53 protein-coding genes and 1 pseudogene (2 of these 54 cut by a window edge) are annotated in these 55,610 nt (G+C 69.6%); 25 read left to right on the top strand and 29 right to left on the bottom strand.

The genetic code is table 11. The features are described from left to right. The 4 genes from AB0K28_RS27830 to AB0K28_RS27815 form a co-directional block, all read right to left on the bottom strand. Window positions 1–1,176, bottom strand: the 5' portion of a protein-coding gene (locus tag AB0K28_RS27830; protein WP_364375643.1) for an FtsK/SpoIIIE domain-containing protein. 243 nt of this gene lie to the left of the window's left edge; 1,176 of the gene's 1,419 nt are visible here — the first part of the coding sequence; the start codon lies at window positions 1,174–1,176; its stop codon lies off the left edge, out of view. 88 nt (window positions 1,177–1,264) lie between these two features. Next, window positions 1,265–1,579, bottom strand: coding sequence for a hypothetical protein (locus AB0K28_RS27825; RefSeq protein WP_364375640.1), 315 nt, complete (start codon window positions 1,577–1,579; stop codon window positions 1,265–1,267). After that, window positions 1,576–1,842, bottom strand: coding sequence for a hypothetical protein (locus AB0K28_RS27820; RefSeq protein WP_364375637.1), 267 nt, complete (start codon window positions 1,840–1,842; stop codon window positions 1,576–1,578). Before AB0K28_RS27820 ends, AB0K28_RS27825 begins: the two co-directional genes overlap by 4 nt. Continuing rightward, window positions 1,842–2,267, bottom strand: coding sequence for a plasmid replication, integration and excision activator (locus tag AB0K28_RS27815; protein ID WP_364375634.1), 426 nt, complete (start codon window positions 2,265–2,267; stop codon window positions 1,842–1,844). The genes AB0K28_RS27820 and AB0K28_RS27815 overlap by 1 nt, the downstream gene beginning before the upstream one ends. Window positions 2,268–2,432: 165 nt before the next feature. Here AB0K28_RS27815 and AB0K28_RS27810 point away from each other — a divergent pair, with 165 nt between their 5' ends. Continuing rightward, window positions 2,433–2,846 carry a hypothetical protein gene (locus tag AB0K28_RS27810; RefSeq protein ID WP_364375632.1) on the top strand — a complete coding sequence of 138 codons (414 nt, stop codon included), beginning with the start codon at window positions 2,433–2,435 and terminating at the stop codon, window positions 2,844–2,846. A 12-nt stretch (window positions 2,847–2,858) separates the two neighbouring features. Here the strand turns inward: AB0K28_RS27810 and AB0K28_RS27805 are convergent, their stop codons facing one another. Both AB0K28_RS27805 and AB0K28_RS27800 read right to left on the bottom strand, forming a co-directional pair. Beyond that, window positions 2,859–3,593, bottom strand: coding sequence for a GntR family transcriptional regulator (locus AB0K28_RS27805; RefSeq protein WP_364375629.1), 735 nt, complete (start codon window positions 3,591–3,593; stop codon window positions 2,859–2,861). Between the two features lie 255 nt (window positions 3,594–3,848). Then, window positions 3,849–4,136, bottom strand: coding sequence for a hypothetical protein (locus tag AB0K28_RS27800; protein ID WP_364375626.1), 288 nt, complete (start codon window positions 4,134–4,136; stop codon window positions 3,849–3,851). A gap of 343 nt (window positions 4,137–4,479) precedes the next feature. On the opposite strand from AB0K28_RS27800, the gene AB0K28_RS27795 reads away from it, so the two are divergent. Continuing rightward, the gene (locus AB0K28_RS27795; protein WP_364375624.1) at window positions 4,480–5,772 is read left to right on the top strand and encodes a hypothetical protein; all 1,293 of its coding nucleotides are present in this window, start codon (window positions 4,480–4,482) and stop codon (window positions 5,770–5,772) included. A 90-nt stretch (window positions 5,773–5,862) separates the two neighbouring features. Here AB0K28_RS27795 and AB0K28_RS27790 read toward each other — a convergent pair whose 3' ends face one another. The 4 genes from AB0K28_RS27790 to AB0K28_RS27775 all read right to left on the bottom strand — a co-directional run bounded on the left by AB0K28_RS27790 (window position 5,863) and on the right by AB0K28_RS27775 (window position 10,453). Next, a complete protein-coding gene (locus tag AB0K28_RS27790) occupies window positions 5,863–7,386 on the bottom strand; it encodes an ABC-three component system protein (RefSeq protein ID WP_364375622.1) in 1,524 nt (507 codons plus the stop codon). A gap of 199 nt (window positions 7,387–7,585) precedes the next feature. Then, window positions 7,586–7,852: an ABC-three component system middle component 6 gene (locus tag AB0K28_RS27785; RefSeq protein WP_364375619.1), complete on the bottom strand. Its 267-nt coding sequence runs from the start codon at window positions 7,850–7,852 to the stop codon at window positions 7,586–7,588. A gap of 1 nt (window position 7,853) precedes the next feature. Next, window positions 7,854–8,792 carry an ABC-three component system protein gene (locus tag AB0K28_RS27780; protein WP_364375616.1) on the bottom strand — a complete coding sequence of 313 codons (939 nt, stop codon included), beginning with the start codon at window positions 8,790–8,792 and terminating at the stop codon, window positions 7,854–7,856. A gap of 1,430 nt (window positions 8,793–10,222) precedes the next feature. After that, window positions 10,223–10,453, bottom strand: coding sequence for a hypothetical protein (locus tag AB0K28_RS27775; protein ID WP_364375613.1), 231 nt, complete (start codon window positions 10,451–10,453; stop codon window positions 10,223–10,225). Between the two features lie 927 nt (window positions 10,454–11,380). On the opposite strand from AB0K28_RS27775, the gene AB0K28_RS27770 reads away from it, so the two are divergent. Then, on the top strand, window positions 11,381–11,794 hold the full coding sequence (locus AB0K28_RS27770; protein WP_364375611.1) for a hypothetical protein: 414 nt from the start codon (window positions 11,381–11,383) through the stop codon (window positions 11,792–11,794). A 664-nt stretch (window positions 11,795–12,458) separates the two neighbouring features. Here the strand turns inward: AB0K28_RS27770 and AB0K28_RS27765 are convergent. Then, on the bottom strand, window positions 12,459–13,079 hold the full coding sequence (locus AB0K28_RS27765; protein ID WP_364375609.1) for a TIGR03086 family metal-binding protein: 621 nt from the start codon (window positions 13,077–13,079) through the stop codon (window positions 12,459–12,461). Between the two features lie 98 nt (window positions 13,080–13,177). Here AB0K28_RS27765 and AB0K28_RS27760 point away from each other — a divergent pair, with 98 nt between their 5' ends. Further along, window positions 13,178–14,140, top strand: a complete 963-nt coding sequence (locus AB0K28_RS27760; RefSeq protein WP_364375607.1) for a WYL domain-containing protein — start codon at window positions 13,178–13,180, stop codon at window positions 14,138–14,140. Between the two features lie 148 nt (window positions 14,141–14,288). Here the strand turns inward: AB0K28_RS27760 and AB0K28_RS27755 are convergent, their stop codons facing one another. The 3 genes from AB0K28_RS27755 to AB0K28_RS27745 all read right to left on the bottom strand — a co-directional run bounded on the left by AB0K28_RS27755 (window position 14,289) and on the right by AB0K28_RS27745 (window position 16,885). After that, a complete protein-coding gene (locus AB0K28_RS27755) occupies window positions 14,289–14,465 on the bottom strand; it encodes a hypothetical protein (RefSeq protein ID WP_364375605.1) in 177 nt (58 codons plus the stop codon). A gap of 1,197 nt (window positions 14,466–15,662) precedes the next feature. Next, window positions 15,663–16,289 carry an NTF2-like N-terminal transpeptidase domain-containing protein gene (locus AB0K28_RS27750; protein WP_364375603.1) on the bottom strand — a complete coding sequence of 209 codons (627 nt, stop codon included), beginning with the start codon at window positions 16,287–16,289 and terminating at the stop codon, window positions 15,663–15,665. Window positions 16,290–16,303: 14 nt separating this feature from the next. Beyond that, window positions 16,304–16,885, bottom strand: a complete 582-nt coding sequence (locus AB0K28_RS27745; RefSeq protein ID WP_364375601.1) for a hypothetical protein — start codon at window positions 16,883–16,885, stop codon at window positions 16,304–16,306. 606 nt (window positions 16,886–17,491) lie between these two features. On the opposite strand from AB0K28_RS27745, the gene AB0K28_RS27740 reads away from it, so the two are divergent. Genes AB0K28_RS27740 through AB0K28_RS27725 form a run of 4 tightly spaced genes read left to right on the top strand, consistent with a single transcriptional unit; the run spans window position 17,492 to window position 21,001 of the window. Further along, window positions 17,492–18,412 carry a DUF6282 family protein gene (locus AB0K28_RS27740; RefSeq protein ID WP_345394678.1) on the top strand — a complete coding sequence of 307 codons (921 nt, stop codon included), beginning with the start codon at window positions 17,492–17,494 and terminating at the stop codon, window positions 18,410–18,412. After that, window positions 18,409–19,176 (top strand): ABC transporter ATP-binding protein, encoded by a 768-nt coding sequence (locus tag AB0K28_RS27735; RefSeq protein ID WP_345394681.1) that lies wholly within the window; start codon window positions 18,409–18,411, stop codon window positions 19,174–19,176. Before AB0K28_RS27740 ends, AB0K28_RS27735 begins: the two co-directional genes overlap by 4 nt. Next, window positions 19,173–19,988 (top strand): ABC transporter permease, encoded by an 816-nt coding sequence (locus AB0K28_RS27730; protein WP_364375597.1) that lies wholly within the window; start codon window positions 19,173–19,175, stop codon window positions 19,986–19,988. The genes AB0K28_RS27735 and AB0K28_RS27730 overlap by 4 nt, the downstream gene beginning before the upstream one ends. Further along, the gene (locus AB0K28_RS27725) at window positions 19,985–21,001 is read left to right on the top strand and encodes an ABC transporter substrate-binding protein (RefSeq protein WP_364375595.1); all 1,017 of its coding nucleotides are present in this window, start codon (window positions 19,985–19,987) and stop codon (window positions 20,999–21,001) included. The genes AB0K28_RS27730 and AB0K28_RS27725 overlap by 4 nt, the downstream gene beginning before the upstream one ends. A gap of 7 nt (window positions 21,002–21,008) precedes the next feature. Here the strand turns inward: AB0K28_RS27725 and AB0K28_RS27720 are convergent, their stop codons facing one another. Beyond that, the gene (locus AB0K28_RS27720; RefSeq protein WP_345394689.1) at window positions 21,009–21,521 is read right to left on the bottom strand and encodes a tetratricopeptide repeat protein; all 513 of its coding nucleotides are present in this window, start codon (window positions 21,519–21,521) and stop codon (window positions 21,009–21,011) included. Between the two features lie 559 nt (window positions 21,522–22,080). Here AB0K28_RS27720 and AB0K28_RS27715 point away from each other — a divergent pair. Then, on the top strand, window positions 22,081–22,509 hold the full coding sequence (locus AB0K28_RS27715) for a hypothetical protein (RefSeq protein ID WP_364375591.1): 429 nt from the start codon (window positions 22,081–22,083) through the stop codon (window positions 22,507–22,509). Window positions 22,510–22,511: 2 nt separating this feature from the next. Here the strand turns inward: AB0K28_RS27715 and AB0K28_RS27710 are convergent, their stop codons facing one another. The 5 genes from AB0K28_RS27710 to AB0K28_RS27690 all read right to left on the bottom strand — a co-directional run bounded on the left by AB0K28_RS27710 (window position 22,512) and on the right by AB0K28_RS27690 (window position 27,803). After that, window positions 22,512–23,951 (bottom strand): ATP/GTP-binding protein, encoded by a 1,440-nt coding sequence (locus AB0K28_RS27710; protein ID WP_364375589.1) that lies wholly within the window; start codon window positions 23,949–23,951, stop codon window positions 22,512–22,514. Between the two features lie 25 nt (window positions 23,952–23,976). Further along, a complete protein-coding gene (locus AB0K28_RS27705; protein WP_364375587.1) occupies window positions 23,977–25,473 on the bottom strand; it encodes an SCO6880 family protein in 1,497 nt (498 codons plus the stop codon). Beyond that, a complete protein-coding gene (locus tag AB0K28_RS27700) occupies window positions 25,460–26,545 on the bottom strand; it encodes a hypothetical protein (protein WP_364375584.1) in 1,086 nt (361 codons plus the stop codon). The genes AB0K28_RS27705 and AB0K28_RS27700 overlap by 14 nt, the downstream gene beginning before the upstream one ends. Then, window positions 26,545–27,264, bottom strand: a complete 720-nt coding sequence (locus tag AB0K28_RS27695; RefSeq protein WP_364375581.1) for a hypothetical protein — start codon at window positions 27,262–27,264, stop codon at window positions 26,545–26,547. Before AB0K28_RS27695 ends, AB0K28_RS27700 begins: the two co-directional genes overlap by 1 nt. 257 nt (window positions 27,265–27,521) lie before the next feature. Further along, window positions 27,522–27,803, bottom strand: coding sequence for a hypothetical protein (locus tag AB0K28_RS27690; protein ID WP_355419838.1), 282 nt, complete (start codon window positions 27,801–27,803; stop codon window positions 27,522–27,524). 299 nt (window positions 27,804–28,102) lie between these two features. On the opposite strand from AB0K28_RS27690, the gene AB0K28_RS27685 reads away from it, so the two are divergent. Both AB0K28_RS27685 and AB0K28_RS27680 read left to right on the top strand, forming a co-directional pair. Then, window positions 28,103–29,098 carry an NlpC/P60 family protein gene (locus tag AB0K28_RS27685; RefSeq protein ID WP_364375579.1) on the top strand — a complete coding sequence of 332 codons (996 nt, stop codon included), beginning with the start codon at window positions 28,103–28,105 and terminating at the stop codon, window positions 29,096–29,098. Beyond that, the gene (locus tag AB0K28_RS27680) at window positions 29,095–29,754 is read left to right on the top strand and encodes a hypothetical protein (protein WP_364375576.1); all 660 of its coding nucleotides are present in this window, start codon (window positions 29,095–29,097) and stop codon (window positions 29,752–29,754) included. Before AB0K28_RS27685 ends, AB0K28_RS27680 begins: the two co-directional genes overlap by 4 nt. Before the next feature lie 185 nt (window positions 29,755–29,939). Here AB0K28_RS27680 and AB0K28_RS27675 read toward each other — a convergent pair whose 3' ends face one another. Both AB0K28_RS27675 and AB0K28_RS27670 read right to left on the bottom strand, forming a co-directional pair. Next, a complete protein-coding gene (locus AB0K28_RS27675) occupies window positions 29,940–30,527 on the bottom strand; it encodes a hypothetical protein (RefSeq protein ID WP_345394714.1) in 588 nt (195 codons plus the stop codon). Then, a complete protein-coding gene (locus AB0K28_RS27670) occupies window positions 30,524–35,203 on the bottom strand; it encodes a hypothetical protein (protein WP_364375573.1) in 4,680 nt (1,559 codons plus the stop codon). The genes AB0K28_RS27675 and AB0K28_RS27670 overlap by 4 nt, the downstream gene beginning before the upstream one ends. Window positions 35,204–35,557: 354 nt before the next feature. Between AB0K28_RS27670 and AB0K28_RS27665 the strand changes: the two genes are divergently transcribed. The 9 genes from AB0K28_RS27665 (at window position 35,558) to AB0K28_RS27625 (ending at window position 47,515) form a co-directional block, all read left to right on the top strand. Next, a complete protein-coding gene (locus AB0K28_RS27665; protein WP_364375835.1) occupies window positions 35,558–36,430 on the top strand; it encodes a thiopeptide-type bacteriocin biosynthesis protein in 873 nt (290 codons plus the stop codon). Further along, entirely contained in the window at window positions 36,427–37,494 is a 1,068-nt protein-coding gene (locus tag AB0K28_RS27660) for a thiopeptide maturation pyridine synthase (RefSeq protein ID WP_345394720.1), read from the top strand. Before AB0K28_RS27665 ends, AB0K28_RS27660 begins: the two co-directional genes overlap by 4 nt. Further along, a complete protein-coding gene (locus tag AB0K28_RS27655) occupies window positions 37,491–38,846 on the top strand; it encodes a SagB family peptide dehydrogenase (protein WP_364375569.1) in 1,356 nt (451 codons plus the stop codon). Before AB0K28_RS27660 ends, AB0K28_RS27655 begins: the two co-directional genes overlap by 4 nt. Beyond that, window positions 38,843–40,636, top strand: coding sequence for a hypothetical protein (locus AB0K28_RS27650; RefSeq protein ID WP_364375566.1), 1,794 nt, complete (start codon window positions 38,843–38,845; stop codon window positions 40,634–40,636). Before AB0K28_RS27655 ends, AB0K28_RS27650 begins: the two co-directional genes overlap by 4 nt. Then, window positions 40,633–42,570 (top strand): TOMM precursor leader peptide-binding protein, encoded by a 1,938-nt coding sequence (locus tag AB0K28_RS27645; protein ID WP_364375563.1) that lies wholly within the window; start codon window positions 40,633–40,635, stop codon window positions 42,568–42,570. Before AB0K28_RS27650 ends, AB0K28_RS27645 begins: the two co-directional genes overlap by 4 nt. A 16-nt stretch (window positions 42,571–42,586) precedes the next feature. Beyond that, window positions 42,587–44,353, top strand: a complete 1,767-nt coding sequence (locus tag AB0K28_RS27640) for an ABC transporter ATP-binding protein (RefSeq protein WP_364375560.1) — start codon at window positions 42,587–42,589, stop codon at window positions 44,351–44,353. Between the two features lie 14 nt (window positions 44,354–44,367). Next, window positions 44,368–44,559: a thiomuracin/GE37468 family thiazolyl RiPP peptide gene (locus tag AB0K28_RS27635; RefSeq protein ID WP_364375557.1), complete on the top strand. Its 192-nt coding sequence runs from the start codon at window positions 44,368–44,370 to the stop codon at window positions 44,557–44,559. A gap of 75 nt (window positions 44,560–44,634) precedes the next feature. Continuing rightward, window positions 44,635–47,319 carry a lantibiotic dehydratase gene (locus tag AB0K28_RS27630; RefSeq protein WP_364375554.1) on the top strand — a complete coding sequence of 895 codons (2,685 nt, stop codon included), beginning with the start codon at window positions 44,635–44,637 and terminating at the stop codon, window positions 47,317–47,319. A gap of 49 nt (window positions 47,320–47,368) precedes the next feature. Beyond that, window positions 47,369–47,515: a hypothetical protein gene (locus AB0K28_RS27625; RefSeq protein ID WP_364375551.1), complete on the top strand. Its 147-nt coding sequence runs from the start codon at window positions 47,369–47,371 to the stop codon at window positions 47,513–47,515. Here AB0K28_RS27625 and AB0K28_RS27620 read toward each other — a convergent pair. Both AB0K28_RS27620 and AB0K28_RS27615 read right to left on the bottom strand, forming a co-directional pair. Continuing rightward, window positions 47,491–48,603: a serine hydrolase domain-containing protein gene (locus AB0K28_RS27620; RefSeq protein WP_364375548.1), complete on the bottom strand. Its 1,113-nt coding sequence runs from the start codon at window positions 48,601–48,603 to the stop codon at window positions 47,491–47,493. The genes AB0K28_RS27625 and AB0K28_RS27620 overlap by 25 nt on opposite strands. 27 nt (window positions 48,604–48,630) lie before the next feature. After that, window positions 48,631–49,296 (bottom strand): DUF4097 family beta strand repeat-containing protein, encoded by a 666-nt coding sequence (locus AB0K28_RS27615; protein WP_364375545.1) that lies wholly within the window; start codon window positions 49,294–49,296, stop codon window positions 48,631–48,633. 227 nt (window positions 49,297–49,523) lie between these two features. On the opposite strand from AB0K28_RS27615, the gene AB0K28_RS27610 reads away from it, so the two are divergent. From AB0K28_RS27610 to AB0K28_RS27600, 3 genes are all read left to right on the top strand, one after another. Beyond that, complete coding sequence (locus tag AB0K28_RS27610; protein ID WP_364375542.1) at window positions 49,524–50,249, top strand: helix-turn-helix domain-containing protein; 726 nt, start codon at window positions 49,524–49,526, stop codon at window positions 50,247–50,249. 203 nt (window positions 50,250–50,452) lie between these two features. After that, window positions 50,453–50,659 (top strand): helix-turn-helix transcriptional regulator, encoded by a 207-nt coding sequence (locus tag AB0K28_RS27605; protein ID WP_364375539.1) that lies wholly within the window; start codon window positions 50,453–50,455, stop codon window positions 50,657–50,659. A 162-nt stretch (window positions 50,660–50,821) separates the two neighbouring features. Next, window positions 50,822–51,250, top strand: a complete 429-nt coding sequence (locus AB0K28_RS27600) for a VOC family protein (protein ID WP_345394762.1) — start codon at window positions 50,822–50,824, stop codon at window positions 51,248–51,250. A gap of 6 nt (window positions 51,251–51,256) precedes the next feature. Here AB0K28_RS27600 and AB0K28_RS27595 read toward each other — a convergent pair whose 3' ends face one another. After that, window positions 51,257–51,778: a hypothetical protein gene (locus tag AB0K28_RS27595; RefSeq protein ID WP_364375536.1), complete on the bottom strand. Its 522-nt coding sequence runs from the start codon at window positions 51,776–51,778 to the stop codon at window positions 51,257–51,259. Window positions 51,779–51,908: 130 nt separating this feature from the next. On the opposite strand from AB0K28_RS27595, the gene AB0K28_RS27590 reads away from it, so the two are divergent. Both AB0K28_RS27590 and AB0K28_RS27585 read left to right on the top strand, forming a co-directional pair. After that, window positions 51,909–53,159, top strand: a complete 1,251-nt coding sequence (locus AB0K28_RS27590) for a hypothetical protein (protein ID WP_364375533.1) — start codon at window positions 51,909–51,911, stop codon at window positions 53,157–53,159. Between the two features lie 63 nt (window positions 53,160–53,222). Next, window positions 53,223–53,669 (top strand): GNAT family N-acetyltransferase, encoded by a 447-nt coding sequence (locus tag AB0K28_RS27585; protein WP_345394770.1) that lies wholly within the window; start codon window positions 53,223–53,225, stop codon window positions 53,667–53,669. A gap of 62 nt (window positions 53,670–53,731) precedes the next feature. On the opposite strand, the gene AB0K28_RS27580 is transcribed toward AB0K28_RS27585, so the two are convergent. The 4 genes and pseudogenes from AB0K28_RS27580 to AB0K28_RS27565 all read right to left on the bottom strand — a co-directional run. Beyond that, a complete protein-coding gene (locus AB0K28_RS27580) occupies window positions 53,732–54,058 on the bottom strand; it encodes an antibiotic biosynthesis monooxygenase family protein (RefSeq protein ID WP_345394773.1) in 327 nt (108 codons plus the stop codon). 60 nt (window positions 54,059–54,118) lie between these two features. After that, window positions 54,119–54,310, bottom strand: a pseudogene (locus AB0K28_RS27575) (ABC transporter ATP-binding protein); the annotation flags it as partial. Window positions 54,311–54,346: 36 nt separating this feature from the next. Next, complete coding sequence (locus AB0K28_RS27570; protein WP_364375529.1) at window positions 54,347–55,603, bottom strand: mannitol dehydrogenase family protein; 1,257 nt, start codon at window positions 55,601–55,603, stop codon at window positions 54,347–54,349. Then, window positions 55,600–55,610: the final stretch of a hypothetical protein gene (locus tag AB0K28_RS27565; RefSeq protein WP_364375527.1), read on the bottom strand. 235 nt of this gene lie beyond the right edge of the window; only the last 11 of its 246 coding nucleotides appear in the window; its start codon lies beyond the right edge, outside the window; the stop codon is at window positions 55,600–55,602. The genes AB0K28_RS27570 and AB0K28_RS27565 overlap by 4 nt, the downstream gene beginning before the upstream one ends.

Here is a 55,610-nt window from a genome sequence, read left to right as displayed (position 1 = left end):
GCGGATGTTCATGACCTCCTTACGTGGGTCCTGGAGGGCCGCCATGACTCCGACACCGACCGAGCGGCCCTGGGTGGCGAGCGTGGCCAGCGCGGCGGAGATGCGCTGCCGGAGTTGTCGGTCGGGTTGGTAGGCGGTCAGGAACGCCACCTCGTCCACGAGGACCAGGACGAACGGGTCCTCGATGGTCGGGACGTGGGAGCGCTGGAGACCGGCGAAGCGGGCCGCCCGCTTCTGCATGACGGAGACGGCCTCGTCGAGCAGGTCGGCGCAGTCGGCCGGGTCGGCGGCGTAGCGGCCCTCGAACAGCTCCCGCCCGAAGGACAGCTCCATCAGCTTGGGATCCAGCGCCCAGATCTGGGCCAGGCCCGCCCGCATGGCGGGGAGCAAGCCGCGGATGGTGTCCCACAGGAACGAGCCCTTGCCGGCCCCGGTAGCGCCCGCGATCAGGACGTGGGTGCCGTGGACCTTGAGCTTGAGCGGTCGGCCGTCCTCCTGTTTGCCGATCTCGACCGGTCCGACCGATGGTTCGTCCGGGATGGGCAGGGCGGGCATCGGTGCGGCTAGTGGGTCGCTGCGTGGGAAGGTCAGCAGGAGTCGGCCGCCCTTGATGAGTGCGACGCGGCAGGAGGTGGCGCCGAAGCCGTGGGCGAGGTTGTCGATGCGGTCGGACCAGTCTTTGACCGCCTGGCCGCCGAGCATGCGGACCGTGATGCGGTCGGCCCAGCCGTCGCAGGTGACGCGGAGCAGGCGCGGCATGTAGACGTGGCCGTTGACGCGCTTGGCCAGGCCGGAGACGTCCATGACGCCGTGCCAGTGACGGCGGTAGACCGACATCAGCCGCCACCAGGCCAGCAGCCGGAAGCCGACGAGACGGGCGAAGGAGTCGCCGTCGGTGCAGGCCCAGGCGAGCAGGGACAAGACGACGAGGCCGAGCGTGGATGCGGCAGCGGGCCAGCCGTACCCGTACCCGATGCCACTGAGGACGACGGGAACGGCGACGGCGACCGGATGCCGCCAGGTCGTACGGACGAGCGCGGACAGGAAGCGCCAGCCGTAGATGAGGAAGGTGATGATGGCGGGTGTCTTGAGCACGGCCGGTCGGAAGACGACGGCCGTATCGGGCGTGGTGGAGACGAGGTTGCGCGCCTCATCGCCAGGCAGCCGCTTGAACATAAGCTGGGAACCTCTCGTGATTGAGCAAGTCGTGGGAGAACCGAGGGGCCGCCGGAAGTTGCCGCTTCCAGCGGCCCCGCCTCATGTGTCAGGCCGCCGTATCGGTGGCGTCCTTGGCCGACTGTTCGGCGTGCAACTGCTCGCAGTCGGCGAGGTAGCGAGCGGCGGCGTTGAAGATGTCGCGGGCGCGGGTCAGATCGTCTTCGGTGACCGGGCCGGCCCCGGTGGTGGAGATGTGCACGTTCGCCTCATGAGAGGCGAAGTCCAGGTACGGGCGCGGGTTGCTGAGCAGGAGCCCGGCACGGACCTTCAGGCGCGGGGTGTGGAAGGAGACGCCGACGTGCGGCGCGCAGTCGGGCTGCATGGACAAAGTGACGTAGGTGTAGGGCCGGGGCTCGCTCACGCTGCCACCCCCTTGCCGTCCGGGAGGCCGTAGAAACTGCGCTCCACGGAGCGGGCGAAGCGGTGGGCCGCGTGGGCGAGCTGGCGGGCGAACTCCAGGTCTTCCGCCGTCACGGGCCCGTTGGTGGTGACCAGGACGGAGGTGGCACCGAAGTCGAGCGCCAGGACGGGCTCACGGCGGGCGAACGGGTGGTTCATGGTGCGGGCGGCGTGCCCGGTGGTCAGCCGGATCACGCTGTTGCGCGGAGTACGACGTCGGGTCATCAGGCGGCTTCCTTTCCGGCCGAAGCCTTGCTCTGGGCGGGCTGGTTGAGCTGGCGGGGAGCGTGCATCTCGCGAACCTTGATCGAGTAGGCGAGCCGTCCGGCCGCGTTGACGTACGGGGTGACGGACATTCCGTCGAACTCGACGGGCGTGAACGGCAGCCCCGGCATGGGCTGCGGCGGCACCGGCTGGACCGGGGCCAGGATCTTGACCGCCACCGTCTTCTGAGCGGGCTTGAGGGTCGGGTCACCGTCCATGACCGCGACCTGCCAGACCAGCTCTGCGGTCTGCTTGTCGCGGGCCTGCACGAACCGGCCGTTCGTCGAGGCGTCGAAGTCCTTGACGGGCTCGACCTCGCCGACGATGTAGCAGCCGTGCGGGAAGACCATGGAGTAGGTAACGGGGATGGGGCCTTGCAGAGCCATGACGTTGGTTCCTCTCTTGGATGACAGGCACTCGACCTATTAAGTAGTTAGACCGTAACCCTGCGTAGCTTGCTAGGTCAAGTGACTAGGTGTGAGGTGACGGACGCGTCACCAGTGCGATAGACAGGCGCTCAAGCCGATGGCCCGACATCTGGGGAGGATCTGGTGCGAATCCTGTGGGGCTGCTTAGCCGTGGTCGTGATCGCCCCGCTGGCTGGGCTGTTCCTGCTGATCATGAAGCCGGTGTGGCGCGACGATGCTCGGCTCGACGACTTCCGTGAGCGAGTGCTGGCCATCCCGCTGCCGCCTGAGACACGCAGCACCGGCGACACCGAAGCCGAATTCGGCAAGAACAGCGGTGGAAGTGGCGACTACTGCCACTACGAGATCCGACTGCCCCTGAGTACTGGTCTGTCAGCGGGCGAGATCGGTGCCTACTACCGCAAAGCCGCAATTGCCGGAGTGGAGAACGAGGCCAATGTTCGTCTGACCTGGGGCGAGAACACCGAGGACGGTAGAGCCGTCGTTGTGGAGTTCAGCGACATCAGCTCCAGCGATTGGGACTTCCGCTGCACGTAGACGGCAGCCCCATCAGGTGATCGGGTAGGCGTCTTCCAACTCGTGCCGGTCAGCAGGCAGCAGGACCTCGACGACAGCAAGGGGCCGGCCGGAGGCGTCACGGACGGCGCCGAAGACCGCCAGGAGCGGGACGTTCTTAGGCATGGCCAGTTGCTTGGCCTCGTCGGCCGAGGGCATGCGCGCGGTGATCTGCTCCACGATGTGATCGAACCGGACGCCCTTGCGCGCCTGAAGATGCTCCCGCAGCCCCTGGCGCAACGGCTCATCGCTGGTGATATCCGTACCGCCGGAAAGATCCAACGGCAACCAGAGCGACACGAGCTCGGTCGGCTCGCCGTCACGCACGATGAGCCGCCGCCGGACGAACACCTTGCTCTTGGACTGCACGTCGAGCAGCGCACCGACGCGGTTTGGGGCGGTGACAGCGCCCACTTCGACAACGTCGCCGGCGGTGTCGGCCTCCGGCGTGGTCAGGTAAGCCTGTCCAGGGCGCTTTTGCTCGATGGAGGCCATGGCCGGACGGCCACGCACGAAGCGGCCCTTGCCCTGCTGAGATTCGATCCAGCCCTGCTCGCGCAGCACCCGCAGGGCGGCGACCACGGTGGGACGGGAGACGCTGAACTCCTGGATGAGCTGGTTCTCGCTGGGGAGGAGCGTGCCCGGTGGGTAGTCTCCGGCCTCGATGCGCCTCTGCAGAGTCTGGACAAGCTGCGCATACTTAGGCGGCACGGACTCTAGCGACATCATGACCGTCCAACAGCCGACAGGTTGTTTTACTAAGTTTGAGAGTAACCGGCGAACCACAGCCTGTCCACGCGGTTGGGGCAAGGCCGGGAGCCGTACAGAGAGAACCGGCAGGCAGCCCAGCAGCCGGGCGGGGAAAGGACGCCGCGGGGGCCACCACTGCAACTGCCTGCCGGCAAGGCGGCGCAACGAGACAACTGCGGCGGCAATCCCTACCCCCTCTTGGCAGGGAGCGCACTTGTCTCGCCGCGCCGGTCATTACCTGGCGATGTACTCAGCCAGAAGCTTCGCCGCGCCCTCGGGATCGTGAGTCGGGTGCCGCTGCTCGGCGCTCTGCCACGAGTAGTAGGACCCGCCGAACCCGACGAACACCCACACAGGCAGTCCCGGCTTCCGCTTGTGGACGACCAGCGCGGTGTTGTCGTCGCGCAACTCGGCGTTGACACCGAGGTTCGTGAGCTGGTCGCGCAGCCGGACGAGCATGTCGCCCTCACGCTGGTTCTGCAGGAAGCCGTTCATCGCCGCCTGCATGATCGAGTTCATCATCCGTTCCCTTCGGCCTGGCCGCCTCCGAGGCAGTCGAGACACTCCCGCTCCTCACTAGGGGTCTGATCTGTGTCGCAGTCGCCGATGAGGAGCGCGCGGCGCGAGTCGCGCAGCTTGTTCCCGCGTCCCCGGCAGCCGGGGCACGGCGACGTCTTGCTCATCTCGTCTGGCCGGATCACCGTCGCCAATCTCCTCGTTCATCCGGCGTTCCCTGTGGCGGGAGGCCGCGTGACGTACCGTGGTTGATTGATGACAAGTCCACCGGCAACCGAGTCTGAGCAGGACCCCTGAACGGCCCCCTCATTTCCCCTTTCGAGCCCCCAGCCGGGAGGAAGACCCGAAGATGCCCGACTACATCCCGAACGTGAGGCTTCGTGCATGGCGCAATGAGCGACGGCTGTCCCGTGCGGAGATGGCCGACCAGATCAACGCCACACCGATAGGCGTTGCCGAACGACTGGTGTGCGACGAGGAACGGGTACGCCGCTGGGAGGCCGGCGAAGTCCGCTGGCCCCGCACCCCCTACCGGTTGGCGCTGACGCAACTGACCGGCCGGGAGCCAGAAGCGCTCGGGTTCTCCCAGGGCAAGCACACCGGTAGCGGCGGCCTCATCGAGGCCCGCGTGATCCCCGCCGATGCTCTCCGCGCCGAGGCCGACCTGTACGGGACCATGGAACTCGCCCAGCAACTTCAAGCATCAGATGTAGGGGCCGGAACCTTGGAGGCCCTTGCCGAGGCCGTCGATCTGTTGTGCCGCGCCTATCCCATCGTGCCCGCAGGCACCCTGCGGGACCGCACGCAGAAACGCCTGGCGCAGATCAACCACCTGCTCGCTGGCCGTCTCACCCTGGACCAGCACCGCGAACTGCTCGTGATCACCGGCTGGCTCACCGCCCTGCTGGGCTGCGTCCACTACGACCTGGGCGAGAGGGAAGAAGCCGAAACCGCCCGACGCGCCGCCTTCGAGATGGGCCGCCAGGTCGGACACGGCGAACTCATGGGCTGGGCACACGAAATGTCAGCCTGGTTCGCCCTCGTCGAAGGCCGCTACGAAGACGTCGTCACCGCCGCCCGCATGGGACAAGCCGTCGCCGGCACCAGCAGCGCCATGGTCCAACTCACCCTCCAAGAAGCCCGCGGCCTGGCCCGCATCGGCGACCGCCGCGAAGCCGACCGAGCCCTGACCCGCGGAGCCGAAGTACTCAGCAGCCTGCCTATGCCCGAGCACGCCGACCACCACTTTGTCTTCGACCACGCCAAGTGGGTCTTCTACGCCGCCACCTGCTACACCTGGCTCGCCGACGACGACCGCGCCGAAGAACACGCCCGCGAAACCATCCAGATGCACACCCGCCCAGACGGCACCTCCAACGCCCCGATGCGAGTCGCCGACGCGCACATAGACCTTGGCATCGTCCATGCTCGGCGTGGCGATCTTGACGCTGCAGTTGAAGAGGGCATGGCCGCATTCGACATTGACCGGCGTTCTCTCACCGATCTCGTCAATCGCGCGGGAGACCTCGACCGCGTTCTACGGCAACGCTATCAACGAGAGGCGCTTGCTGGAGAATTCCACGAACGGTTCGTAGCTGCGCGGAGGGCCCTCGCGAACCGTCGCCCAGACCTTCTAGACTGAGCGCAGGGAGGTTAACCGGTGCACTCCGTATCCCCATAGAATCTGAGCGAACAAGCAATCATAGTGGCCATAATCAACGAGCAGCTTATCTCATCTATCAAAGCGAAAGCCGAAAAGGCCGCCTTCGTCATAAGCGTCAGTGAGGAGCGGTTCAATAGTGTGCGGGCTGGCGTCGAAGCCGAGCCGTTCAGCCTTTGCGAGATCGTCCTCATTGATCGTCACCACGTACTGCATCTTTTCAGCCTGCATTGTATCAGCAGCGATTTCGAAAGCACGGGTCAGTTGGCGGTCATCGACGCCATCGAATAGATGACTATCATGAACTAGGAAATCTGGGCCGCGCCCAGCGCGGTGAGCTATTACGGCAAGCGTAAGATCGAAGCAGAAAATAGCCATTCGATTGATACCTTGACTGACGTCACTATCAATCTTCGGAATGATCTTCAAACTGCTGCGCCCTGGCTCAACCTTCAGATATGACGGCCTCGTGGTGCCGTATAGTCGTCGCGCAAAATCGTTGAACAAGACAGTTGCTTGATCGATGAGAGCACGCCTTTCCTGCAGGTCGGTATCGATGGCGCGAGTAAGTTCCAGTCGCTCCGCTTCTATCTCTCTACTACTCGACTCGACTGTCTGGGCCGCTTCGAGTCTGTGCCGCAGCGCTCCTAGGGTAGCTTCTTCTTGTCCAAGCGCCTTCTGAAGGGTGCTCAGAGCTGCGAGGGCCCCTCCTTCGCCAAGCTGCTTCAAAATTAGACTCTGTTCTTCTCCCAGCCGAGATCGCTCGGCATGTCGGGCGTCCAACCGAGCGCGAATCTCCTTGATTTCCTGCTCTAGGTAGGTGCGTCGATTCGCTACTATCGCAGTATGAAAATCACGAACCTCGTCGAATCGGTGCCGTACTTGTTCTGGAAGCGTAACGCCGAGATCTGCGTAGACTCGCTGCAGGTATCGAACTTCCGGATCGACCGCTTCCGCAACAGCCTTTTCTAGGTGGTCAAGATTTCTTCGGTCGATCACGTCCTGGCTGCCGAGTTCTTGAATGCGCGTTGCAAGCTCGTCAGCCCGCGACTTGAGCTCTTCATATTGAGGCACTACTCTAAATTCGGAAATCTGTTGATTTAGATCAGCAATCTTTGCTTCGCTGATAGCAATTTGGCCGCGCAGGTCCGCACTCTTTCCGACGACCTCTCCCCAAACAGGATCATCTACAGCTTTCTTAAGTTGGTCGCGCGCTGCCTTACGTGCAGCGAGGTTTTGATAGCGCGCCGCCAGGTCCGAATCGAGTCCCAGCAGGTAAGCTAGATTTGGTGCGGCCTGCGACTCTGGCTGACGAGAGAAGCTGCGCGCTGCTTCATTGAAGCCGTGATCGCCAACTTTGCGCATCAAAAACGAGAGAAGTGCGCGCCCCGTAACTCCTCGATGTTCGCCCGACAGCCCAAAAAGTTTTGCCTCAATGAGTTTTTGCCAGTCGGCGATGGGGATAGTGCAACGGTCCTCCTCAAAGAGGCCCGTGGATGGTACTAGGCATGGGGCCAGGGAAACCACAGTGGCGGTCTTACCTTTGCGACTTACTGTGACGTGGTTGGATTGACCCGGCCAATCCAAAGCCAGCATAAAGGTGGCGTCCCGTAGCTCTCGCCGAGCAGTCAAGTGGTTCCTGTCAACTCGGGCGCCTAGTACAAAGTGCAAAAGCTCGATTAGGCTCGACTTGCCTGCGCCATTGCGACTATCTGTTGATGAGGAGCGATGCGTAGTGCGTGCGACAAGCAGATTTAGCCCTGCTTGGAAAGTAACGGTCTTAAAACGTGGATCGTCAGCGGATAGTCTGCGCAGCATTGTTATTCCTTACCGTAAGCAGATCGTCCCGAAGCTCGACCAATCCGAGTGCGTAGAGGACGTCCAACGCGAGTACAAACCAACCGAAGGAAAGCGGAGCAAGATGGTCATTTTGAAGTCGCCATTCGCGTAGACGTGCCCATGCCTGGCTGACAGTGAGGGGACGATTCAGCTGCATGATGATTTGAGCCCCCACAGCGAGAAGTGCCCGATCGGGCGCGATACCTTTGGTGGGAGTTATCACGCTATGCCTCCTCTCGAGGCGATGGTCGCCATTCGGGGGGCGGGATTTCGAAGATGTCACACTGCTCAAAGAAAAAGGTTACTACCACATCGGCCGCGTCAGCTCTTTCCCAGCGTGGATGTTCCTGGCCCACGACATATCTCTGCATATGCCACAAAATCTCGTCTGGTTGATCGCCATACTCTTTACGCATCTGGCGATAATAGGCGGCGAATCCTGCAGCTACTTCATCCTGTTCGGTATGATCAATGATGCCTTCATAGTATTGGCCCACTTGATAAATGTATGGGCGAGCCGCCTGTAACACTTGCTGTGCTCGTGGACTCAGTTTATTGTAATCGGCTTTGTATGGTGTCGGGAGAGGAATTTCATCGTTTGGTGCCTGTTGTGGCCGTGTGTCTGCTAAGTGCTGCAGTAGAGGCTCGAGATCTGCCATTCCTACGCCATAGCGAACTTCATGTATAGGTATTGGTTCTTGTATTAGTGCTTCCATTTTACTAAGACTCAAATCCAGAGCCTCATACCATAGCTTTCGCGGACCCATCTGCCTAAAAGTGATAGAGCTAAGCTTCTGCTGTTGCTGAGCAATCAGCCCAGAAACAATCGAGTGTATTCCTCGCTGATCATTGTGCACAAAGACAAACGTATCGAATTGCTCCGGACGTTGTATCACCGCACTTTCGAGGTCACCAAGGAACTTGTCTCTGACCTCGCTAACACGAAAGGTTTCGGGGGCGTAGCAGGCATAGAGCGTGCGACAGCACGCACACAGTCCGTCGCCACCTAGATCACCTATGTTGCCGTATGTCCGGATTGGCATGTATTGGGGATGACTCAGTTCCATGAGTCGATGGAACAGTTTTTCGAACTCATTGCCAGTGCTGTCTTCCACTATCGAACGGAACTTGGCCTGCGCGTACTGCCTCTGATGCGGAAGCACCGGCCCCTCCCTCGGCTATTGAGACGGCACAGACGCCTTCACCGTAACTGCTTCAAAGTCCGTTGTCATGAGTGATCATAATCATGATTCGGATGCGTTATCTAGCGAGATGATCCAGTTAGGAGTGCATCTTGTCGTGTCGGAGGCATGTGCAGTGATGGCGGATGTCTCTCCGGGTGCAGCGACGGCCATCGATGGGCCTCTTCTCTGGAAGGTCTACAATGGGCGCATCGGTCCGGTGATCACGTGCTTCACGGTTGGGTGGGGCTTTCGCTCCATGAGACATGGCTTGGCATATCTGGCCTGAACAAACAGGTCACAGCCCGGAGGCCTCCGTTGTGTTGTGCTTTGCCGAATCTCCCTAATAGGGATCAAGCGGCGGCGCGGCGCGCCGCCGTACCTCCGGCCCTCCGCCCGCCTGCCGTCCGGGCGTGCGGCCTGGGGGCCGGTCCCGGACGGCGGCGGGACACCGGGCCGGGCACCGCACGCCGGCCCCGCCGTACCGACCGAGCGCTCCGACCGGGGTTGCCACGCCGCCGCACAGATGCAGCCCTACGATCGCCACGGCATGGCTGGCCGCCGGACTTGGTTGGGGGCGATCGAAGGTCCAGGGCTTCGTTCCTCAGCCCTGGCCCACCGGGCAACAGGCTGATCACCGTGTGCAACATGAACTAGAACGGCGGCTCGTCCAGCGCGTCGCCGATCATGCGGCCTCGCTATGATCCGCGGGTGCGCCGGCGCACTAGGACGATCAGCCCAGTCTGGATAACAAGTAGCACCAGCGCGATCAGTCCCGATGTGGCGGTCATCTCTTCCTCTGATAGCCCGCCAGCACATTCAGTAATGTTACCGCCCTCGTATAAAAAGGTGCAGTCGTGTCCAAGGATCACGGCAGCGATGAACCAGTTGGCAAGCAGAAGAGGGACCGTGACTAGGACAAGGAGCAGTGGGATGTGATTCATCCTCCCACCCGCCGGGTTAACCTTCGCCGGAACAGGTTCGAGACGCCCGCCTACATCGGAATCACGACTCACTCCGAACACATAAGCAGAGGCAAGCGATCATGACAAGGTCGGTGCGGTGCACTTCCTGTGCAATATACGTGCAATGATCATGGTTCGCATCGTGGTGAGACACTGTCATGCCGCAGGTGGAAGGCCATATCTCAGCCGCAGCGGTCACGCGCTGTAAAACCGTCGGCTCAGCCTGCGCAAGTTCGAACCTTGCACCTGTCACCAGCAGTAACAGCAGCTCAGAGGCCCTACGGGGCCTCTTCCGAGTTTCAGGGGTGTGTAGCCAGATGCAGCTCTGAGCGGCCGTTTGTCGCTGGTCGCGGGATATATGCGGGATGGATCATGAGGCGTTCCCCGAGGTAAACCCTGTGATCAGGAGCATGCGCGATGATCTGGCTGGGCCAATAGCTACTGGGTTCAGCGTCGAGACCGGTCGCGGATCGCGGCCTCGATGCGAAGGCCGACGCCTACCAGAGCGATCCCGATGAAGATGGTCACCCATAATGGCGAACTGCTCGATCTGGTGCTCGCCTCGATGATGGCGAGCAGCACACCTAGGACGATGGTGACGAGGCCGGCCAGTGCGATGGTTTCGGAAGTTTCGTAGCGACGCCAGCCGGTCTGGGGTCCGTCTTTTGGTTCGATCACGGGTGTGAGCATCCCAGAGGGACATCAAGATCTGGTCGCGGTCAGGACTACGTCAACTGGCACTGGCCGACTCCGTGGCCAGCTTGGCGGCATGCGGCCAGATACCGCGTCACCTGACATCTGGCCCTCAACGTCGAAAGGCCCCGGGATGGAGCCCTACGAGTAGTGCTGATCGAGATCTCATACGGTGAGCACGTCCGCTATCCGCCGGTTGACGATCTCCTCCTGACCGTCGATGCACTTGGCGTAGACGCGCAGCAGGACATCCACCCCGTGGCCAGCACGGGTTGCCGCTTCTGGAGCCGGTACGCCGCCGTTGAGCCAGAGGGAGGCGGCCGCGTGCCGGAGGTCGTACGCTCGTCGAGCGAGCGAGCGGGGAGGGGACCTGGGCAGGCGTGAGGGCCAGTGTGCGGGCTTCCTGCCAGATCTCGGTGTAGGCCGTCGAGGCGACCACGCCGTCGCGCTGGCTGCGGAACAGTCGCCCGTCCGGTGCTACGCCGAACTCCTCGATGTGTTGCCGAAGGATCTTCACCAGCTCTGGAGGGATGGGGATGCGGCGGACGTCGTCCTCGCCTCGGTGCTTGAGGCCGCGCAGCTCGTGGGTGTCGCCGGTGTCGGTCCAGCGGCGGTTGACCTCGGGGCGTGAACTGTCGAGGGTGATGCGTCCCCAGCCTTGCGGCGGGAGGTGGCAGCCCTGCTCGCGGAGGCCGACCGCGCTGGTCCGGCTGCCGAACGGCTCCAAGGCGAGCCTGCCCCATGAATGCATGGATCTTGTCGTAACCGGTGACGAGCTGGAGCGACTGGTTTCCGGAGACGACCTCACTAGGGGCCGCTGCTGAAGCTATACCGCCGTCCACGCGCGGGCGATATTAGGGGCGCGCCTAGTAATAATCAGACCTTGAGCTGCGTGACTCGTAGGGAGGGTTCGTGGACGAGGATGAGAGCCTGCGACGCTATGGTCTTCGACCGTCTGGCGCTCATCTTGACGAGATTCGAGAGACACTGAGGACCCACGCGGCCCTGGAGCGACGCGCACAAGGCGAGGGCGACACCGAGTTGATGAGGCTCTGCTGCGTGCAGCTGTTCAATGCCGGTGACCTCGACGATGTGCTGACGATCTGGGATGCCAAGCGGTCGAGCTGGGATGCCGACTCTTCTGTCGATGTTCAGTTGCTCTGCGGCGCTGGGCTTGAGGAGACCAAGGCGTATCTCACCACGGCGAACCCGCCCGAGGCGTTGGCGGCGCTGGACTATCTCCAGTTGTGTGAGGGGGCCGGCGACTTCGAGGGCTTCTCTGTGGAGTCGAGGTCACGTTGGTACGCGGACTACTACTCGGATTGAGCAGCGAGCGCTCCCGCCTGCCTGTGCCATATGTGTGCAATGATCATGGCCGCAGATGCCGCCAGACGCACTCCCGCCGCAGGTCGGAGGTTATCTCTTGGTGGGAACGGGCAGGGTTGCCGCGCCGCCGCACAGATGCAGCCCTACGATCGCCACTGAGGCTTTTCCCACTTGATCGCGCTGGTCAGCAGGGGCGGCGCCGAGATGGGTTGGCATGAGAAGAGGCTCCCGGTAAGACAGCAGTCGACCAGGATCCGATGCCTCTACCCGTCGGCTCAGTCTGCGCAAGTTCGAGCCTTGCACCTGCCACACCTGCGGGAAGAGGCCCGTCACCAGCGGGAACGCGGTGACGGGCCTCTTTCGTTGTGTCCGGCTGTCTACGGCTCACCCGGGCGAACTACCGTTGATCGTTCCCATGACATTCCCAAACGATCAAACCGAATAAGCGGTCGCGACCCCCGAGGTCGCCCTACGTGCGTGGGGAGCGCTGGAGCGTGCCTCGCGCGCGAGGTCGATCTCGTTGCTGGGCCGCGCAGGGTCAGGGGTTGCGCGGCCCAGCGGTGTCGCTGTCCATGCGCTGCCGGCGGCCGTCCCTCTGCGCCGGCAGCCCGTCTGTCCCAGGCACCTCGCGTTCCGCGCCACGGCCTGCCGGCGCTTGAACCGCTCAGCGCGGGACGCGGCCGAGGTAGCGGAGCAGCTCGTCGGCCACCGGGGTGGCGGACGGGGCGCCATCGGCCTCGATCACGGCGGCGTAGGCGCCCCACTGGCGCAGCGGCTCGACGATCTGTCGCGCGGCGGCGAGCAGGTGGCCCGCGAGCTCCTCGTCGAGCGGGGACGGCCCGCCGGTGGCGATCGCGATGTCCCAGGCGTGTACGGCGGCGTCGAGCGCGCACATCACGCCCGCGACCGGGGTGGGCAGGTCGCCGTGCGGCAGCGGCGTCGGCACCGTCTCGGTGTCGTCGGACACCGTCGCCCACGCCGTGGCGGTCTGCTCGATGGCCTCCTTCACCAGGGCGGTGGCGGGGCCGTCCACGGTGCCGGACGGGGAGAAGGGGTCGTAGGACGGGCCGGCGCCGATGCCGAGCATCTTCGCGTAGGCGAGCTGGTCGCCGGCAGCGTGCTGGATCACCTGAGTGACCGTCCAGGCCGAGCAGGGGGTGGCGTTGTTTTCCTGGCCCGGCCGCACCCCGGCGACGCTGTCCTCCAGCGCCCGATAGGAGGTGGCCAGCACCTGGCGCCAGACCGGCCGCAGGGAGGTGACGGTGGCGCTGTCAATGGCGTTCATGGTCTCACCTTTCGGGGTTCTTTCTCGCTGGTAAGACCAGCTTAGAACGCTATTAGGCTATTTTTCTTCCTAATAACTCCGCGCGAGATGAGGAATCGATGGCTCCTACGACGACCCGGGTGCTCCGGCTGCTGTCCCTGCTGCAGGACCGGTCCTACACGGGCCGCGAGCTCGCCGCGCGCCTCGGCGTCACCGAGCGCACGTTGCGGCAGGACGTACAGCGCCTGCGCGAGCTCGGCTACCCGGTGCACGCCGCGCGCGGCGCCGTGGGCGGATACCGGCTCGGGCAGGGCGCGAACATGCCCCCGCTGCTGCTCGACGACGACGAGGCGGTGGCCGTGGCCCTGGCCGTCGGCCTCGCCGGGGACGGTTCCACCGCCATCGCCGACATCGACGCCAGCCTCGGGCGGGCACTCGCCAAGATCCAGCAGATCCTGCCGAAACGCCTGCAGCGCAAGGTGACCGCGCTGCGGTCGGCCACCGCGGTCGGGCCCGCCACGGTCGGCTCCCGCGAGCCGGACGCGCCGGTGCCCGCCGCCACCCTCACCGTCCTGGCCGGCGCGATCCGGGACGACGCGACCCTCCTGGCGGACCTCGCCGGCGTCGAGACCGAGGTCGAGCCCTACCGTCTCATCAGCTGGCGGCGCCGCTGGTTCCTCGTCGCCTACGACCTGGGCACGCACGCCTGGCGGGCGCTCCCGGTCGCCGACCTGACCGAGGTGCGTTCCACGTCCCGCCGCTTCGCCGCCCGTTCCCTGCCCGACGACGACCTCGTCGCCTTCGTCCTGCGCGAGGTGGCGCAGACCGGCTGGAAGGTGCACGCCCGCGTCACCGTCCTCGCGCCCGCGGAGACCGTGATCGCACGCATCAACCCCGCCGTCGGCGTGGTGGAGGCGGTGGACGCGCGCACCTGCGTCCTCGTCACCGGCGCCGACGCCATGGAGACCATCGCGATCTACCTCAGCATGCTGATGATGGACTTCCGCGTGGACGGCCCGCCCGAGCTGGTCGAGCACGTCCGCACGCTCGCCCGCCGCTACACCGAGGCCGTCGGCGGATGAAGCGGCCCGTCGCCGGCCGGCGCGGGGTTTGTCGCGGTTCGCGTGAGGGCCACCAGGGGCGCGGGGACGCCTGCGTTGAGCCAGGTGGAGGCGCAGGCGTGGCCCCGGCCCGTTTCCCCTTCGGGCGAGTCGACGGCAGACGGGATGATCAGGTGGGAGGCGTGTGCGGCCGCACAGGGATGTGGCCGGGTGTGTTGCCGCAGCAGACGGTGAAACCGCTGTGGCGAGGGCATTCGACCTCGTCGGATGCTGGGCAGAAGTAGATGTCCGGGCAGCCGCAGTCGTAGAAGTGTGGCAGCGGGTCGGGGAGTTGCGGCGTGATCATGCGTTCCAGGATGCATGATCGGGAACGCCGTCGTCCGGACACGCCCGTGCTGGCCGACTTCATGCTCACAGCCCTGATGTGCTCCCTGATCGCCGGAAGAATCGCGAGCTCTCCAGGAGGAGACGCAGTGTAGGGACAGTGCAAGGACCAGGGCGCCATGTTCAGTCGCGCATGACGCGGTGGAGGGCGCTCTCTCGAGCGCAACAGTCGCGCGCTGTATGACCGTCGGCACAGTCTGCGCAAGTTCGAACCTTTCAGTTGCCCACCCCAGCGGGAAGAGGCCCGTCACCAGCGGAAACGCGGTGACGGGCCGCTCGCTTCGTGTCCGATTGTCTACGGCTTACACCGGGCGAACGACGGTTGATCGTTCTCAGTACGTTTCCGAACGATCAAACACTGAATAAGCGGTCGTGAGGCCCGGGGTCACCCCCACGTTCATGGGGAGCAGTGCGGCGGCGTGGTCGGCAAGACTGCGCTTGCGGATCGCCCCCGGGCGGGTGGAGAGCACGCAGCGCTGGCCGCACCTGCTCGCGCCGGAAGCCCCTGCCCCGGACAACCATGTTTCGGCTGTGCATGAGCGCCTGATGCATGAGGCCGGATCGGCTCGGCAGCCCGGCTTGTGCCACCGGCCTGGGGCCGAACATCGCAGGAGGCGGACAGGATCTCTGGTCTGTCCGGCCGGGCTCGCTACGAAGATCACAACCTACGCCGAACAACGATCCCGGAACCCGGCCATACAGCGATCCAGCTCAGGAGCTGTTCACTTGTTTGTCCACTTGGCCTTGCAGCGGTACTCGCCGTCGAAGAACCTTCACCGTGTCGCCATACAGGCGTGCCAATCTGTGGCGCCGTCTTCCGTACCGGCTGAAGTGCTGCTCGATGGCGGTTGCAGTCTCAGTGGTCAGGGGCATGAGCACTCCATCTGGTGGGGACAGCCAGTGGGACGCGGACAGGTGCCGGCCTGGTTCTAGCAATAGCTCGAACCACTGCATGGCCGGCCGCCCTGCATGGTCGGGGGTCGATCGAAGGTCCAGGGCTTCGTCCCTCAGCCCCGGCTCACCGGACTCCTGCGGCGTCCTGAAGCCTGTACGGCTGGCGCCTCTGCTGGTCTGTGTCCGGCGGATGCGCCCGTTCACCTGCTCTGCGAAATAGGGCGGCATGTGGTGACGCGCGATGAACCGGTCTTCGCGATGGCGATCATCCAGTGACCCCGGGTTGCGCTGAGTCGGCCAGGATGGCCGCCAGTTTCAGGCCTTCGTCGGCGAAAAGTCGTCCCGCCTGCTCGCCCTTGGCGCGTGTTTCCAGAAGGACGAGCCAGGAGGAGCCGTCGCGTTGGGGTACGACGCGGATCTGCCGCACCTCGCTGAAGCCGACCTCCTGTAGTTGGGGGTGGATCGCCGTCGGTGACCAGTGCACCTTCCAGGCGCGATCGAAGTCGATGATCTGCAGTTGTCCGTCATAGGTGTAGGGGACCGGTCCGTCGAGGGTGACGGTGAACGAAGCGTAGTAGGTGGCGGTCTCCCCGAAATTCAAGTACGCCTTGGGGCGGACGCGGATGTCCTGGATGATTATCCGCTTGGCCTGGGAGCCCTTGGTGAAGGCGTTGTAGATGCCGTCGAAGTCTCGGGGCGGCTCCACCACCTGGGCTTTCATGGCGGACAGGTCGCCGCGCTGCCATGCCGTCAGGAACGCGGTCGCCGTCTGCTGGGGCGAGCCTTTGGTGCGTACCGTCAGGTAGACGGCAATGCCCAGACCGAGGACGGCAATCAGGGCTACGGCGATGGGGATCGCTGTCCGTCGCCGCCGGCGAGAAAATGCGGGCATGTCGGGGGCGCCGGCTAGAGCTTGCCTTCGAGAAGTACGGTGCGGTGGTCGGCGAGGTGGCGAGCGAGGTCATCGACGAACTGCGGGCGTAGCGGTGGCCAGTTCCAGAACGTGAAGCCGAGATGGGCGAGTACGAAGTAGTCATCGGCCCACTTCCAGGAAGTCGGTTCGACCGGCTGTGCGCAGGCTGGACAGGCGATGACGATGTCGTCTCCTTCATCCCAGCCTCGTACGACTTCACGGAAGGGTTCCCATACCTCGTACTTGAGTTCGAAGCGCTCGTCGGCCAGGTGGGTCGTCGTCGAGCAGTGCGGGCAGGTAACGGCCATGGGGTCGCCCTGCCCCGCGTCGAAGACGGTACGGCCGACAGTGATGGCGAGGCCGTCATGCCAGGGCACGCTCCAACCGGACGGGTCTACCGCTGTCTCGGCGCGCGGGCCGGGCGGGTGCCCGACATCGGCGCCTAGGACGCAGTGCGTGGGCTCTGCGGACACGATTCCTGAGGAGATCAGCCAGCTCCGAACGTCCGCCGCCAGAGTTTCCGCCTCCTGAGGAGTCGCCTGGACGTCCACGATCGTCTGAAACCAATCTCCCATGAGCTTTCCTTATCTGTCGCCGCCGGACGCCGTGCAACGATACAAGCGGTCACTGACAGGACCGAGGCCGTGCTGCCGTTGGCGCGGCATTTGGCTCTCGGGTGATCTCAGTCAGGAGTGGTGTGCCTTGCGGGGACGTCGGCTGACGCCAAGGCAGGCGACCACGCGTGATGCGTCCGGGGCTAGGAAGAGCTGGAAGCGGTAGCCGGGTGGTTGCACCGTATGGCCGGACCAGGAAACGTCGATCGGTGGTCGCGTCGACAGGGACGAGGGTGACTCTCACGGAAGCGCAGAGACCGTGATCGATCCGTCTCCCCACGGAGTGCTCCGGCACGTGGTCACGTCCTCGGTCGAGCTTGCGTGATCGAATCGGGAGGCCAGAGCGGATTGTTGACAATATAAGTCCGCACGCGTGGAACGGTCCCGGCGCGATTGGCCCACGGATGACTAGCGCTTTGTCGGCGGGCTATAGCAGATCGGGTGCGGGCAGAGTTCCGACGGGTCGGGTCGGGGAGGAATCGGCCGCTCGTGGTTCGGCCGGTCGGTCTTGACGGTTGTCTGCCAAATTGTTAACGGTCTGTGTAACGCAGATCGTGGGAGACACGCATGCCGGATCACCCCCAGCCCTCCGCACGAGCCCGTGACCTGGTCGCGGACGCCTACGACATCCACATCCACGTGGCGCCGGACGTGATGCGCAGGCGGATCGACGACCTGACGCTCGCCAAGCGGTTCGCCGAGGTCGGGCTCGCCGGCTTCGTACTGAAATCCCATTACGTCCCCACCGCGGAACGGGCCGAGGTGGTGCGGAAAGCGGCGCCCGGCGTCGACGCCGTCGGTGCGATCACCCTGAATGCCGCGGTCGGCGGCATGAATCCCATCGCCGTCGAGATCGCCGCCAGGGGCGGCGCCAGGTTCGTGTGGATGCCGACCGTGGACAGCGCCAACCAGCGGGCCTGCACCGCGCGCGACCCCGAAGGCGCCACGCCTCCCATGTGGGCCAGGCTTCAGGACGATCTGCGGGAGGCCGGGATGGCGGCCGACCCCGTGGACGTCGTGGGGCAGGACGGGACGGTGCTGGAGCGGACCAGGCAGGTGCTGCGGCTGATCGGGCAGCATGATCTGACCCTCGCCACCGGCCACCTCAGCGCCGACGAGATCGACGCGGTGGTCGGCGCCGCCGTCGAAGAGGGCGTACGGCGCATCGTGGTCACCCATCCCGAGTTCACCTCGCAGCGGGTCGCGGTGGACCGGCAGCGCGCGCTGGCCGCCAAGGGGGCCCTGCTCGAACGCTGCTTCACCACCCCGCACTCCGGCAAGGTCTCCTGGCGGACCTGGCTCGACCACATCGACACCGTGGGCCCCGGGCACTCCGTGCTCTCCAGCGACCTCGGCCAGCCCTTCAACCCGCCCGTGGAGGACGGCCTGGCCCTGCTGGCCGACCGGCTGCTCGCCGAGGGCTTCACCGACAAGGACGTACGCACCATGGCCGTGGACAACTCCCGCCTGCTGGCCGGTCCCCGATGAGCGACACCGTGATCGAGGTGAGCGGGCTGGCCAAGCAGTTCGTCAAGGACGCGGTCGGCATCGTGGCGCTGCGCGACTTCGACCTCACGGTCGCCGAGGGCAGCTTCGTCACCGTGCTCGGCCGCAGCGGCTGCGGCAAGTCCACCATCCTCAACCTGCTCGCCGGCCTCACCACGCCGACCTCCGGCACGGTCGCGTACCGCGGCAGGCAGGTCGCGGGCCCGCGTACCGACATCGGCTATCTGACCCAGTCCGACACCCTCATGCCCTGGCGCAACGTCCTCAGGAACGTCGAGCTGCCCCTGGAGATCGGCGGCGTGCCCGCGCAGAGGCGCAGGGAACGCGCGGCCGAGCTGATCGGGAAGGTCGGCCTCGACGGGTTCGAACGGCACTACCCGCGCGAGCTGTCCGGCGGGATGCGCCGCCGGGTCAGCCTGGCCAGGATGCTGGCGGGCGATCCCGAGACGCTGCTCATGGACGAGCCGTTCGGCGCCCTCGACGCCCAGCTCCGCGGCGAGCTGCAGGCCGAGCTGCTGCGGTTGTGGGCGGACGGCGGGCAGACGGTGGTGTTCGTGACCCACGACATCGAGGAGGCGCTGCTGCTCGGGGACAGGGTCGTGGTGCTCGGCCCGGTCGGCCGCGTCATGCTCGACCGGCCCGTAGACCTGCCCCGGCCCAGGGACGCCGACGAGCTCCGCGTACACCCCGAGTTCGTCGCCCTGCACCGCGAGCTCACCGCGGCGCTGCGGGAGGGTGCCCGATGACCGCGATCCAGACCGTACGGCTCGACAGGACCTGGTGGGGACGGCACGGCGGCACCGCCACGGTGTGGTCGCTGCGGGCGCTGCTGGTGGTGGCGCTGCTTGTGGTGTGGGAGCTGACGGCCGAGCGGTGGTTCGACATCACGTTCACCAGCCGGCCGAGCGATATCTGGACGCGTCTGGTCCAGTGGCATCAGGACGGGACATTGTGGTCCAACACCTGGATCACCGTTCAGGAGGTGGTGTACGGCTTCCTGCTCGGGGCCGCCGCGGGTGCCTTGACCGGGTTCGTACTGGCCTCCGCGCGGGCGCTCTACCAGGTGCTCGACCCGTTCATCATGGCCCTGTACGCCATCCCGAAGGTGGCGCTGGCGCCGCTGTTCATCGTCTGGTTCGGCATCGGGATGCACATGAAGGTGCTGCTGGCCGCCGCGACCGTCTTCTTCCTCGTCTTCCTCAACACCGCGGCGGGCGTGCGCGAGGTGGATCGGGGGCTCATCGACGCCGTACGCCTGATGGGTGGCAGGCGGCGGGAGATCATGGTCAAGGTGGTCATCCCTTCGTCGATGACGGGGCTGCTCACGGGGCTGAAGGTGGCGATTCCGTACGCGCTCATCGGCGCGGTGATCGGTGAGCTGGTGGCGTCCAACAGAGGGCTTGGCTACCTGATCAACGACGCGGCCGCGCAGTTCGACACCGCGGGGGTGTTCGCCACCCTCGTCGTGCTGAGCGTGATCGCGGCGTTGCTGAACCTGGTCGTCGGGCTGCTCGACCGGCGCGCGAGCCGGTGGAAGCCGCTGGGGGAGGAGCGGTGACCCGCCGCCTCGCCTTACTGGTCGCGCTCCTGCTGTGCGTGACTGGTTGCGCGCAGCGTAGCTCGACCACGCCGCCCGGCGTCCTGAACGTCGGGCAGATCAGCAACTCGCTCGCGTTCTTCCCGCTGTTCGTGGCCGAGCAGCAGGGGTACTTCACCGAGGAGGGCGTCAAGCTCGGTGAACGGCCCCGGCTCGGCACTGGGGCAAAAGTCGCCGCGGCCCTCAAGTCGGGCAGCATCGACCTCGGCGCCGGGGTGATGACGGACGCGTTCAACCTGGCCAGGATCGACGACAAGGGCAGGCTGGTGGCCAACCTGGTCGACCGCTACTACGTGGACGTCGTCGTCGGTCCCTCCTTCGCGGGCGCGAGCCCGTCCGACCCGCTCGACCAGCGCATCCGCGCCCTGCGCGGCAAGAAGATCGGCATCACGGGGCCGGGCAGCGGGACAGAGGCGCTCGTGACGTACCTGTTCGCCAAGACCGGGATGAACGCCGATACGGACTGCGAAATGGTCAACCTCGGCAGCACCGCCGCGTCCGCCCTGGGTGCGCTCAAATCTGGACGGGTCGACGCGCTCGCCTTCTTCCAGCCGATCGCCCAGCAGGCCGCGGCGGCCGGGATCGGCGTACGCTTCATCTCACCCGCCGCCGGGGACGTGCCCGGCCTGGACCGGACCTCGCACGGCGTCGTGTTCACCACGCAGCGGATCATCGACAAGAAGCCCAAAGAGGTCGCCGCCTTCCAGAACGCGATCGGCCGCGCCCAGCGCTTCATCCACGACGCCGACCCCGACGAGATCATCCGGCTGCTGGGCGTCTATCTGAAGGGCATCGATCCCAAGGCGCTGACCGAGCTGCCTGCACTCATGCGGACCGAGATTCCCGAAACCATCGGGTTCCCCCGATCCTCCTTCGAGGCGGCCCTCACCTTTCACCGGATGACCGGGCTGGTCAAGCACCTGCCGACGTACGAGCAGATCGTGCCGGCCGCGCTGCGCACGGACGCTACCTGATCTGCTGCTAAGGGCGGTGGGTCAGGAGTTCCAGGGCGGCTTGGGTGCTGGCGATCAGGTTGGGGTCACCTTTGGCCGTGCGTATGGCGAGGGCCTCCTGCAGTGCCGCGCGGGCCTCCTGGTCGCGGTTCAGGTCGGTGAGGGCTTTGCCCAGGTGCTGGAGGGAGAAGCACGTCATTTCCGGTGCTTCTTCTCTTGCGAGGGTGAGCGTTGCGCGGCAGAGGGACTCTGCGGTCGTCGCGTCGCCGGCGTAGCGGTGGGCGTCGGCCAGGTTGAGTGAGGCCGCTATGCGTCTGCGGGTGGTGTCGGCCTGGGCGAGGGCGCGGTTGAGGTGGTCGATCGCGGCGGTGTGCTCGCCCAGGACGAGCAGGCCCACCCCTAGGGCGCGCAGGGTGGTGTAGTCGGTGGGGTTCTCGGTGCGGGCTGAGGTGACCAGCGCGGCCAGACGGTCGCGGTCGGTGGGGATCATGCGCTGGCGGTCGTCGTACGTGATGAGCTCGTTGATCTCTTGGAAGAGCACAGGCAGAAGACTAGGGGTGGATGGGGCTTGGGAAGTACCGAGTTCGAGGCCGGGTACGTCAACTCGTGGCTGGCGGCGTGGCAGCACAACCTCGTGTGTCTGAGGCGTCGCTTCGGCCGGCTTGATAGGCGCCGAAGAGGGTGGGCGTACCGTCGGGGCCGAGTTCGGGTTCTACGGCGCGTGAGTGGACGAGTTGGAGGAGCCGCGCGCGCTCTTCGCGCACCTGGTCAGGCCGGAGTTGGTCGACCAGGCGGTGAAGGTCTTCGTACTCTTCCTGCGGTGCCGTCATGCTGTTGACTTTACGGCGCGATCCCGGCAAGCAAGCGGTTGGGAGCGGACACCGCTTCGAAACAGTCAACGGCTCCCATACGCGATGAAACGCCTCCGTTGGCGTGCTCGGCCACTGCTGCGATCGACGGGCGTACATCTTCGTGTTGACGGCGGGCGCTACTCGCGGCGTACAGGGTCGTTCGGTGGACGGGACGGGAGGTGGACGACGGCGTGGGGAAGGGCTGCCTAGCGTCTGGTGGGTGTTCGAGACGCCGCTAGGAGCCGTTCGATGAGAGTCAAGAGTCTCGGTCTGTCGCCGATCGCCATTGCCGGGCTTGCCGCGCTCGGTGTGCCCAGGGCGGTCGCCCATGATCTTGACCTGGTCGGGCCGGTCGTCAACGCGCTGCTGGTGTTCGTGCCCCTCGTCGTCTGGCTGGTCGTCGTGGTGGTGCGGCGGGTGCCGAAGCCGTTCCTCGCGTTGCTGCTGGTGGGTGGTGTCTACGGGGTTCTGCTGGGGGTGACTCATCAGGTGTTGTGGGGGGCGTCGTTCGGTGATGAGGCGCCTGCGTTGGGCGGGAATCTGGCGGGAGCCCTCTCGCCGGGCGCGGAGGGCGTGCTGATCAGGGTTTTCGCCTTCGGCAGCAGTCTCGTGACCGGGCTCGGGGTCGGTGCGGCCGTCGGTGCCGTCGCGTGGGTGGTCGCCTCCGTGCGGCGGTGAGGTCAGGTCCAGCGTCTGTTGGTGCGGTCCACCTCCAGCTCGGCCGGGGTCAGGTCCACGTGGACGGGGATGCCGGGGCGGCCCCCTACCTTCACCAGGAACTTGCCGCGGCCGGGGGGTTCGCCGTCGCGGGCGCGGGCGTTGTCCCAGCTGGGCGGGGTGGACCAGTCGACGATCATGCGTTGCTCGGCGGCGGACATCCCCACGACCTGGGTCAGGGCGGACAGCTCAGCCTCGGGGAGGCCGCCGCAGAGGATCATGCCGGCGCGTTCGGCGAAGCCCCTCGCCTTGAGGCGGTCGGCCTCCTCCGTGAGGGCCAGCAGGTCGCTCATCGTGTGCGTGATCATCGCCTGGCCGACGCCGCGCTGGCGGTTCAGGCGGGTCAGGGCGTCCACGCGGTCCACCAGGCCGCGGCCGGCTCGAAGGACGCGCCACAACTCGTCCAGGACCACCCAGAAGCGGCGTTGCGGGGCGAGGCCGGCGTCGGCCAGGGCGTGGGCGGCCTCGATCGCGCCGAAGCCCTCCGACCAGCAGGCCAGCAGGACGGCCGCCTGCAACTCCTGGTCGGACTCGTCGATGCCGGAGATGTCGATGCAGCAGCCGGCCGGGGTGTCCAGGCGGATGGGGGTGGTGGTGGCGCGGGCGAACGCGTCGCCCAGGGGGCCGTCCACCAGGCCGAGCAGGGAGGCGTGCAGGGGGTCGACGACCTGCCGGTAACGCTCCTCGCTGCCGCGGGCCAGGGTCACGGCTCGTACGGGGTCGGGGCCGGCGTCGATGACGTGGATCAGGTCGGGGAGGATGGGGACGCCGGGGTGGCGTTCGTCCAGAACCCGCAGGGCGGCGGACAGGATCGTCCGCTCGGTGTCGGCCACCGGGCGGCCGCGGACGATGGTGACGAGGGCGGCGACGGCGTTCAGGCGGCGGCCGTGCGCGTCGGCCAGCAGGCGCTCCCGGTCCAGGCCCGACAGGCGCGCGGCGGCGGCGCCGATCTCGCCGGGGTCGAGGACGTTCAAGGCGCCGAGCCCGCGGCCGAGCTTGATGATCTGGCCGCCCATGGCCGCGATCAGGTCGGTGTAGTCGGGCTTCAGATCGCCCAGCACCAGCGGGGTGACGCCGTAGCCGGCCAGGCCGACGACCTGGCGGCGTACCAGCGTGGACTTGCCCAGCCCCGGCTTGCCGAGCACGAGCTCAGACGGGTTGTGGATGAGACCGGCGCGGGCGAACCAGGAGATCGGGTCGCAGCACAGGGTCGCGCCGCCGGTCAGCTCGCGCCCGAGCGGCACGCCGATCGCCGGCGTGCTGAACCCGACCCCGAACGGCCACAGCCCGCACACCTGCACGGTGGTGCCGCGCCACTCCGGGGGCGCCTCGACGTACGGTACGCGGCCACCGCCGCGCCCGGCGTATCCGCGCGGGCCGAGCCGCGGGGAGGTGTACGGCATGGTCAGCTCCCTTCGGAGGAACGGGTCACAGCGTCTCCCTGACGAACGCGGGAATCCGCAGGTGGTCAGGCAGGACCAGGCCGAGGGGCAGCGCGGCGGCGAAGCTCGCGGCCTGGGCGCCGTACATGCGGCGCAGGCGTACCCGGGCGGAAGGGGCGAGCGTGTCGATCGCGGCGACGGCGGCGGGCAGGTCCTCGGAGCGCGCGACGGTGGCGGTGACGAGCATCGCGAAGCGTACGAGACCCGCCCCCTTCGCCTCCTCCCTGGCGCTCTGGTCGGCGGCGGCCACCGCCACGGTGTCGCGGGCGGCGGCGTTGACGCCGCCGAGACGGAAGCGGGCGTCCTTGCGGTCGCGCTCGACGAGGCGGGCGGCGCTGCCCGGGTCGTACGGGCGGTAGAGCAGGGAGACCCGCTTGCGTGTGACGTCGCGGTGCGGCGCCAGCAGGTCGGTGAGCACCGGCGCGAGCACCTCTCCCCGTGGCGCCTCGCTCATCCCCCAGGTGACGGAGATGCCGGAGTCGTGCCGGTAGTGGTCCCAGGACTCCTGGGCGGCGACGGGGCCGATCTGGTCCCAGGGCTGGGCGATCGGCCGGCCGCCGGAGCGGGCCGCGTCCAGAAGCCGCTGGCTGGCCGGGTCGTACGCGATCCTGATCGCCTCCGCGATCTCCGCGGCGGTCATGGGACGTGAGGCGCCCGCGCCCGCCATGCTGAGCCCGGCGGTCAGGCCGGGCAGCCGGGTGGCGATCTCCCGCGTCATGGCGGCGGTGCTGCGGGGCCGGCCGCCGCCGCGCGGGTTGGCGGCGTAGGTGACGGCGATGCGGGTGGAGACCTGCGCGGAGCCGGCGGGGTAGGTGCGGACGACGTCGTTCAGTACGGCCGCCGCCAGCTCAGGGGCGTCGGGCGACAGGTTGTCGGCGACCTCGCGCCGCAGGCGGGTGCCGAGGTCGGGCGCGGTCTCGACGGTGACCGTGGCCGCCACCAGGGACGGCTCGTGGGCGAGCCCGGCCAGCCACTGGCCCCAGTGCGCCACCCACGTGTCCACCTGGTCGCTGTCGACCAGCGCGGCACCCTCCACGGACGCCTCGAACACCGCCGTGTGATGGCCGGTCGCCGGCACCACGATCAGGCCGAACGCGCGCCCCCTGGAGTCGGTGGCCTGCACGACGTGCGAGCCGGCGGCCAGGCCGGGGAGCTGGAAGGCGCCCTTGTGCGTGAGCCCGAGCGGCCCCGACCGGTACAGGTGCCGGCCGCGCCCCCGCCCGCGCAGCCACGACAGGCGGGCGACGGCGATCTGCAGCCCGGTGCGGCCGTGCCGGTCGCGCAGCAGCAACATCGGCGTCAGCACGAACGCGATCACCGCCGCCAGCACCAGCGCCGCCTTGAGCGAGACCATCATCGTGATCACGCACGCGACCAGGCCGCCGAGGAGCAGCAACGTGCCCAGCAGGCCCAGGTCGCCGATGCCCGGGCTGGCCGGGCGGCGCCAGTTGCCGTAGGTGCGCTCGCTGTCAGCAGTCGCCATCCGATCCTCTTTCTCGTAGGGGTGACTCGCCGTCGGCGGCCGTCTTCGTGAGCGTCGCGGTACGGGCGCCCGACGGGCCGGCGGGGCGGGCGGGCCTGGCCGCGTCCACGTTCCTCGCGAGCGTGGGCAGGATGCGGGCCCCCATGGCCACGGTCACGTCCCCGGTGGTGGAGAGGGAACCGCCGCCGTGACGCACCGCGCCGACCGCCGGGGCCAGCAGCCTCAGCAGGGCAGGCAGCGCCGCCACCGCCAGGATGATCACCACCAGGCCCGACAGCTGCGCCAGCTCCGATGACGGGTCGCCGATCGCCAGGAAGGCGTAGCTGTAGACCGTGGCGGCGGCCGGCTTGTACAGGGCGAAAGCGAGCGCCCAGACCGCGATGCGGGCCAGCCAGGCGCGGCCCGCCTCGGTGCCGCTCAGGGCCGCCGCCATCGGCAGCATGCCGACCAGCAGGCCGAGCAGGGCGACGCGGGCCAGCATCAGCACGATCTGCAGGATGCAGGAGATGATCGAGGCGAACGCCAGCACGATCATCAGGCCGGGCGGCAGGGTCATGCCCTGAAAGCCGGCCAGACGGGTGATCGCCGCGCCGAAGTCGCCGCCGAAACCGCCGCCGAAACTGCCGCTGTCCAGGGCCTGGCCGATGATCCAGCCGGAGTACGCGTCTCCGGCCTCGACCAGCAGGGACATCGCGGCCGTCCCGCAGCCGGTGACCACCGCCAGCGTCAGCAGGCCCGTCACCGCGCGCATCGCGGGCTCCGCCCTGCGGCGCATGGCCAGGCGTCCCGCCGCGATGACCAGGCCCAGCACCGCCAGCAGGGCGACGTACCAGTGCGTACGCTCCTGCAGCCAGGCCACGGGGCCCACGCTGTCGGACAGGGGCGGCGCCGCGGCGCTGCTGCCGGAGAAGCTCGCCATCATGCCCAGGACCTTGACCTGGGCCTCCTGCAGCGCCGTCGCCAGCTCGTCGATGACCCCGCCGCCCTCGGCGGCGCCGGTCACCCCCGCGCAGACCGCGTCGGCGCCGGGCAGGTCGCACAGGCTCGTGCCCTCGGGTGTGGGGGACCTCATCACACGCCGCCCCACGGCACGAACCCCGCCAGCGAGGTCACCGCCTGCAGGCTCGGGCTGATGGAACCGTCCGGCTGCAGCCGCAGCCGCCAGTCGCCGCCGCTCCACACCACGGTGACGGTGTTGACCTGGAGGTGTCCTGTGGCGGCGAAGCGGGAGACGAGCTGGACGGTGGCCACGTCGGGCGTGTACGAGGCGAACGCGTAGGCGGCCAGCTGGCCCTTGCCGCCGGTGTCCTCGCCGGTGTTCACCTGGCGGCGCTGTTCCGCGTACGCGTCGCGGCCCGGCCCTGGCATCACCTGCTCGTCGACGACCCGCCGCCAGCCGTCGGCCAGGACGAACCTCGTGGCGATCTGCCAGGCGGCGATCAGGGCGCCGGTGGGCGTACGGGAGAAGCAGCGGTGCACGTCGGCCTCCTTGCGGTGCGGGCCGTGCTCGCGTGAGGCGGGTTCCGCGACGCCGTGGAACACCGTCCACGTGATGTCGGCGGGTGGTTGCGCGGGAAGGTCCTGGGACGCCGTCTCGGGGGTGGCCGGGCAGTGGCCCGGCGCGGCGGCGGCCGGCGTGGGCGGCATGGTGGGCGCGGCCGGCGGCGTGACCGCCCAAGCCGGCGCCGATGGGGACGGCGGCGGCGCCGTCGGTACGGCCGGGCGCGGTGAAGCGTGGCGCACCGGCCGGTCGGCGGTGTCCTCGCGGCCGGGCCGCAGAAGCACCATCACCGCAAGAACCGCCACCAAAGTTACGAAAACCGCCGCAACCCAGAACGCCGCCCCACGGGAGGCCCCACGAGGGGGCGCGTCACGAAAGGCCGCGCCATGGGAGGCCGGGTCGTGTGAGGCCGGGTCGTGCGGGGCCGGGTCGCGTGAGGTCGCGGTGCGCGGCGTCGCGGTGTGCGGGGGCCTGTCGTGCTGAGGTGAGGTAGGCGGCGGTGGCGTGGGGTGGGTGGGTGGTTCGGGGGGCCGGTGGTTGGTGGAGGTCATGACAGGAGGGCGCTGACCAGGCCGGAGGCCGAGCCGAGGAGGACGCAGGCGGCCATCACCCACGCCAGCCCCACCGCGTGCCTGCCGCCCTCCCCGCGGTGGTGGATCAGGGCCATCCTGGCGGCCACCCCCATCACCCCGGCCACGCACATCCCGGTGACGATCCACGTCGCCCAGCCCAGCGCCGTCAGCAGCTTCTCCGAACCGGGCGGCGGCGTGCCGATGCCCGGATCGGGGACGCCCACGAGCGGTAGCACATCGGCCAGAAATTGCGTCATGAAGGTCCTCCGGGGTGATCAGATGCGAGGTTCCGGTACGCGTCGCCGGCCCATGACAACCGCTCAAGGTCGGTGCTCGTAAAGAGAATGACCAAGCCTTTCTTATTTCTCCGGTACGGGGACTCGCGCAGCGGCCGACCGCCGGAATTACTCGCTGCATGGGCCGTTGACCAGGTAAAACCTTACTGCTCGGGATTGCGCAGGGCCACTAGCGACACCTTTTCCCGGCGGGCGTTCGCAAGGGCCGGAATTAGCTCCCCGACACATCATGAATGGCGCCGACAAGAGAGACGTTCTTTATGAATAAGGGTGGAAAGCTGGTCATCCTGGCGACGGCCACATCTCTGGCTCTCCTGGTCGGCCTGGTGCTCCTCCTGAGCGGCGGTCCGCCGAGGACGGGCTTGGTGGTGTCGTTGCGTCCCGGCAGTGTCCCCGCCGCCTACCAGGCGTGGCTCAGCCGGGCGGGCCGGCTGTGCGGGCACGTCAGCGCGCCGCTCATCGCCGCCCAGGTGGAGGCGGAGAGCGGCTGGCGGCCCAAGGCGCGATCCAGCGTGGGGGCGCGGGGCATCGCCCAGTTCATGCCCGCCACCTGGGCGAGCTACGGCCGGGACGCCGACGGTGACGGCGTCACCAGCCCCGACGACCCCCAGGACGCGATCATGGCCATGGCCCGGTACGACTGCAGCCTGGCCCGCACCACCGCCCGGCTGCCAGGGGATCCGACCTCCAACATGCTCGCCGCCTACAACGCGGGCCCCGGCGCGGTCCTGCGGCACAAGGGCGTCCCGCCGTACCCGGAGACCCAGGAGTACGTGCGCCGGGTCCTCGCCCGAGTCGCGCACTTCACCGACATCCCGCTCACGGCGCTCGGCGCCACCCGGTTCGGCAGCGCCGTGGTGGCGACGGCCCAGCGCTGGCTCGGCACCCCCTACTCGTGGGGTGGCGGCGGGCCGAACGGCCCGACCCCCGGCATCGGCAGGGCGACCGGGATCGTCGGCTTCGACTGCAGCGGTCTCGTGCTGCACGCCGTCTGGGCCGCCTCGGGCGGGCGCGTCCAGCTTCCGCATCTGGCCGCGACGCAGGCGACCGAGTACGGCACCCCGGTGCCCCGCGATCAGTTGCTGCCCGGCGACGTCATCGGCATCGACCACCGGGACGGGCGCGGCATCAGCCACATCGTCATCTACGCAGGTCGCGGCCAGGTCATCCACGCGCCCCAGACCGGGGACGTCGTCCGCATCGCCCCGTTGAAGAACTTCGCCTCGGCCGCCTGGACCATCCGGAGGTACGCATGAGCCCCCGACCCCTCACCCTCACGGCCGTCGCGACGGCTCTCGCGCTCGCCGGTTGCGCCGCCGACCCCGGCTCGGTGGCCACCGAGCGCGTGACGCCCCGGCCCCGTGCGTCCCCGCCTGTCACCTCCGGGCCTGTCACGTCCGGGCCTGTCACGTCCGCGCCGCCGACGTCCGGTTCGGTGATGTTCGGTCCAGGATCGGCCACGCCCACCCCGAGCAGGTCCACGGTGGCCGCCCTCGACCCCGCCTCGATCGACCAGCGGGACGCCGACGCCGTCAGCACCGCCGTCCTGACCGCCATGTGGAGCGTCGACACCACCACCGACCACGACCAGCGCGACGCCGCCCTGCGGGCCGCCGGCTGGCTGAGCCCCGAGTATCTGGCGGAGCTGCGGGACGGCCCTCAAGTCGGTACGGACGCCGCCTGGGCCACGTGGGCCGCCCACCGCGCCCGTACGCGGGCGTCACTGACCGAGGGCCGCGACACGCGCCCGCCCGACACCGCCACCCAGGCCGACCGGCAGTGGCAGCTCACCGTCACCCCGATCGGCGCCGACGGCTGGCGCGGCGAGCCCCTCGCCATGACGGCGTTCGTCGCCCTCGAACGCCCCAAGCGCAGCGCCCCCTGGCGCGTCACGGCCGTCACCCTGCGCTAGCGCGCGAAAGCCGGGGCGCGCGAAAGCCGGGGCAAAGGGGCCGAAGGCAAGGGGGCCGGGGGAAGGGAGGCCGAGGGCAAGGAGAGCCGGGGGCGAAGGTGCCGGGGCCGAGGAGCGCCGGAGGGTGAAAACGCCGTGGCCGGCTCCCTCGCGGGAGCCGGCCACGGCGCGCTACAGCGGGTGCGTCAGCTCTTGCCGCTCACCTCCCGCACGTCCAGCCGCCTGTCGGCCTTGGAGGCCATCGGCCGGAGCGTCTCGACGGTGACGTTGTACTCGCCGACCATCGCCACCTGCGTGAGCGCCTGGTACGTCCCCGGTTTCCCGGGCACCTCGGCCATCACGATGGGCCCCTGGCGATGGGCCATCGGCATGGCCACCATGTCCGTATGGGCCACGACCTGCGCCTTGGTGATCGGGTCGTAGCTGCCGGGCGCGCTCACCTTGGCTTCGATCTTCACCTGCAGGTCGCCGAGGTGGGTGGCGGTGATGTCGATCGCCGCCTTCGGATGCGCTCCGTGCGGTCCAGGAGCCGCCGCCGAGTCCGTCCCGGCCGCCGGAGCCTGGATCGTCGGCCGGGTGACGAGGAAGCCGATCGCCCCGATGGACAGGGCGAACGTCATCCCGATGCACCCCCCGAGCACCAGCCCCTGGCGGAACGGCGTCAGCCCGGCCGGCTTCTTGGGCGCCTTGCCGGGAGCCCGTCGCGGGCTCGGCACCCGCCGGGCCGGCGGCTGCTCGTCCCGGGACGACCTGAGCTTGCTGAGCAGGCTCATCCTGACCGCCTTCCGTAGCTCGCCCTGCTGCCCTGACCCGCGGTGCCGAACCACGCGTACGGCAGTTCGGATCCGGCGGGATCGCCGCCCTCGTCCCGTACGGGCATCTGGTTCGCGCCCGCCATCCTGTTGTCGGGCAGCGGGATCAGGTTGGGCTGGAGCCTGGCGTGCACCCGGAACAGCCCCCACTGACCACCGGGAAGGTGGCGGGGCAGCGTGCCGGAGCGGTAGAGATAGTCGCCGGGCACGTGACGGAACCCGCCGGCGCCGCCCGAGCTGCCCGGGTCGGCCAGCAGGTCGCGGACCACGCCGGGCACGATGTCGTACACGCTGCCCGGGTTGAACTGCCCCTGGGTGGCCGCGATCTGCGAGCCGGGGTCGCGGGGCGCGCGGCGCCAGGTGTGGCCGTGCAGGGCGAAGCTCGTCGAACGCGGGTCGCCCATGGCCTGACCGACCCGGAAGATCGTCCGGTCGCCGGCGTAGGCCTGGAACACCGGCGTCGCCGGGTCACCGTGCACCCGGGAGCTGAAGATCTCGGTGATGTTCTGGTTCCTGGCGTACCGCCACGACCAGGGCTCGTTGGTGTAGTTGATGGAGAACTCTCCCAGGTCCTCCGGGTCGTCGGCCTCCCTGCTCGGCTGGAGCACGAGGTCGAAGTTGTCCGGCACGGGCTTGCCGGTCTTGCGGAACAGCGCCAGGTCGCTGTTCATCAGCACGATGTTCTCCCGGAAGTCCGGATCCTCCGGATGGGTGATCACCGCGCTGGTGCCGCTGCGCAGCGGCCGGCCGTTCTTCGGGTCGAGGTACTCGGAGCCGGGCTTCTCGATGATCAGCGCGCCGTACAGGCCGTGGTGCAGGTGGTTCTGTACGTCGGCGTTGTCCCGCAGCAGCGCCATGCCGGTCGTGTCGGTCGGCAGCTCCCAGCGGTACTGGATGGTCTCCCCTGGAGCCACCGCCTCGGGCGGTTCTGAGTTGACCAGCTGCGGGCTGATCGACGCCTTGGAGCTCACCGGGAACGGCTCGAAGCCGGGCACGTTGTGGTGGTTCCTGGGCGGCCGCTGGATGCACTGCGGGAAGCGCAGCACGTTCTCCCTGAAGCCGAGCTGTCCCGGCTCGGTGGCCTCGTGGCAGTGCGGACGCATCTTGCGTGGATCGAGCTTGTTGGTGAAGTTCACCGTCACGCAGTCGCCGGCGTTCGCCCTGATCACCAGCGGTTCCGGTTGTTTCCTCCCTTGGCGCAGCGCCTGCTCGTCGGCCGCGAGGGCGTACATCAGGCCGTTCGGGTCGTGGTCGCCGTTCTTGTTGTAGACGATGTCGTGGTTCATGGCGATGACGTCGAACGAGCGGTTCTGGCCGGTCCGGCAGGGTGTCACCGGGCGGCTCCGCAGCCGGGCGGCTCCCGTCGTCCCGAACATCCCGGCGCGGGACTCGTGCTGGTCGATCGTCAGCTCGGACCATTCGTCGCGCTCGTTCTCACCCGTGCAGGTGTCGCGCGGGAAGTCCGGGAGCTCCCGAATCGGTGGCCCGCCCGCGCTCGGGTTGGAGCACGAGAAGATGCGCAGCAGTCCCCAGTCCCCGAGGAACCAGTCGTCCGCGCCGGCGTAGGCGTACTGGTAGTCGGTCACCTTCAGATCGGGCGTCGGCGGTGGCATCTCGTCCGGCAGCGGATCGACGTCGATGTATTCGAGCATGCCGATGTGCTGGGCGCCGACGATGTTCGAATCGGGATCTCGTGGCTCATGGCGCCATCGGAAGTGGTCCAGATTGAACCCGTGTGACTCCTCCTGGGACAGCTGGAAGAGCCGGAACCTGATCGGATCACCCCGGTACGCCTTCAGCACCGGCGTGAACGGATCCCCGTGCACCTTCGAGTTGAACAGCAGCGACGGGTCCCTGTTCCTGCGGGCCTCGAACGGCTCCAGCCGGTAGTTGACCCCCATGCCACCCTGGTCGTCGTTGCTCGACGGGAACTTGGCCGAGAAGATCGGCACCCCGTCCGGCGTGTCGAACTTGTCGTCCGCCCGCGTGCGCGGATCGTTCGGCTGGAACAACGGCACGTGGTCCTCGATGAAGAGGGAGAAGTTGCGGTAGTCGACTCCGTCCGTGAGCTGGTTGTTGTGGTCGATCACCGGTTCGCAGTGCACGTCGAACTGGGTCCCGACGACCCCGCGGGTCCGCGCGCCCGGCACGTCGGGCACGCAGCCCGCCGGGTGGATGGTCGCGCCGCCGAACAGCCCGTTCTTCTGGTGGGTGTTCGGGAAGAAGTGGTCGTGGAACGAGTTCGTCTTCGTGTTCTCCTGCACGAAGTCCCGGTAGGTGATCGTCTCGCCCGGTCCCGCGCCCTGATCGTAGTTCCAGCCGTTGGCGGCGCCGTCGGAGCTCAACACGTCGAAGTGCACCATGTGCTGGTGGATGCCGACCTCGTTGGTCTCCTGCGACCGGTCGAAGACGTTGCCGCCGAACATCCGGGGCAACTCGTTCGTCAGCTTGTAGATCACGCAGTCGCCGACGTTCAGGATGGGCGCGAACGGTTCGGGTTTCTTGCCGTTCAGCACCGCCTGTTTGTCACGTTCCAGGACATAGACCCGTGACTGCGGGATCGTCCATTTCAGATCAGGGTTGTACGTCTGTTTGATCTGGATGGCCGCGACCTTGAAGACCTTGGTCGGCCGGCCTATGGGACACGGGTCCTGGAAGAAGGCGCCCGGCTGCTGCCCGCCCGGGTCGGCCGCCGCCCGCTCCAGCGGTGTCGGCGGGAAGACGCCGTCCTCGGCCCGCGAGGCGAGCCCGAGTGGCGGCTTGGGCGCCTTGAAGCCGAACACTCCCGGGATGAAGTTCGGGAAGCCCGGCCGTTCCGGCGTCGGACTGGGCGGTGGCTGCCGCCCGGGGACGCCGGGCTGGTAGTCGTGATCGGGCAGCGGGAACAGCGGGAGCAGGCGCGTGCCGTCCGGCTGCCGCCGCGTGCCGTCCGACAGCGTCTCCAGCGTGCGGTTGAGCCCCCACATGCCGTTCGCGAAGTGCGGATAGAGGTGGCAGTGGAAGATGATGTCGCCGAAGGACGCCGGCTTGCCCGCGTTCGCCGACCCCGCGCCGCCCTGGATGATCAGCGGGTAGTGGCTGCCCGGCGAGACCGCCTGCACGTCGAGGAGGTTGGTCTTCCTCGTCACGTTGGCGGGCTCGCTGATCTCGTCGATCCCGCCCTCGTCCTCAGGGTCGAACATCCAGCGGTTGACGTGCCAGTGGAAGGTGTGGGTCTCGACCTCCGCGGGGTGCATGAGGCGGACCTGCGTCGGCTCGCCGCGGTAGTTGCCGATCACCAGGTCGCCGCCGCCCGGGTCGCCGTACGCCCAGGAGGACAGTGACGTCTCCTCACCGATGCAGCGCTCGGCGTCGAAGCCCTGGGCTCCGCGCCGCGCCGCCGGGCAGCCGACCTCATCACGGTTGAACCCGGGCTCGGAGCGGTAGTTGAAGGCGAAGTATTCCAGCTTGACCGGGACCTCGCCCTGCACCAGCGCGTCGGCGTCGCCACCGCCGAGAGCGCGGATCGTCCCCCTGGTGAGCAGCCTGAGCTGCTCCCTGTCGGGCTGCACGCAGGACGTGTCACCCGCCTGTGGGCCGCCCCCGTCCTCGCGGCAGAACCGGGTGAGGATGCCGGGCTCGGCCTCCACCTCGTCGTGCATGAACATCACGTGCTCGCGGAAGTCCTTGCCGTTCGGCCGGATGATGACGGCCTGCGTCCCCGACTCCAGCGGCTCGCCCGTACGCGAGTCCACCCAGGTCGCCCCGGGCTCCTCGATGATGAACGCGCCGAACGCGCCGAACGCGTGCGAGCCGATGAAGCGCACGTTCCCGTCGCGGTCGATCGGGCGGGTCTGCTGTGAGGTGAAGTCCGCGCCGTCCTTGAACTGGAACTCACCCTGGATGTGGGCGTGCAGCTTGTACCTGATCGTCTCGCCCGGCCGGGCCGTGGAGTCCGGGTTGTTGCCCACCACGGTGCCGTCCGCGCGCCTGACGTCGTAGTCGAGGCCGTCGAAGTGCATCGAGGCGTTCGGCGCCTTGCGCGGGTCGAAGTCGATCTCCGGCACGCTCAGCGCCGGAGCGAACTCGCGCGGCCGCGGCGTCGGCGTGCCCGGCGGCAGCAGCCGCTCGCCGGGCAGCGTGTAGATCGCGTTGTTGCGGATCTGCTTGTTGATCGGCGGCGCCGGCTCGTTGAGCCGGTTGGTGAAGAACACCTTGATGCAGTCGCCCTGGTTGGCACGCAGCACCAGCGGCTCGATCAGGTCGCGCAAGCCGCCTTCGCGTGGGTCGGCCGCCCTCGTGTAGTTGGCCCGTACGGTCGCGATGTTCTTGTCGAGCACGTACATGCGACCTTCGGGAACCACGTCTCCGAAGCGGTTCACGAACAGCGGCAGGTTGATCAGTGAGACGTTGAACGTCTTGGGTTTCTTGCCGGTGCACGGATGCCGGGTCGGCTGCTGGATGTCGGGCAATCGCTCGGCGAGCGCGTTGCTCATCATCCACATCGACCCTCCGGCGAGGGCCATCCACAGCCCCGCTCCGGTGACCAGCAGCATCTTGATCGGCCAGGACCGCTTGCGGGTCCGCCGGGTGAGCATGGCCGCCGCGATGACGGCCAGCATGAAGAGCGGAATGAAATCGGTGTACGGCGCGTACAAGCATCCTCCAACCGAATGACCACTGAGTGGTCGCGCCGTCGGGGATCTGGGACAGAACCGGACAGAGGAGGGGATGACCGCCGGCATCGCCGCCCCACACGGTCGCCCCCGAGCCGTCCCGACCGCACGCCTGGCGATGCATGCCTGGTCAGAGTAAGAGTTGACGACCTTGAAACCTCGTCCGACCCGCCGACTGATCGCCGCCGTCGCCGCTGCGCACGGGGCTCCGACCGGGCGCGTATACGCGGCGTGTGCCGGACGTATTCCACCGCTCGTTACGCTCCCCGCAATCCAGTCATTCGTGACGACCGGCCCGATAGCCGGTCGGGACGGACCAGGGAGCGGGTGGTGCGGATGGCCGACGCGCGGTCGTGGGTCAGCGCCCACGTCTTCCACGACGGCGACCTCGACCTCGTCATCACCGACCTGCTGGCCGCCGTGCAGAGCAGGCTCGACGCCGACGGGGCCGCCCGCGGGCTGTTCTTCCTGCGGTACTGGGAGGGCGGGCCGCACCTGCGGGTCCGCGTCCTGGCCCGGCCAGGACGCGTCGACGACGTGCGGCGGATCCTGTCGGGGGCCATCGCGGACGCGCTCAACCGCCTTCCGGCGCTCGTCCGGGTGACCCAGGAGGACTACGACCGCTACGCGCCTGCGATGGCGGAGCGGGAGCTGCGGCAGTCGTACGAGCGCCGCCGCCGCCCGCCGAACTCGTTCGCCTTCTTCCCGTACCGGCCGGAGACCGACAAGTACGGCACCGGCGCGGCCCTGCACGCCGTCGAGGACCACTTCGTCCGCTGCAGCACGGCCGTACGCCGGCTGCTGGCCACCGGCCCCTCCGACGACCGGCGCACCACGGCCGCGTTCGCCGTGCTCGCCCTGAACCGGTGGATCGCCTCGCGCGGCACCGGATGGCCGCGGCGCGAGCCACACCCGTGGCAGCCCGGCGAGCGGGCCCGCTACCTGCGCCGCCGCCCCGCCCTGCGCGCACTCGCCGAGCGGACGCGCACGCTGGCCGCGAACCCGCCCGAGCAGCCGTCCGGGTTCGCCGGCGCCCTCGCCGCCTCCGCCGCCACGCTGGCCGGCCGGCCCGACGCGGGGCCCGTGCTCGACATGTGCGCCCACCTCACCTGCAACCGGCTCGGCGTGGGTCAGGAAGAGGAGCTCCACCTGCGCGACCTCGCCGACAGGACCTTCGCGGAGCTGGTCGAGGAGGAGGCCCTCGCATGACGACCGGCTGGCACAGCGTGCACGTCCACCACTACGGCGACGCGACCGACCGGCTGCTGCTGGACGCCGTGCGGCCGGTCATGGCGGAGCTGGCCGGGCGCGGGCACCGGTCCTGGTTCGCCCGGCACTGGCGGCAGGGGCCGCACGTCCGGCTGCACGTCGAAGCCTCGGAACCGGCCTTCCTCACGGACGTGCTGCCGGTGGTCGCGGCCAGGATCGAGCCTTACCTGGCCGGGCTGCCTTCGGTGCCGCCCGACGTGGAGGCGCTGCTGCCGCTGCACCGCCGGCTGGCCGCGGCCGAGTCGGAGCGCGGCCCGCTGACCCCCTTCTACGCCGACAACTCCTGGCACGTCGAGCCGTACGACGACCGTACGGCGGTGCACGGCACGCCCGAGGCCGCCGCCCTGTACGCGGACTTCATGTGCGCCGCCAACGAGCACGCCTTCGCCGTCCTGGAGGGGCGCGACGTGCTCACGGCGGCGTTCGACGCCATGGTGGTCGTGGCCGACGAGTTCCACGAGGACGGCATCGAGGCCGGTTACCTCAGCTTCCGCTCACACGCCGACGCCTTCCTCGCCCAGCAGGGCGGCGGCGCGGCGCGGCGGCTAGCCTGGGACGCGCGCTTCGAGGCCCGCGCCGACGCGTTCGCAACCCGCCTGGACGCGCTGCTCGACTCCGGCGCCGTGGACGAGGCGACGGAGAGCCTGGTCGCCGCCCTGCTCGCGAGCCGGGAGCGCGGGCTCGGCCTGCGCCGGCGCGGTCTGCTCCCGCTCGGTGAGGACGGCGATCTCCCCTCGGTGCGGGACGCCTACCGCGACCTCAGCCCGTTCCACCGGGCGCTCGCCGAGAACGAGCGCTGGCTCGCCGAGGTGCTGCCCTCCACCTGGTTCGCGCTCTTCCGGCTCGTGCTGAACCTCATGTACCTGCAGTTCACCCGCCTGGGAGTGACGCCGTTGCAACGGTATTTCCTCTGCCACCTGGTCGCCGCCGCCGTGGAGCGGCGCACCGGCAGGCAGGCCACCGACGTCCTGCGCGCGTTCGCGGCGGCCGGGGACGCCGGATGAGCGGGACGGTGTACGAGACGCTGCGGCTGCGCGCCGGGGTGTCGGCCGGTCGCGGGCGGAGCGGCGTCCACCTGGTCGGCTACCCCGACGTGCGGCCGATCGGCGGCGACGACCTGGCCGTGGTGCGGGCGCTCGCCTCGGGTGAGCACCGCGCCGACGCCTTTCCGCCACCGGCTCGGCGGCTGCTGTCAGGGCTGCGGGAGGACGGCTGGCTCGTCGCCACCGTGTACGACGGCGACACGCCCGTCTACACGCTGGACCCGCAGGTCTGCCCGGACGGCGACGGCCCCGCGGACCCTGCTGTCGGCCGGTTGTCGCGTTTCACCACGATCGCGGCGGCGCCGGGCGGTGGGCTGCGGGCGACGTCACCCCGGGCGTGGGCGTCCGTCACCGTGCACACTCCCGGTGCGCTGGCCGTGCTCGCCGACCCCGGCTCCCGCGTCCCGCCTCCGGGGGTCGGCGCGCGGGCGGCTGCGATGCTGCGGCGGGACCTGCTGCGGGCCGGGCTCGCCGTGACCGGGGACGAGGACGCGGAGTTCCGGGTGCGGCAGTGGTCGGCGGTCGATCTGGCGTTCCACCGGAGCAGCCGGGGCATCGACGGCGAGGTGGGGGTGGCCGGCGGGTTCGGGGCCACGTACTGGGGGCGGGAGCACGTCACCGACGCGGGTCATCGGCCGCCGAGCGGGCCCGTCACCGAGCTGCCCCGCCCTGACCTCGCCCGCGTCGTCGCCGCCGACCCGAAGCTGACCGAGGTGCTTCAGGCGCGCCGGTCCTTGCGCGACCACGACGCCGCCAGGCCGATCACGCTGGGGCAGCTCGCGGAGTTCCTGCACCGCTGCGCCGCGACCGCCGACCACCCGACGCCGCACGGCGACCGGCCGCGCCGCGCCTATCCCGGCGGTGGCGGCGTGCACGAGCTGGAGCTGTACGTGGTGGCGCACCAGGTGGCCGGGCTTGAGCCGGGGACGTACCACTACGACGGTTACGGGCATCGGCTGGAGCTGGTGGGCCGGCAGGCCGGCGCCGAGCGGACGCTGCTGGAGGCGGCGCGTTCCATGTCGGACGCCCCGGTCATGCCGCAGGTGCTGGTGCTGGTGACCGCCAGGTTCGAGCGGCTCATGTGGGTGTACGAGGGGCTGGCGTACGCGCTGATCCTGAAGAACCTCGGCGTCCTGGTGCAGACCATGTACCTCGTCGCCACCGCCATGGGACTCGGCGGCTGCGCCCTGGGCGCCGGCGCGCCACGCGCCTTCCAGCGCATCACGGGCGCCGATCCCCTGAGCGAGGACGTGGTGGGGGAGTTCATGCTCGGCACCGTCGCAGGGGAGCACGACACGGAAGGGAACGCATGAGGCTGCGCCTGGCCGACCACACGTACATGGCGCCGATCGAGAACGGGCTGCACATCGTCACCCCGGCCGGCCCGGTCACGCTCACGGGGCCGTCGATCGCCCGGTGGGTCGAGGCCCTCGTACCGCAGCTGGACGGCCGATCCGGCCTCGACGACATCACGGCGGGCCTGCCGATCGCGCACGCGGCGATGGCCCGGCAGATCCTGACCCGGCTGCTCGACGCGGGCGTCGTCCGCGAGGTCACCGCCCCGCCCGACGGCGAGCCGGTCGCGGGGCCCGCGGAGGTCGCGTTCGTGGGCGCGCACACCGAGGGGGCGGGGGCGGCGTTCGCGCGCTTCCGCGAGCTCAAGGTCGCCGTCGCGCACGAAGGCCAGGCGGGCGGACCGCTGGCGGAGGCGGTCGCCGGCGCGCTGCGGACGTCGGGGGCCGGGGACGTCAGGGTGTGCGCGGCGGAGGCGCTCGGCGACGACGACCTGTGGAGTCTGGACGTGCTGCTGGTGATCGGCGAGCTGGGCGCGGGCGGGCGGGAATGGGCGGCACGGGACGGGCTCGCCGTCGGGCACGTGCTGCGGGACGGCACGGACATCTGGTACGTCCCCGTGCGCGGGGCCAAGGAGGACCCGCTCAGCCCGGCATCCCTGCGCACCCGCCTCCGCACGGCCCCGCGCGCCCCTGAGCCGATCAGCGACCTGCACGTGGAGGCCGCCGCCGCCCAGGTGGGACGCGCGGTGCTGCGCTGGGCCACGGGCACGGCCGACCCGCGCCACGCGGGCAAGGTGACCAGGATCGGCCCCGGCCTCACCACGTCGAGGCACCACTGCGCGCCGCACCCGTACGAGCTGCCGGCCACGGCGTCCACCCCCGAGGCGCTGCTGACCCGGGTGGTGCACCTCAGATTCCGGCCCGTCGAGGACGGGCAGGCGTTCTCGGACGCGGCGGTCAGGGCGGCCGACGAGCTGTTCGGCCCGTTCCGCTTCCGGCCTGACGACTCCGCCGCGCAGAGCCCCCTGCACGTGTCGGAGGCCGAGGTCGGCGACGGCGTCGTACGGGCCGTGGGCTTCGACTACACGGAGACCAGGATCGAAGCGGCCCGTGCCGCGCTGACCAGGTACGCCGCCGCCATGGTCGACCCGCGCCGCCTGGTGGACGGCGGCGGGTCCGCGCTCGCGTACGACCTGGCGGCTGCGGCGACCGTGCGGCTGCCCGCGCACGACGCCTTCCCCCGCCCGGCGACCGGCGTGGGCGAGGGCTATGGCGCGAGCTGGGACGAGGCCGTGGCCCGAGGGCTGTGCACCCACTGGACGCGCGACCAGGAGCTGATCGAGGACGTGCGGGGAATCCCCGTCACGGTCGATCCCGGCGAGCTGGACGCGACGGGCCGCCGCTGCTTCGCCCTGCTGGCCGAGCTGGGCGAGCTGCCCGAGGTTCGGGAGCACGGGGGCCGCTTCGGCGTCACCGTGCTGTCGTTCCGCCGCGGCGGCGTGGAGGTGGCGAGGACCGCGGGGACCGCGTCGGCGGCCTGGACCAGGGGCCTGCTGGACGCGCTCTACGCCGTCCAGGTACGCGTGCACGCGGGCCGCCCGCGCCCGCCCGCCGAGCCCAGGCCGTCCCTGCCGACCGCCATGTGGGTCGATCCAGGCCGGTCCATCGACCCTGACGAGGTCGCGGCGGCGCTGGCCGCCGACGGCCGCCGCGCCGTCGTCATCCCCCTCGACCACGACCCCTTTGTGGCGGCGATCGCCCCGCTGAGCGTGCGGGTGGCGATCGTCAAGGAAGGACGTCAGGCATGACCGAGCACCCCGTGACCGTGCTGGCGGGCGGGCGGATCGCCGGCGCCGTGGCGGAGCGGCTCGGCGTACCGGCCGTTCCTCTTCCCGACAGTGAGCTGCCCCCGGGGCCGACCGTCGCCGCCGCGGACGGCTGGGCCGCGGTCGTCCCGCGTGACCTGCGGGCCAGGCTCACCGGCCCCGTGCTCCCCGCCCGCGTCGAGCTGGACACGATCGTCATCGGCCCCTGGGAGACGCCGGGCGAGCAGGGGTGCGCCTCCTGCGCCGCGTACCGGCAGTCGTGGGCCGCTCCGGCGTACGAACGGGGCGAGATCGTCCGCGAGCGCCACGCCGACCGGCTCGCCGCGCCCTCGCCGCTGCTGACCGGGGGCGCGGCCGGGCTTGCCGCGGCTCTGATGGCCGACGACCTGCGCGCGTACGCCGAAGGTGCGACGCCGCGGACCCGCGGCACGGTGCTCACCGTGGACCTGCACGACCTGTCGATCACCCCGCACCGGGTGCTGCCCGACCCGCTCTGCGCGGTCTGCGGCCCGCGCGTGACCGACGAGCCGCCGGCGGCGCTGGGCACGCCCAGCCCGGTCCCGAGCCACGCCGAGGGCGCCGTACGCGGGCGCGACCTCGTCGGGGAGCTGGACGCGCTGACCGACACGTACGTGGACGAGCGCACCGGCGTGGTCTGGCTGCTGCACGACCGCACCTCCGGCGGCGCGATCCTCAGCACGGCGGAGGTGTCGCACCGGTGGGCCCGGGGATCGGGAGGCTATGGGCGCGCCTCGGAGCGCCGGGTCAGCAGGACGATCGCGCTGCTGGAGGCGCTCGAACGGTTCTCCGCCTCGCCGGGACGGCTGCACCCGCCGAAGGTGGGGACGTACCACGAGCTGCGGGACCGGGCGCTGGACCCGCGCACGCTCGGCCTGCACCCGCCGCAGGCGTACGAGGAGCCCGGCTTCGCGTACGAGCCGTTCGACCCGGACCGGAACTACCGCTGGGTGTGGGGCTGGTCGTTCCTGCGCGGCGAGCCGATCCTGGTGCCCGAGACCGTCGCCTACTACGGGACGCACTCCCACGAACCCGACAACCGCCCCTTCGTCTACGAGATCTCCAACGGCTGCGCGCTCGGCTCCAGCCTGGAGGAGGCGGTGCTGTACGGGATGCTGGAGATCGCCGAACGCGACGGTTTCCTGCTGACCTGGTACGCGCGGCTGCCCGCACCGGAGCTCGACCTCGCCACCCTCGACGAGGTCAACGCGCTCCACCTCGCCGCCCTGCGCGCCGAAACCGGCTACGACCTGCGCCTGTTCGACATCACCACCGAGCACGGCATCCCCGCCGTCTGGGCGCTCGCCACCGCGCCTCCCGGCACGGACCTGCCGGCGGCGTTCTGCACCGCGGGCTCCCACCTGTCCGGCCGCCGCGCGGTCGCGGGCGCGGTGGCCGAGCTGGGCGACATGCTGACCAACGGCATCAAGTACGGCGGCGGCCCCGAGATCAGGGCCAGGGCGGCGGCCATGGCCGCGGACTCCTCCGCCGTCCAGGAGATGGAGGACCACCCGCTCCTCTACCACGACCCCCGCGCCGCGGCCCGGCTGGCCTTCCTCACCGCCGGCACGCCCACCCGCGCGGTCGGCGAGGTCGGCTCTGACACGGAGGAGTTCGCCTCCGACGACCTCGGCGAGCTGATGCGCGCGGTCGTCGGCCGCTACACCGCGTCGGGGATGGACGTGGTGGTCGTGGACCAGACCTCCGACGAGCTGCGCGCCATGGACCTGCACGCGGTCAAGGTGCTGATCCCCGGGACGGTGCCGATGACGTTCGGGCACCGGTACCGGCGTACCAGCGGGCTGCCCCGGCTGCTGGAGGTGCCGCACCGGCTCGGCCACATCGGCCGCCCTCTCACCGAGGACGACCTCAGCACCGATCCGCACCCGTTCCCCTGAAGCCGCGGAGGAGATCATGACTCGACACTCGGCGGCCGTGTGGCGGACCTTCCTGGACTGGGCGCGGCCCTACCGCGCCCGGCTGGCACTCGGCCTCGTGCTGGCGCTGCTCTCGGCGGCGAGCGTGCTGGCGCTGCCGCCGGCCACGCAGCGGCTCGTCGGGCAGATCGCCGACGGCGACCGGACGGCCGGGTCCGTGCTGCTGATCGTCGCGCTCGTCCTGGCCAACCTGCTGCTCAACGCGGGCAGCTGGTTCCTGCTCGATCGGACCGGCGTCACCCTGACCAGGGACGTCCGGCAGCGGCTGGCCTCGCGGCTGGTGCGGCTCGGCATCCCGGCGTTCGACCGGCTCAGGCCCGGTGACCTGCTGTCCCGCGCCACCGCCGACGCGGCGAGCGTGGACGACCTGACCACGTATGTGCTGGTCGGCCTGGGCGTGCACATCCCCGTGATCGTCGCGGTGCTCGTCTTCATGGCCTGGCTCGACCTGCTCCTGCTGGGGCTCACGCTGGCCGTGGTCGTGCTCTCGTTCCTGGTGTTCCGCCTGGTCGCGCCCATGATCAGGAACGCCAGCATGGCCACCGCCGAAGCCGTCGGCACGCTCAGCGCCGACCTCGAGCGGGCGCTTGGCGCGCTGCGCACGATCCGGGCGTTCGGGGCGGAGCGGGCGGAGGAGGCTCGCCTGCACGGCGCGGCGGAGGACGTACGCAGGGCCAGGACCAGGGCGTCGCTCTGGGAAGGCGTGTCGGCGAACGTCACCGGCCTCACCTACCAGCTCGCGCTCCTGACCGTGCTGACCGCCGGGGCGGCCCGGGTGGCGGCGGGGACCATCGAGGCCGGCGTGCTCGTGGCGTTCCTGCTGTACGTGTTCTACCTGATCGGGCCGATGCAGAACGTCATCCAGGCGCTGGCGTCGTACCAGTCGGCCGGCGCCGGGGTGACCAGGATCGCCGAGGCGCTCGCGTACCCGGCCGAGCCCGGCCACGACCCGCCGGAGCCGCAGGCCGACCGCTCGCCCCTGAGCGTGCGCTTCGACTCCGTGCGCTTCGGCTACGGCGCCGGCCCCGTGCTCAGAGGGCTCGACTTCTCGGCGGCGGCGGGCACCGTGACCGCGCTCGCCGGGGCCTCCGGAGCGGGGAAGTCCACGGTGTTCGGCCTCATCGAGCGGTTCTACGAGCACGAGGACGGCCGCATCCTGGTCGGCGGGCGCGACATCAGGGAGTGGCCGCTCGCGCAGCTGCGCCAGGCCATCGGGTACGTCGAGCAGGACGCCCCCGTGCTTGCCGGCACCATCCGCGACAACCTGACCTTCGGCGTCTCGGACGTCACGGACGCGGAGCTGGCCGAGGTGCTGCGGATGGCCAGGCTCGACCGGTTCGTGGCCGCTCTGCCCGACGGGCTCGACACGCCCGTCGGGCACCGCGGCGGCACCCTGTCCGGGGGCGAGCGGCAGCGCCTCGCCATCGCCCGCGCCCTGCTCCGCAAACCGCGCCTGCTGCTGCTCGACGAGGCCACCTCGCACCTCGACGCGGTCAACGAGGCGGCCCTGCGCGACACCGTACGCGGCATCGCCAGGTCGGTCACCGTCCTCGTCGTCGCGCACCGGCTCTCGACGGTCGTGGACGCCGACCGCATCGTCCTCCTCGACCGCGGCGTGGCCCGCGTCGTCGGGACGCACGAGGAGCTCAGCAGGACCGACGACCTGTACGCCGAGCTGCTCGCCCACCAGCTGGGCGGACTCGCGCCCGTAAGTGCTCCGGCTCCCAGCGGGGGAGCCGGGTGAGAGAAAGGAACGCCATGAGCCCTGCGAAGTTCTCCGTCGCAGACCTGCCCGTCGACGTCTTCGAGCTGGAGACCGGCGACCTGGAGATCGAGTCGCTGACCGGCGGCCACGGGATGCTGGAGCACGGCGCCTCCAGGAACTGCAGCTGCTCCTGCCAGCTGGTCGGCTGCAGCTGCTGCAGCGCTTCGCCCAAGTCACCGAGGTAGCCCACCGGCCGGCCGACGATCCCGGCCCGGCGCCTCACGGCCGGGCCGGGTGCTCCCGGAGTGCGAAGGAGAGCGATGACCTCAGGGGAGGCGTCCGCCCTGATCGTGGGCGTGACGGGCGACGCGGTGGTCCGCGTCGCGGGACTGACGACGGCGGTGCTCGACTGGATCCGTTCGCCGCGCCTGACCGAGGCGCTCGACGACGTGCTGGCCCGCCGTGACGGGCTGAGCGCCCAGGGACGCGCGCTCGCCGACGCGCTGCATCCCGTGATCGGCGCCCTGCCCCGCGACGGCGTACGCCCGCGCGTGATCGGCCTGCGCCGGGCCCTGCACGCCGGACGGCGACCGGCCGCGCGCGAATGGACGCCGGAGATCGCCGCCCGCCTGCCGTCGGAGGTGTCGAGCGGGATAGCGGACTGGCTGGCCGGCACCGCCGCCCTCGCCGCCGTCGAGGAGAGCCTGCCGCAGGTCCTCGCCGCCGAGCGGGAGTGCGGCCTGAGCGCGCTGCTCAAGGCGGCGACCGACCCGGGGTTTCGGATCGCGCTCGGCGGGACGAGCCCCGTACTGGCGGCCGAGCTGGAGAAGTGGATCGCCGACCCCGGCAGAACTCCCAGGTCGGGCACCACGACGACGCTCGCCCGCTACCTGGCCCGCGCCGCGACCAAGACCAGCCCCCTGAGCACGTTCGCCACCAGCGGCCCCGTGCGGTGGCGCACCGGCGGCCCCGCCGTCGAGACCGTTCCGGTCGATCGCTCCGGCGCCTTCGAGCTCTCCTACTACCACATCCGCGAGAACATCGCCGCCTTCGTCCTGGACCACGCGGCCGATCCGGCGCCGATCGCGCTCAACGCCTCCGCCCAGCGCCTGGGGGAGCAGATCGTCTTCCTGCGCGGGCTGGGCATGCTCGGGCTGCTCGGCGGCGAACGCTTCTGCGCCATCCCCGCCCGCCCGTCCGTCCTCGCCCTGATCGACGTGCTGGGCGAGGAGCCTGGCGGCCTGCCCCGCCCTGTCCTCCGCGACCGCCTCACCTCGGGGGACACCTCCCTGAACGACGAGGTGGACGCCTTCGTCGACCACCTCCTGGACGCCGGCCTCCTGGTCCGCGGCCTCCCCCTCACCCATCCCCACGAGGTCCTCGCCGGCGCCGCCACGTGGACCCGGCCGTCAACTGGTCTTCCTGACGCTTCGGCGGCTGTTCCGTCGCCCGCCCTGGCCGCCGCTTTGGGGCGGGCGGCCGCCGCGCTGGGGGCGCGGCCCGCGGCCGACGACGCCGACCTCTATCGGGCGCGCCGCGAGACGGTGGTGAGCAGGCTGCGCGAGCTGGCCGCCTTCGCCACACCGGGCAGTCCGCACCACGCGATGTTCAGCTCGCTGACCGCCGTCAACGTCCGCGACACGGCGGTCGCCGCGGAGCCGCCGGCCGCCTGCTCGGTACGCACCTGGCAGCCGGTCGCCGGCGACCTGGACGTGATCCGCCGCTGGATCGCCCCCTTCGCGCCACACCTCCCCGCCAGGCTGGCCCTGACCGAGCTCTTCGGGGAGCGGCTGCGCGAGCGCGGCCCCGTCCCCGTGCTGGCGTTCTACCGCGAGTACCAGTGGGCCATGACGGAGATGGACGAGGTCGGCGCCGAGCTGCGCGGCACCGTCCTCGCGCCGTCGGCCCGGCATCCCGAGGACAGCGTGCTCGACGGGGTACGCCGGCTCGCCGACGTGATGGCCACCGCCCTCGCGGCCCTGACCCCGTACGAGACCGGAGGGACCGGGGCCCTCGCCGTGCCCGTCGAGGCGCTGCGGGCGGCGATCGCCACCTACCCCGCGTGGGTGCCGGAGGTGCGATCCATCAGCGCCTACGTCCAGCCCGCCGGCGGGCTGGGCGTGGTCAACGCGCTGGGCACCGGCTTCGGCTCCGTACGCGCCCGCCTCGACCACCTGACCGGCCGCCGGGACTCCGGCGTGCGGGACCCTGGCACCGGCCCGATCCACGCGGAGTTCGGCAGCCGGTTCGGCATCTCGCTCAACGACCACCGCCGCTGCCTCCCGTACCAGCTCGGGGGCACCCCCAACCTGCTCGGCGACGGCGACGGCGACGGCGACGGCGACGGTGGCGGTGGCGCCCGGCTGCGGATCCAGGACCTCGTCGTCCGCCTGGACGAGCGGACCGGCCTGCTCGGCCTGGCGACGACCGGCGGGCGCGAGGTGCGCGTCGTGCACACCGGCGCGGCCGCGCGCGAGTTCCTGCCGCCGTTCTCGCTGCTGCTGACGGTGCTGTCCGGCGAGGTGCCGCCCCTCACGGTCCTGCCGCCGCACCCGTCTCGTACCGCCCCGCGTGACGGCCGCCGCGACTGGCCCCGCCTGGTGGCGGGCTCACTGGTGATCGGCAGGGCCCAGGTCAGGTTCCCGGTCGGCGAGGTGCCGCTGCCCGGCCAGGGCGAGGAGGAGAGCCGCTTCCTCCTGCGGCTGGCGGAGTGGCGGCGCGCGGAGGGCATCCCTCGCAGGTGCTTCTTCCGTACCCGGCCCGACCCCGACACCATGGACGAGACCAAATCCCCGGCGTCGTGGACCCAGGCCCAGGAGAAGTGGCACAAACCCATGTACCTCGACTTCGACAGCCTCCTCCTGGTTCGGGGCTTCGTCGCCGCCCTGCGCCGTCCCGGCACCGCACTGGTGACCTTCGAAGAGGCCCTGCCCGACCCCTCCGCCGTGGAGGGCGGCGATCACCACGTCGCCGAGCTGGTCTTGGACGTCACCGCCGCCCCATGAGCTACACCCTCGCCGTCCTCGGCATGAGCGGGACACCCCGTGGGCGTCGATGCCGCTGTCGGTCGGCATCGACCATGTGATCACGCACCTGAGCCACGCGGACCGAGCCGGCCCCGCGCTCGTCACGATCGCGGAGCCGGCCGTCCGCCACGGCCTGGTTCTCCACGATCCTCAGCTCGACGAGACCTTCTCCTGAGGCGCGTCGAACACCTCCTTGACGAGCCGCTCCGTCGCCTTCTGGAACGCCGGGCCCAGGGAGAGCGTGGGGTCGTCGGTGTAGTTCAGTGCGGCGGTCAGGGTCCTGGCGCCGTCGGGCGTGCTGTACATGAGCGCCGCGTGGCCCGCGATGCCGCCGTTGTGGTTGATGACGGTGCCGCCGCCCTCCGTGGTCTGGACGAACACCCCCAAGCCGTAGCCCGCCCCGGGGATGCCGGTCGGGTGCGGCGCGCACATCTCCTCGAGCAGCGCGGCCGGCAGGAGCCTGCCGCCCACCAGCGCGGAGATGAACGTCTGCAGGTCGCGGGTGGTCGAGATCATGTCGCCGCCGCTGGAGATCCAGGAGGGGTTGTGCCGGGTGACGTCGACCGTCCCCTGCTCGGATCGGTAGTAGGCATGCGCGTACGGCTCGGGGACGTCGACCTCGTCGGACGGCTGGACGGTGCCCGTCAGGCCGAGCGGCTCTATGATCAGCCGCCGCATCTCGTCGGCCGGCGGGCGGCCGGTGACCTTCTCGATCAGCAGCCTGGCCAGGACGTAGTTGGTGTTGGAGTACCTCCAGCCGGTGCCCGGCTCGAACCTGGCCGGCTTCGACAGCGCCAGCCGTACCAGCTCCTCCGGCTGGAAGGTCGTGAACCGGGCCGCCACCCATTCCTCGCCCGAGCTGGTGGCGGGGCTGCCCGGCACGTACGTGCCGTCGGGGTCGAAGTCGCCGGTGAAGTTGAACACGCCGCTGGTGTGCTGCAGCAGCATCCGTACGGTGATCCGCGGGTCGAGCCCGAACCCCTCCAGGTGCCCGGCCACCGGATCGTCCAGCCCGAGCCTGCCCTCGGCCACGAGCCGCAGCACCACGGTCGCGACGAAGGTCTTCGTGCTGCTGCCGATCCTGACGTGGCCGTCGACCGGCGGCCCGGCGCTCCCGCCCAGCTCGGCGGCCCCGGCGGTGCCGGCCCATTCGCCCTGCTCGTCGTGGACGCGCAGGGTCACCCCGATGAAGCCCGAGTCGATCATCTCCTCGATGATCTGCTGCAACTGGGGGCGGGCCTGGGCGGAATGCGTGACGGACATGGTGCTCCTTCGGTGTAATCGGTGGCTTTACAGGCTGCGGGCGGTGATGTCGCCGTACGCGGTGGTCGCGTGGATGGTCAGGTCGGCCGCGCCGCTGTTGGTGAGGGAGTTGCTGATGCGGCCGTACGTGGTGCCGGCGTCCAGCGAGGCCGAGGCGCCGCGGGCGGCGCCGACCTCGATGTCGCCGTGCGCGGTGCGCAGCGTGACGGTGCCGCGTACGGCCTCGGCGATGCGCAGGTCGCCCTGCTGGGTGCTGATCCGCGCCGGGCCGGTGAGGCGGCCGACGGTGACGTCACCGGCCTGGAGCGTCAGGTCGGCGCTCGCGGCCTCGTCGAGCTTGACCGTGCCGCTCGCGCAGGAGAAGGACACCTCTCCGAGCCGCCCGACGCCCCGGAGGTCGCCGGCGGCCGCCTTCGCCTCGACCCGCGAACCGGCGGGCAGCCGCACGGTCACCTCGACGGAGCCGGAGGGGCCGAAGAACTGGTTCTTGGGCTCGGGGGTGTGGATCCGCAGGCCGTCGCCGTCGTAGGTGACCGCGGTCTCCTCGGCGGCCTTCACGTCGCGGCTCTTGGAGGCGTCCGCGGGCCGGACCTCGACCGTGGTGTCGGCGCGGTCGGCGGCGATGAAGGTGATGTGCCCGGCGGCGATGTCGAGGACCGTCGAGATGGCGGCGGGGGTGTCGAAGTGCTGCATGGTGTCGCTCCTTTTGTCCGTTCGTTTCCGACGAACGAAAAGCTACGTTGCTTTCCAGATTTTGACAACATCATCGTTGCTCTTGGGTTGAAGATTAGCAGGTCAAAGCCATGAAATCATTGCAACAGACCTGCGTCTAACGCAATGAGCAAGGCCGCGTTTCGTTGCAACAGCTCAGTGATGAACGCTATGGTGTGCGGACACCGCGGATCACGGAGGAGACCACGATGCCGGGCGGCAGACTCACCCCGCAGGAACGCCAGCAGATCGCCCTGGGCCTGGCCGACGGCCTCGCCTACGCCGAGATAGCCCGCCGCCTCGACCGCCCGACCTCGACCGTCACCCGCGAGGTCATGCGCAACGGCGGCCCCACCTCCTACCGCGCCGACCTCGCCCACCGCGCCGCCGAACGCCGCGCCCACCGCCGCAAGAAGCCCGCCACCCGCGCGCAGGGCGCGGCCCCGCAGCACGTCGGACGCGACACCGAGGCCGTACGCGAGTACGAGGAGACCTTCACCACCGTCTTCATGCAGTCGGGCCTGCCCAAGATGACCGCCCGCGTCCTGGCCTGCCTCTTCACCACCGACAGCGGCAGCCTCACCGCCGCGGAGCTGGCCGCCCACCTCCAGGTCAGCCCGGCATCGGTCTCGAAGGCGGTCACGTTCCTCGAGAGCCAGGGCCTCATCCGGCGCGAGCGCGACGTACGCCGCCGCGAACGCTACGTCGTGGACGACGACGTCATGTACCAGTCCACGATGGCCAGCGCCCACTCCATCGCCCACCTGGGCGAGATCGCCCGCCAGGGCATCGGCCTCCTCGGCCCCGGCACCCCGGCCGCCGCCCGCCTGGAGAACATCGCGCGCTTCGTCGACTTCGTCGCGGAAAGCATCGCCCGCGCCGCCGACCAGGCCCGCGAAATCCTCCACACCAGACCCACCGACGAGACCACCTGAACAAGGGCATGGGACAGGCGCAATCCGCTGGCCGAGCTTCTCGCTCGCGCACGGAATATGCTGTTGCCTTTTGCTTATGGACAGGTATCTGCTGGCTTCATAAGGTCCATCCGCGGCGCGGGTGAGGGCACATTGGCGCCGTAATCATAATGGCACGCTGAGTTGGGTACGAGCGCATTACCGCAGCGCAGCGGCCGCAGCTGATGAATGCTCTACGAGCCGCGAGGGAGCGTTCCGGGCTCTCGCTTGAGGAGGCGGGCAGCCGCGCCGGCCTGTCGGCCCAGAAGGTTTCCGACATTGAAACGGGCCTGCTGGTTCCCACGCCGGAGGACGTCACCAGCCTCAGTAATGCGTATGGAGTTCCGCCGGATGAATGGACGAACCTGGTTATGCTGCAGTCGGAGCTCTAGCAGTCCGAACCCGTCTTAGCCCCACTTGCCGGTATGACGTGAGGGACGCGGCGGGTAAGTGCGGGGTCACATGCTTTCCGACTTCTGATGTGATCAGGATTTGTCGGTGGCGGCGCGTAGCATCGCCGGGCATCCGGCCGGGCTCACGCGAAAAGGGAAGACATGGAGACAGAGCTGCAGGTCGCGTTCGACTGTGCCGATCCGCAACGGGTCGCCGAGTTCTGGGCCGAGGCCGTCGAAGGCTACGCCTTCCCGCCGCCGCCCGACGGCTACACCTCGTGGGAGAGCTGGGCCGAGGGGGAGAACATCCCCGAAGAGGAACGCAACGAGATGCGGGTGCTGATCGACCAGCGCGGCAAGCTGCCGAACCTCTACTTCCAGCGGGTCCCCGAGTCCAAGACCACGAAGAACCGGCTCCACCTCGACATCCGGGTCTCGAAGGGCCTCGCGGGCGACGAGCGCAGAAACCGCATCGAGGAGGAAGTGACCCGCCTGACGAAGCTCGGCGCCACGCTCGTCGAGCGCCGCACGCCGCCGGAGCTGTGGGTGGTGATGGCCGACGTCGAGGGCAACGAGTTCTGCGTGATCTGAGATCGCTCAGCGCGGCCTGCGCCAGTAGGCGAGCTGGCCGCTCGTGCTCTTGACCGTGCGCGGCGCCGACTCGGCCTGCGGCCAGATCTGCAGGAGGTAGCGGTCGATGACGGCGTCGGACGTGTCCACTTCCGCAGCCTCGTCCATGTGCTGAGCGTGGTAGCGCAAGCGGTACCACCCTGGGCCGGCGGGAAGCGCGGGAAGCTCGTGTTCGTCCGCGCCGCCCCATTCGTGCAGGGACAACCGGCCGGCGACCGACCGGAAGCTGACCTCCACGATGTCCTCGTAACCGTCGGTGTCCGCTCCGGGGTCGTGGTCGGCCACGCTCACCGCGAAACCGACGACCCCGGTGTGCAGACCGGTGACCAGGAAGGCTCCGCCGTCGTCCACCCGGATGATGCCGACGGGGTGCTCGGGGTGGTCGTCGGGCAGCCCATCGGGGCCCAGGCCGTCGTCGGTGTCGTCGACGAGGTACGCCTGCCGGTAGTGGACGCCGAGATCGAACGTCACCGTGCGAAGGTCAGTCATGGTCGGCAAGCCTAAGATCACGGACCGACATTTTCCGCGGGCCGGCCTGTGCCGGCCGTCCACCGGATATGTCGGTGGGGTCGGCCATACTTCGCCGGGTCAGGTGATCACGAGGTGAGGGTGGCGGGCGATGGCGCGGTTGTTGCGGAGTCTCGATGACGAGGTCTACGTCGAGTACAACTCGATGGGGCTCGACGGCACCGACCTGCCGACCTGGGGGTCGCCCACCGAGGAGATCTACCACTTCAACGCGGCCTTCCGGCTCGAGTCCTGGGACGCCGAGCCGGAGCCCGCGGACGGCTTGTGGACGCCGGTCAGCTCGTCGACGTTCGTCGCGGAGAGCGGGGTGGTCGCCGTCCTCGCGTCGATGGACGGCGGGGGGCACGACTTCCTGATCGGGCCGCCGCATTTCGAGTACGGCGTCCAGATGTACTTACGCGAGCCCCGGCCGGGCGACGGGCACGGCACGGGCGAGTGCGACGAGACGTGGCTGCTGAGGTTCTGGCCGATCCGGGACGTCTTCGACCCGATCGCGCACGCGGCCCCGTTCTCCTACATCGCCCGTGGCGTCCTCTACTACTCGATCGACCTCGAGCCCGAGCAGCTCGTCCAGCCTCCGTCGCGGCGGGAGGTGCCGGTTCCGGTCTCGGCGGTGACGGACTGGGCGTCGCTGCGAGCCGAGCCCGACCTCGACACCTTCGACGGCTGGTTGCGTCAGGTCCACCGCCGGGCCGAGGAGGAGGGCGTCACCGTACACGCGTGGCTGCGTGAGAAGGGGCTGGACATCGAGGACGGCGCCGACCTCACCGCGGCGACCTGCACGCCGCCGCGCATGCGTCCGGGCCGGTACGCCGATCCGCTGCTCGACCGCTACTACGCCGAGCAGCGGCACCGGAACCCGCTGTCCGGGCAGGACCTGGACGAAGACCGCCTGCGCGAACGCGCCGACGCCGACCGCATCGCCAAGGAGCTGTGCCGCGCCGGCACGCACACGTTCTCTGTGCCCGTCGAAGGCCGGGGCGGCCTCTACCTGCGGCCGGGCGTGAGCCGGCGCGTATGGCGGTGGGAGGACGACTACCTGGGCGGCGAGCTCGTGGACGGCGGGCTGACGGTGGACCGGCAGGTGCTGGCCAGGAACCCGTGGACCAGGCAGATCCTCGTCTCCGGCATCGTGACGATCCTGCGCCCCGACCCCGGCAGGGCGCCCTGTGGCGACACCGTCTGGTACCGCGTACGCGACGCCGAGCCGCACGAGGCGGCCAGGGTGCTGTGCGCGGAGGCCACCTGGGAGGAGGACCCGGAGCATCGGCGGGCCCTGGACGAGGTGGCCAAGGAGAAGCTCATCGAGCTGCGCGCCACGTACCGGAGCCGGGAGGGCTGAGCGGCGAAAACCCAGGCGACCGCCGGGAGCCCGCCGGGAGCCCGCCTGGCATGCTTGGACGACGTGATCATACGTACGGCGACGCGCCGCGACCTGCCCGCTGTCATCGCGCTCCTGGCCGGTGAGGACACCGTGGTCGATCCCCTGACGGTCGAGGTCGACGAGGCGTACGAGCGGGCCTTCCAGACGATCGACGCGGATGAGCGGAACGAGATGATCGTCCTCGACGAGGGCGACGGCACCGTCCTGGGCTGTCTCCAGCTGACCTACATCCCCGGGCTGGGGCGCCACGGGCAGGAGCGGGCGCTGATCGAGGCGGTCCGCGTACGCGCCGACCAGCGCGGGGCCGGGCTCGGCCGCAAGCTGCTCACCTGGGCGATCGACCGCGCCCGAGCGCGGGGCTGCACGCTGGTGCAGCTCACCAGCAACAAGCGCCGCACGGAAGCCCACCGCTTCTACGGCTCCCTCGGCTTCACGAGGAGCCACGACGGCTTCAAACTGCCCCTCTGACAGAGATGATGTGGGTGAGCGCCTCCCGCCGGGTCTGAGCCACCCTCTGACTGACCCCCGGCTCAGGCGGCCGAGGAGCCTGACGAGGCCAGGCCCGCGCCACCCAGCAGATCCAGCTCGATCATCTCGGCCGACTGAACGAGCCGCATCGCCGCGGCAGCCTCCGGACTACCGGCCACCTGCTTCAAGGCGTCATCGAGGTCGGCCTGACTACGCCAGAGCTCGGTCACCCAGATGGTGTCGGACGCGTCAGCCTGCCGATTGACCAGGTACAACTCACACCCGGCCACCCCCTCCAGAGCGTTCGCGGCGCCGAGCAACAACTCGGCCAGCTCCGCCCCTCGCCCATCCTGAGCCACGAACTTCCCATACCGCGCAACCTTCTCCATGCCGCCGGAGCTTACCTGCAGCGGCCGGCGGCGGGCTCGGATGGCGGTGCTGTGCGCAGGTCACCGGTGCTGGTCCGCGCGGCGGCGCAGCCCGGCCAGCGGCAGCTCGGGCCTGGACGTCGCGCACCCGGGCTGCCGGCGCGGGCAGCGCGGCAGGAACGCCCAGCCGGCCGGCAGCGCCCGCAGGCCGGGCGGCGAGCCGGGGATGCCGCGCAGCTCGCACAGGGGTCCGTGCAGCGGGGGGAAGGAGTCGCATAGCCCTTGTCCTTCCTCGGGGTCGGGAGGGGGTCATGCGTGGGTCAGGGTTGCTCGGACGCCGTGTTCTGCGAAGTCGGACAGCGTGTTGCGGAGGTGGGTGGTGAAGTCTGGGTGGTCGGCCAGGTCGGGGGCCACCTCGGCGAGCAGGCGTTCAGGAGCGTGGGCCAGGCGGCGGAGGTCCTCCGCTCGGGGGTCGTTGACGTCCACCGGGTGGCCTGCGTCGTCCAGGGAGACGGTGACGTGCCTGAGCCAGGCGGCCACCGCTAGGCAGGTCCACTGGGGGAAGGCGCCGGCGGCGAGGCGGTCGCGGGCGGTGCCCAAGAGGCGGATCGGGACCTTCAGGGAGCCGTCCATGGCTATTTGGGAGCAGCGGTGGCGCAGCGCGCGGTTGCGCATTCTGGTCACCACCTGTTCGCCGTACGACGGCAGGTCCACGCCGGGAGGCGGGGTCAGGGTGGGCAGGACGTCCTCGGCCAGCAGTCGCTCGGCGAGGTGAGCGAGCGGCGGGTCGTCGAGGGCGTCGGCGATGTGCTCGTGGCCGGTCAGCGCGCCCGTGTAGGCGAGCGCGCTGTGCACGCCGTTGAGCACCCGCAGCTTGGCCTGCTCGTACGGCTCCACGTCCGCGACGAACCGCGCCCTCGCCCGCTCCCAGGAAGGCCGCCCACCGGGAAAGTCGTCCTGGAGCACCCACTGGCTGAACGGCTCGGCCACCACGGCCGCCAGGTCCGGCCGCCCGGTCAGCCGTTCCGCGGTCGCGAGGTCGTCGGGGGTGGTGGCGGGCACCATCCGGTCCACGACGGTGGCGGGGAACGACACGCCTTCCGGCACATTGCCGCAGGCGTGCTGCACGGCCTCACGTACGCGGGCGCCGTTGGCCAGCAGGTTGTCGCAACTGACCACCGCCACAGGACCGGCGCCGGCGGCGGATCTGCGGGACAGCCCGGCCGCCAGCAAACCGATGGGGCTGCCGGGCGCGGTGTCGGCGTACGCCTTCTCGGTGATCGTCAGCGTGATCACCCGGACCGAGGGGTCGGCGACGTACCGGATGACCTGCTCGGCCTCGGTCGGCGCGTGCAGGGTGCGGCGGATGGAGGTGACCTCGGTGGCGGAGACGCGTTCGCCGTCGCGTACCAGCAGCGTGTAGCGGTGGTCCTGGTCCCGCAGCGCGCGCACGACGTCGGGGGAGCGCGGCGCGACGGCGCAGATCGTCCAGCCGTCGCCCGCCTCCTGCGTGTGGACGGCCTGGTGGGCGCGGTGAAAGGCACCGAGGCCGAAGTGCAAGATCATGACAGGA

This window comes from Nonomuraea sp. NPDC049504 (assembly GCF_040676845.1).
GTDB classification, from domain to species: domain Bacteria; phylum Actinomycetota; class Actinomycetes; order Streptosporangiales; family Streptosporangiaceae; genus Nonomuraea; species Nonomuraea salmonea.
This window is presented reverse-complemented; position numbering and strand designations above follow the sequence as displayed.

Coding starts and splice junctions, on each gene's coding strand:
- AB0K28_RS27820 (WP_364375637.1), bottom strand. CDS start 1,842: ATGACCCGACGTCGTACTCCGCGCAACAGCGTGATCCGGCTGACCACC.
- AB0K28_RS27815 (WP_364375634.1), bottom strand. CDS start 2,267: ATGGCTCTGCAAGGCCCCATCCCCGTTACCTACTCCATGGTCTTCCCG.
- AB0K28_RS27805 (WP_364375629.1), bottom strand. CDS start 3,593: ATGATGTCGCTAGAGTCCGTGCCGCCTAAGTATGCGCAGCTTGTCCAG.
- AB0K28_RS27800 (WP_364375626.1), bottom strand. CDS start 4,136: ATGATGAACTCGATCATGCAGGCGGCGATGAACGGCTTCCTGCAGAAC.
- AB0K28_RS27795 (WP_364375624.1), top strand. CDS start 4,480: ATGCCCGACTACATCCCGAACGTGAGGCTTCGTGCATGGCGCAATGAG.
- AB0K28_RS27790 (WP_364375622.1), bottom strand. CDS start 7,386: ATGCTGGCTTTGGATTGGCCGGGTCAATCCAACCACGTCACAGTAAGT.
- AB0K28_RS27765 (WP_364375609.1), bottom strand. CDS start 13,079: ATGAACGCCATTGACAGCGCCACCGTCACCTCCCTGCGGCCGGTCTGG.
- AB0K28_RS27760 (WP_364375607.1), top strand. CDS start 13,178: ATGGCTCCTACGACGACCCGGGTGCTCCGGCTGCTGTCCCTGCTGCAG.
- AB0K28_RS27755 (WP_364375605.1), bottom strand. CDS start 14,465: ATGATCACGCCGCAACTCCCCGACCCGCTGCCACACTTCTACGACTGC.
- AB0K28_RS27750 (WP_364375603.1), bottom strand. CDS start 16,289: ATGCCCGCATTTTCTCGCCGGCGGCGACGGACAGCGATCCCCATCGCC.
- AB0K28_RS27745 (WP_364375601.1), bottom strand. CDS start 16,885: ATGGGAGATTGGTTTCAGACGATCGTGGACGTCCAGGCGACTCCTCAG.
- AB0K28_RS27740 (WP_345394678.1), top strand. CDS start 17,492: ATGCCGGATCACCCCCAGCCCTCCGCACGAGCCCGTGACCTGGTCGCG.
- AB0K28_RS27735 (WP_345394681.1), top strand. CDS start 18,409: ATGAGCGACACCGTGATCGAGGTGAGCGGGCTGGCCAAGCAGTTCGTC.
- AB0K28_RS27730 (WP_364375597.1), top strand. CDS start 19,173: ATGACCGCGATCCAGACCGTACGGCTCGACAGGACCTGGTGGGGACGG.
- AB0K28_RS27715 (WP_364375591.1), top strand. CDS start 22,081: ATGAGAGTCAAGAGTCTCGGTCTGTCGCCGATCGCCATTGCCGGGCTT.
- AB0K28_RS27710 (WP_364375589.1), bottom strand. CDS start 23,951: ATGCCGTACACCTCCCCGCGGCTCGGCCCGCGCGGATACGCCGGGCGC.
- AB0K28_RS27705 (WP_364375587.1), bottom strand. CDS start 25,473: ATGGCGACTGCTGACAGCGAGCGCACCTACGGCAACTGGCGCCGCCCG.
- AB0K28_RS27700 (WP_364375584.1), bottom strand. CDS start 26,545: ATGAGGTCCCCCACACCCGAGGGCACGAGCCTGTGCGACCTGCCCGGC.
- AB0K28_RS27690 (WP_355419838.1), bottom strand. CDS start 27,803: ATGACGCAATTTCTGGCCGATGTGCTACCGCTCGTGGGCGTCCCCGAT.
- AB0K28_RS27685 (WP_364375579.1), top strand. CDS start 28,103: ATGAATAAGGGTGGAAAGCTGGTCATCCTGGCGACGGCCACATCTCTG.
- AB0K28_RS27680 (WP_364375576.1), top strand. CDS start 29,095: ATGAGCCCCCGACCCCTCACCCTCACGGCCGTCGCGACGGCTCTCGCG.
- AB0K28_RS27675 (WP_345394714.1), bottom strand. CDS start 30,527: ATGAGCCTGCTCAGCAAGCTCAGGTCGTCCCGGGACGAGCAGCCGCCG.
- AB0K28_RS27665 (WP_364375835.1), top strand. CDS start 35,558: ATGGCCGACGCGCGGTCGTGGGTCAGCGCCCACGTCTTCCACGACGGC.
- AB0K28_RS27660 (WP_345394720.1), top strand. CDS start 36,427: ATGACGACCGGCTGGCACAGCGTGCACGTCCACCACTACGGCGACGCG.
- AB0K28_RS27655 (WP_364375569.1), top strand. CDS start 37,491: ATGAGCGGGACGGTGTACGAGACGCTGCGGCTGCGCGCCGGGGTGTCG.
- AB0K28_RS27650 (WP_364375566.1), top strand. CDS start 38,843: ATGAGGCTGCGCCTGGCCGACCACACGTACATGGCGCCGATCGAGAAC.
- AB0K28_RS27645 (WP_364375563.1), top strand. CDS start 40,633: ATGACCGAGCACCCCGTGACCGTGCTGGCGGGCGGGCGGATCGCCGGC.
- AB0K28_RS27640 (WP_364375560.1), top strand. CDS start 42,587: ATGACTCGACACTCGGCGGCCGTGTGGCGGACCTTCCTGGACTGGGCG.
- AB0K28_RS27635 (WP_364375557.1), top strand. CDS start 44,368: ATGAGCCCTGCGAAGTTCTCCGTCGCAGACCTGCCCGTCGACGTCTTC.
- AB0K28_RS27630 (WP_364375554.1), top strand. CDS start 44,635: ATGACCTCAGGGGAGGCGTCCGCCCTGATCGTGGGCGTGACGGGCGAC.
- AB0K28_RS27625 (WP_364375551.1), top strand. CDS start 47,369: ATGCCGCTGTCGGTCGGCATCGACCATGTGATCACGCACCTGAGCCAC.
- AB0K28_RS27620 (WP_364375548.1), bottom strand. CDS start 48,603: ATGTCCGTCACGCATTCCGCCCAGGCCCGCCCCCAGTTGCAGCAGATC.
- AB0K28_RS27615 (WP_364375545.1), bottom strand. CDS start 49,296: ATGCAGCACTTCGACACCCCCGCCGCCATCTCGACGGTCCTCGACATC.
- AB0K28_RS27610 (WP_364375542.1), top strand. CDS start 49,524: ATGCCGGGCGGCAGACTCACCCCGCAGGAACGCCAGCAGATCGCCCTG.
- AB0K28_RS27605 (WP_364375539.1), top strand. CDS start 50,453: ATGAATGCTCTACGAGCCGCGAGGGAGCGTTCCGGGCTCTCGCTTGAG.
- AB0K28_RS27600 (WP_345394762.1), top strand. CDS start 50,822: ATGGAGACAGAGCTGCAGGTCGCGTTCGACTGTGCCGATCCGCAACGG.
- AB0K28_RS27595 (WP_364375536.1), bottom strand. CDS start 51,778: ATGACTGACCTTCGCACGGTGACGTTCGATCTCGGCGTCCACTACCGG.
- AB0K28_RS27590 (WP_364375533.1), top strand. CDS start 51,909: ATGGCGCGGTTGTTGCGGAGTCTCGATGACGAGGTCTACGTCGAGTAC.
- AB0K28_RS27580 (WP_345394773.1), bottom strand. CDS start 54,058: ATGGAGAAGGTTGCGCGGTATGGGAAGTTCGTGGCTCAGGATGGGCGA.
- AB0K28_RS27570 (WP_364375529.1), bottom strand. CDS start 55,603: ATGATCTTGCACTTCGGCCTCGGTGCCTTTCACCGCGCCCACCAGGCC.